Origin of the sequence: Corynebacterium sp. MSK008, from assembly GCF_030232585.1 — a bacterium.
GTDB lineage: Bacteria > Actinomycetota > Actinomycetes > Mycobacteriales > Mycobacteriaceae > Corynebacterium.
Map to the genome: position 1 here is coordinate 56,828 of NZ_JASPJX010000005.1, position 56,683 is coordinate 113,510.

The following is a 56,683-nucleotide window of genomic DNA, read 5'->3' on the forward strand; positions in this document are numbered from 1 at the left end:
CACATCGGCGTGCCCAAAACTAGGAACGGTCGGCCATGGTGGAGCGCACCGGGCGCGCCAGCTGCGTCATCTTGCCGCGGCCGCGCAGCTCCACGGACTTCATCAGCGTCCAGCGCTGCTGCTCCACTTCGTTGGCGGCGCGCAGGGTGGCGGCGTTGGTGAGCACCAGGCCCGGGGTTTCTTTTGCCATGTCGGTCAAACGGGCAGCGCCGTTGACGGCGTCGCCGATCACGGTGTACTCGAAGCGGTCCGAGCCGCCGATGTGGCCCGCCACCACGTGCCCGGACGCCACACCGATGCCGGCGCGCAGCTCTTGGCCGGCCAGATCCCGTTGGAGTTCGCGGGCGGCTTGGAGGGCGTGCGAGGCGGCGTCGTGAAGCGAAACGGGCGCCCCGAACACGGCCAAGGCCGCATCGCCCTGGAACTTATTGATCACGCCCTTGTTGCGGTGCACCACCTCGACGACCACGTCGAAGAAGTCGTTCAGCGCCGCGACAACCTCCTCCGGCGTGTGGTCCACGGCGTAGGTGGTGGAGCCGACGACGTCGATGAACAGCACCGCCACCTTGCGCTCTTCGCCGCCGAGCTCCGGGATCTCCTCTAGCGCCTTCTGCGCCACCTCGGCGCCGACGTACTGGCCGAAGATGTCGCGCACTCGCTGGCGGTCGCGAAGCCCCTTCATCATCTCGTTGAACCCGGCTTGCAGCACGCCGATCTCGGAGCCGTCGTAAATGTCAACCTGCGTGTTCTGCTCGCCGCGGCGCACGCGGTTAATCGCCCCCTGCAGCTCCTTGATCGGGTCAACCACGTTCATGATCACCAGCGCGGTGCCCACAAACCCGGTGGCCATCCCGGCGGTGATCAACGCGACAATCGCGGAGGTGAGCTCGCCGACGTTGCCCGTGAAGTAGCCGTGGCGCTGCGCCACCGTCAGCAACAAAACGCCCACCATCGGCACGGCGGAGGTGGTGAACCACGTCAGGTAGAGCTGCCATTTGATCGGCGGCTGCAGCGTGGAGTCCTCGAAGCGGCGCGCCAGCGCGGATGCGGCGATGGGGCGCACGAGGCGCTCGGCCTGCAGGTAGGTCAGCACGGCGGTGACGAAGGTGGTCAGTGCGGCGGTGGCGAGGACGACGGTGGCCAGGCGGACGTCGACACGCCAAGCCCCCACTGTGACGATCGCGGTGCCGATACCCCACACGCCCACCACGATGATGGTTTGCAGCACCGGCAGCCGCATGACCAGGTGGCGCACCATGTTCGGGTCGTGCCCGTCGGGGTGGCGCTGCCATTCCAACACGGGCCGGAACAGGTACAGCGTGACCACGATGCCCAGCACGACGGCGACGGCCGCGTAGATCACGCCGACGGCGCCGAGTTGCCCGCCGAGGCCGAGTTCGCGCACTTCCGGCATGGGGATGAGGTAGCGCACGAACAGCATGCAGCCGATGGCGGCGATGACGTTGGTTCCCAGCACGGTTGCGGCATACAGGGGCCAGGACGTGCCCCAGAGCCACCGCAGATCGCGCCAGAATCTTTCCATGGTGTATCACCTTAGCGCGCGGGTACTGTGATCATCCGTGACTACCCGTAGCGTCAGTGAGCGGCTTGCCGGTACGCCGGCGGTGCGCGAGACAATCATGTCGGCGGCCAAGGCTGCAAGGCTTGGCGACGGCTACGCCATGACCCACGCCTGGCTTTTTACAGGCCCTCCGGGGGCAGGCCGGTCGCAGGCTGCGTTGGCGTTCGCGGCGGCGTTGATGTGCACGGACCCGGAGGAGATCGGTTGCGGGCGCTGCGAGGCGTGCCGGTTGGCGCTGGCGGGCACGCACACGGATCTGCTGCACGTGGTGCCGCAGCGGGTGAACATCCCAGTGGATTACGTGCGCCGCACGATCGTGCCGCAAGCTGCCCGCCTGCCGACGGTCGCCGCTTGGCGCGTCATCGTCATCGAGAACGCGGACCGGTTGAACACGGATGCCGCCGACGCGCTGCTGAAGACCGTGGAGGAGCCGCCGGAGCACACCGTGATCATCATGTGCGCCCCGTCGGCGGACCCGCAGGACTTCTCGCAGACGCTGCGCTCGCGCTGCCGCCACCTGTACGTGCCGGCGCCGACGGAGGACGAGGTTGTGCGCATCCTCGTCGAGGAGGAGGGCGCGACCGAGCACGACGCGCGCCTCGCCGCGGCGGCGACCATGCGGCACGTGGGCCGGGCGCGGCTTCTGGTGCGCTCCGACAAGGTGCAGCAGCGCCGCTCCATGGCGATCAACCTGGCGGAGCTGGTGTTCCACGGCGCGCAGGCCTTCCAGGCCGTCGGTGCGCTGGTCAAAGCGGCGGAAACCGAGGCGGTGGAGGCTCACAAGGCCGACGACGAAGCCGAGCGCGCGAAGCTGGAAAACGCGCTCGGCATGGGCGCGAAAGGCAAAGGTGCGGGTAAGGCGTTGGGGGGCGTTGCGTCGTCGATAAAAGCGCTCGAAGAGGAGCAGAAGAAACGCGGCACCCGCCGCAAACGGGACATGTTCGACCTGGTCCTGGTGGACCTGGCGGGGGTGTACCGCGACGCCATGATCATCCAGTCCGGTGCGGGGCTTGCCCTGGTCCACCCGGACTACGAAGGCCTGGCGCGCGAGATCGCGGAGCGTACCACCCCCGAAGGCCTGGTGGAGTGCCAGGAGGCGATCGCGCAGTGCCGCGAGCGGCTGGCGCAGCAGGTGCAGCCGCCGGTGGCGTTTAACGGGATGCTCGGTCGGCTCCGGCTCGCCTGCAAAGTGTCCTGAGCTGCCGGTTTCTCAGTTCTTCCCGGCTGCACTACACTTTCGCGGTGGTGCATCTTGCATGCCCGGCCACCTTAGCTCAGTCGGTAGAGCATCTCACTCGTAATGAGAAGGTCGCGAGTTCGATTCTCGCAGGTGGCTCAATTTTTTTGCCCTAAACCGGGCAGGAACCGTGGCACGACCTTGCCCACGGCGTTGCGCGGCAGCTCGTCCACGAAGTGGACGTCGCGGGGGATAGAGTGGTCGGCCAGCCGGGTGCGCACCCAGTCGCGCACCGCGTCGGCGGTGATGTCGGCGCTGCGAACCACCCACACGGCGATGCGCTTGAACATCTGCTCGTCGTCGACGCCGTGCGCGTACACCTCGCCGACACCCGGCATGTCCTCGAGCACCTCCACCACGGACTGCGGGTGGACGTTTTCGCCACCGACGATGATCATGTCGTCGTTGCGGGACTGCACGTGCAGGTACCCGTCGGCGTCGAAGTAGCCGAGGTCGCCCATTTCCACCAGCCCGTTGATTTCCACCATTTCGGTCGCGGGGTTGGTGTAGCTGCGCAGCGCCGTTTCGTTGTGCAGGAAGATGCGTCCGGTTTGGCCGGTTGCGACTTCGCGCCCTTGGTCGTCGTAAAGCTTGAGCACCGTGCCGGGCGGGACTTTGCCCACGGTGGTGGGGTCGGCCTGCATCTGCTCGGGCGAGGCGGCCGCGGCGAGGGCGAGTTCGGTGGAGCCGTAGATGTTGGCCAGGATCGGGCCGAAGCGCTCGGTGGTGCGGCGCAGAAGCGTCGGGGTGACGGCGTTGCCGGCGGAGGCGAGGTAGCGCAGCGAGGACGTGTCGTAGTTTTCTTCCAGGTCCAGCATCTGTTTGAAGAAGATGGGCGAGGAGATCAGCCCGTCGCAGCGGTAGCGCTCGATGTCGCGGAAGCAGGCTTCCGGGTCGAAGATGCGGCGGGTGACGATGGTGGAGCGCGTCGCCAGTGCGACTTGCAGTGCGGACCAGCCCCAGGTGTGGAAGATCGAGGCGGTCAGTTGCACGGTGTCGCCCGCGCGCCAGGGGATGGCTTCGAGGTAGCCGGCGACCACGAATGGCATGCGCGGTTCGGGCCGCACGATGCCTTTGGGGATGCCGGTGGTGCCGGAGCTCATCAGCACGAGGTTGCCGTGTTTGGGCCAGCGGGGCAGTTGCCTATCGACGTCCCTCCGGACCACCTGCCCAATCGAAAGCCCCGCGCCGCCGTCCTCGTGGGCGCGGACGATGGTGATGCCGTTGGTGTTGGCTGGGAGGCGGTCGGCGAACTCGTCGTCGATGAACAGGACGTTGATGTCGTTCTCGGCGAAGACGCCGGCGAGCTGCTCGGGCGAGGAGCCGATATTGAGCAGGAAGATGTGCGCCCCGGCGTAGCCTTTGGCGGCCAGCGGCAGGATGATGCCGCGGCCGTTGCGGGCCATCACGCCAATGCGCAGCTCGTCTAGGCCGCGTTCTTCCTGCAGGCTCAGCAGCCATTTGGCCAGGGTGCGTGAGTCGTCGCGGAGTTGGCGGTAGGTGATCACGCCGGTGTCGTCGATGAGTGCGACGCGGTCCGGTGTGGCGGCGGCGCCCTGTTCGACTTCGCGGGCGGTGGTGAACCAGTAGCGCGCGAGGTTGGGGGCGAGCGCGAGGGCTGCGCGGGGGCCGCCTTCGGCGCTGACGATGCCAGCGCGTGTAACGGCGGGCACGAAGCGGGCGAAAGACTTCAGTAGGAACAGCGGACGGTGGGTGGGTCGCATGTGGATAATGTAGCCTACTGTTACGCAAGTTTCCCCTGTGAAAGGATTTCGCCGTGTCCCTCACCCGCCGCATCGCCGCAGCCTTCGTCGCGGCGGCCGCGCTTCTCGCCCCGCTCACCCCGGCAGCGCAGGCGCAGGAGCGCAACATGGTCATCTTCGGTGACTCTGTTATTTCCGACCCGAACATGGGTCAGTGGGCCGCCGGCAAGTTGGGGCTCGACCCGCGAGGCCCGTCCGACATCACCACCTGGTGCCCGACGTCGCCGACGAGCTGGGGCAAGCGCTCCGCCGCGAAGCTGGGCTTGCCGGTTGCCGACTACTCCTGCACCGGCACCGTCTCCATTCAGAAGGGCCCGCAGTTCGCCTCCGGGGTCACCCGCGCGATCAACGACCGCGGTCTGTCGCCGGCCACCGCACGCGTGATCATCACCACCGGGTTCAACGACACGTACCACAACGACGGCCGCGACCGCGCCGCCTTCCGCCGCGACTGGGTGGCCGCCATGGCCCCACAGATCCACCGCATCCGCGCCGCCGCCCCGAATGCCCGCATCCAGATCGTGGGCTACCCCAAGATCACCGCCGGCGACCGAGTGTGCCTGTTCCACGTCGCGCCGAACGTCTCCGACGCCACCCGGTTCGCGCAGGTGCAGGAGTGGGAAGGCTCGATCCAGTGGGCGCAGGTGGACCTCGCGCGAGCTACCGGTGTGGAGTTTTTGGACCTCAAGCCCTCTACCTGGCACAACAACATGTGCGCCCCTGACAGCCAGCGCATGTGGGCCGGCCTGGTGGACTTCTACGGCGGTCCGGGTAACCTGCCCATCCACGTCAACCAGCGCGGCCACGAGCACGTGGCAAACGTCATCGCCCGCTCCTAGTCTGGGGAGGCATGACACAGACTGTTCAAGGAGTAATCGCCCGCGAGAAGGGCGCCCCGGTCGAGGTCGTGGACATCGTGATCCCCGATCCCGGCCCCAACGACGTGGTGGTGAAGGTCCAGGCCACCGGCGTGTGCCACACGGACCTGGCCTACCGCGACGGCGACATCGAGGACGCCTACCCGTTCCTGCTCGGCCATGAGACGGCCGGCGTCGTGGACCAGGTCGGCGAGGACGTCACCCACGTCGAAGAAGGCGATTTCGTGGTGCTGAACTGGCGCGCGGTGTGCGGCGAGTGCCGCGCCTGCCGCAAGGGCGACACGAAGAACTGCTTCAACACCCATAACGCCTCGCAAAGCATGACGCTTGACGACGGCACTCCGCTCACCCCCGCACTCGGCATCGGCTCCTTTGCAGAGAAGACCCTCGTGCACGAAAAGCAGTGCACGAAGGTCGACCCGGAGGCCGACCCGGCCGCGGCGGGCCTGCTCGGCTGCGGCATCATGGCCGGCCTGGGCGCCGCTGTGAACACCGGTGACGTGCAGCGCGGCGAGTCTGTGGTCGTGTTCGGCCTCGGCGGGGTCGGCTTGGCGGCTGTTGCCGGTGCCGCGTTGGCGGGGGCGACGACGGTGGTGGCTGTAGACGTCGATAAGCGAAAGTGCGACGCTGCTGCCACGTTTGGCGCCACCAACGCCATCTGCGCCAAGGACATGAGCGAGGACGAGGTGATCGAGGCTGTCCGCGAACTCACCGGCGGCTTCGGCGCCGACGTGGCCATCGACGCCGTGGGCATCCAGCCCACCTGGCGCCAGGCGTTCTACTCGCGCGACTTCGCCGGCCGCATGGTCATGGTCGGCGTGCCCAACCAGACCGACCACGTGGACATCCCCGCGATTGATCTCTACGCCCGCGGGGGCTCCATCAAGCCGGCCTGGTACGGCGACTGCCTGCCGGAGCGCGACTTCCCCGCGTACGTGGAGCTGTACAAGCAGGGACGCTTCCCGCTGGGCGAATTCGTCTCCGAGCGCATCGGCGTCGGCGACATCGAGGAATCCTTCGAAAAAATGAAGCGCGGAGACGTGCTGCGAAGCGTGGTGGAGTTCTAAATGCGCATCGACAACGTAGTCACATCAGGCCTGTTCAAGCTCGACGGCGGCGAGTGGGAGGTGGACAACAACGTCTGGATCGTCGGCGACGACTCCGAGGTCTACATCATCGACGCCGCCCACAACGCCGAAGCCATCGCCGAGGCGGTGGGCAACAGGCGCGTGAAGGGCATTTTGGCCACCCACGGCCACTCCGACCACATCGACGCCGCGCCTGAGCTGTCGCGGCTTGTGGACGCCCCGGTGTACCTGCACCCCACCGACGGCTTCCTCTGGCAGCGCCAGAACCCGGGCGCGCACTACCGCCAGCTCCTCGACGGCGCCACGTTCCAAATCGCCGGCACCGACCTGCGCGTGATGTCCACCCCGGGCCACTCGCCGGGCTCCGTGGTCATCTACGCCGAGGAAGCCGGCGAGCTGTTCTCCGGCGACACCCTGTTCCAGGGCGGGCCGGGCGCGACAGGCAGGTCGTTCTCCTCGTTCGACACCATCATCCACTCCCTGCAGAAGTCCGTCTTGGACCTGCCGGCGGAGACGGTTGTGCGCACCGGCCACGGCGACCACACCACCATCGGCGACGAGGCGCCGCACCTGGAGGAGTGGATCCGCCGCGGCTTCTAGCGCTGCTCCTGTTCCGGCGCCTGCGCGTTCTGCAGCGCGACGGCGCGGGCTAGGCGGGCGTAGCGCAACTCCTGCTCGCGGAAGCGCGTCCACGTGGAGATGGTGACGAAGAAAAACGCCACCACCAGCACGTACAGCATCAAATCGGTGCCACGGGCGACACCCAGCCAGTTCGCCACGACGGTGACATCGTCGGGGCGAGCGATCGCCCACACCGCGGCCACCATCATGAGGGCGAAGCCGATTTTTACCCAGGCTTTGGCGTTAGCTTTGCGTCGATTAGCAAAGAAGTACCAGGCCAACGCTACAACCGCGAGCAGCAACAACGCCTGGATCATGGCAGCCTCCTTGCAACGAGACCATCCGCGAGGATGTTCACGCCGTTGATTAGCGACTGGCCCTTCGACATCGAGTACTCCGTGTAGAGGATGTCCACCGGCTCCTCGTCCACGCGCCAGCCGTGCTTGTCAATCATGGACACGATCTCCGAGGCGTGCGACATCCCGTTCATGCGGATGTTCATCTCATCGGCCACCTTGCGGTTGAACGCGCGCAGCCCGTTGTGGGCATCCGTGAGCCCGAGCTTCTTCGTGCGCGGCGACAGCATCACCACCGTCTTTAGCACCGCGCGCTTGATCCACGGCACCTGCGAGTTCTCCTGACCGGCAAAGCGGGTGCCGACGATGATGTCCAACGGCTCAGTGCGCAGCCGCTCAATCATCCGCACGACGTCTTTGACCTGGTGCTGGCCGTCCGCGTCGAAGGTGACGAAGAACTCGGCGCCCGGCTGCTTGCGGGCGTACTCCACGCCGGTCTGGATCGCCGCGCCCTGGCCCAGGTTGACCGGGTGATCCACCAGGTGGGCGCCTGCGGCGCGGATCTGCGCGGCCGAGTTGTCGGCGGAGCCGTCGTTGACGCCCACGATGTTGGGGAACGTCTCGCGCGCGTGCGTGAGCACGTCGAAGATGACCGTGCCCTCGTTGTAGCAAGGCACGATCAGCCAAGTGTCTGAAAATCCGCTCATGTCGGAAGTTAGGTTACTCCCCGCGGTGGAACAAAGCGGCGTACACGCGCCGGAGCAAACCTGTGGGTAGCGCGCGGTAGGCGGTGCGCGCCGCCAGGTTGAACACGGCCCGCGGGCGCGAAACAAGCCCGTAAGCGACCAGGTTGCGCTGCATCTGCGCCTCTGCGGCGAGCATCTCGCGGCCGGTGCGGCGGGCGAACTGCGCGTCGGTGACTTGGAAGTCCGTCAGCGCCTCGGGCAGGTTGCGCACTTGCCAGCCGCCGGCGATCAGGCGTGCGTAGAGGTCGTAGTCCTCCATGAAGTGCACGTCCTTGTACCCGCCGACCTGCGTGACCGCTTTCGTGCGCAGCATCACCGACGGGTTGTTTACCGGCGAGTTCATCTTCGCGTAGGCGTGCGGGTTTTCCGGCAGGGCGCGCACCTTGCCGGTGTCGCCTGGGGTGTGCGTGAACTCTTCGACGGCGCTGCCCAGCGCGCCGACCTCCGGGTGCGCCTCCAGGTACTCCAGCTGCCGGGCGAAGCGTTCCGGTTTTGCGGCGTCGTCGGAGTCCAGCCGCGCGGTGTAGTCGGAATCGATCGTGGCTAGGCCTGCTTGCGACGCCGGGCCCGCGCCCACATTCTCCGGCAGCCAAATCACTCGGGCATTTTGCCTCTCGACGACCTCCCGGACCCCCTCGCCCACCGGCCCATCCGCCACAATGACCAGTTCATCCGCCGGCCGCGTCTGCGCCTGCAGGGAGTCGAGGGCGCGGACCAGGTCGTGTTCGTCGGTGCCGTGGTAGACGGTCACCAGTGCGGTAATCCTCGCCATTGTCTAGTCCCTTGCTGCGTCGATGAGGTAGCGGCCGTAGCCGGATTTCAACACCTGCTCGCCCAGGGCCTCCAGCTGCGTGGCGTCGATGAAGCCCTCCCGGTAGGCCGCCACCTCCGGCGAGCCGATGACGGTGCCGGTGCGCTTCTGCAGCACCTCGACGTACGCGCTGGCCTCGCTCATCGAGTCGATGGTGCCGGTGTCCAGCCACACGTCCCCGCGGTGCAGGCGGTGCACCTTCAGGTCGCCGCGGCTCAGGTAGGCCTCGTTGACCGAGGTGATCTCCAACTCGCCGCGCGCCGACGGTGTGATGGATTTGGCGATGTCCACAACATCGTTGTCGTAGAAGTACAGCCCCACCACGGCGAAGTTGGACTTCGGCTCGTCGGGTTTTTCCTCGATGGACAGCGCGGTACCAGAAGCGTCGAACTCGACCACGCCATAGCGCTGCGGGTCCGAGACCTCGTAGGCGAAGATCGCCCCGCCGTCGATGTCGCGCACGCGCCCGAGCGCCTCCGAGATGCCGTTGCCGTCGAAGATGTTGTCGCCGAGCACGAGCGCCACCGAGTCGTCGCCGATGAACTCTTCGCCGATCAAAAACGCCTGCGCCAGTCCCTCAGGGCGGGGTTGTTCGGCGTAGTGGAGCATGATGCCGAGACGTGAGCCGTCGCCAAGCAATCGCTCGAAGTTCGGCCGATCTTCTGGGGTGGTGATGATCAAGATCTCGCGAATACCCGCGCTGATCAGGGTGGATAGCGGGTAGTAGATCATCGGCTTGTCGTAGATGGGCATGAGCTGCTTCGAGATGCCCTGGGTGATCGGGTACAGACGTGTGCCCGAGCCGCCAGCGAGGATGATGCCCTTCATGAGTGGGAAGTCTAGTTGGAGCTTCCGAAACCAGGGAGCGCACCTTCTTCCCACCTACTTAACACCCAACTTCACACAGTGTTAAGTAGGTGGGAAGTTGGGTGTCATGTTGCTATCGAGTCCTCCGATAGCGCTGCCGTGGACTCCTTAGGGGCTCTGTCACCTCCGCGACTCCTTCAGCCAGTAGTTGATTCAGACTCTTTTGAACCGCGGTACGGCTGAGCCCGGTAGCTTCTTTCAGCTCTGTCGTCGACCAGGAGGTCCGCTCCTGAAGCAGGCGAGAGACCTTCTCGTAGGCGGTTTCATGAGTTTCTGTAGAAGCAACCTTTCGCTTGTGAAACGTCACTGTGAAGTGCGTTAACGTGTTGCTGAACTCGGGAGGTGGCATGAGTGCGCTTGCAGTTGCGGACCGCATGACTGCGATTCCCGTTCCACGGTTTTCGGCCACGGTGCCGCCGTTGGAGAAGCTCAAATCCTCCAGAAACGTAGAGAGTAACTGGTTGCGGGATGTGGAAACACCCGGCTGGCCGAGATTATCCGCCGTTACTCCGCCAAACAGCCCTCCGGGGTTGGAGATCTGGAGTCTGTCCACATACATATCGATCTGGACGGGGGTTCCCAGCGCGGTGGGAGAGTAGTCTCGGTGCATGAGAGCGTTGACCAGCGCTTCTCGTATGGCCACTGGTGGGTAGTCAGGCACGTCCTTCCGGAACACCCCTTCGATCAGGCCCGCAGTGCGCATGTTTTTCTCCACAAGGCGCACACCTTCCTCGACCATTTCGGGGATGGGGCCAGTAATTCGTGCGCTGTCGAGCAGCCGGAATCCTTCAGTTACGTCTCCCTTTCCGGTCCCCGGGTAAAGGGCGAATGTGACCGCGAGCCGAGGGTAGAACTGTTGTGGATAGTCGCCCATTGTGAGAAGAGACGCCAGGGTGGGGCTGTCCTCGCGCAAGACCTGGAGTCGGCGCAAAGCAGTAGGCATACCGTCCGCAAACGTTTTCTCTCGGGCGGCCTGTTGCTTCTCGGTGTAGTGCGAAAGTGTCTTTTCGTCGAGATCTTCGAGCGACGCATCGGGCACAGGTTCGCGGTCCCAGGACGGTTGGCCCTTGTTCTCTACGATTCGGTCTACCTCATAGGGCGTGAGCCTGCGTTCACTGTCGCCCGCCCGAATGTAGCTGCCTTTGTATAGTCCGCGTTCAGTGACATAGCAGGGCTTGTCTTGCGGCTCCATTTCGGGAACTTCCGCAACAAGCACTTGTCCGGACTCCAATGGCACGATTGAGATTTCTGGACGGACTGGGGGAGAGAGCTGATCGCAGAAACTGGTCAACGCGTCTCGGGCAGTTTTCGGGTTGAAATCTTGCACGACTGTGAAACCATCGATTTCGCTCACACCGGCAATTAGGATGCCGCCGCCACGGTTTGAGAATGCGCTCAAAGTTTCCAGCACGGCTCTTCCGACCCCGGTTTTCGCCTCAATGCTGGAGCTTTCGGCACCAACAGTGCGAAGTTGGTTGATCATCTCCGCGAGCTCGTGTTCCAACATAACACTCAACTTAACACCCAACTTCCCACAGTGTTAAGTAGGTGGGAAGTCGGGTGTTATGTAGCCCCGGCACCAGCTACCGCAGCGCAACGTAGAGCGCCAGCGCCGCCCGCCAGTTCGTCGGGTTGAAGCCTGCGGCTGTGATCTTGTCCAGCGCCAGGGTGGATTCGCGCGGGCGCGGCGCCTCCACGCCGAATTCGGCGCCGTACTGCTCGGTGGTCACGGGGTGGACGTCCGCGGGGTCGCCGCCGACGGCCACAAACACCGCCATGGCGATCTCGTCGCGTGTGGCGGCGTCGCCGTCGGAGGTGATGTTGTACACGCCGTACTCGGCGCCGGTGGAAAGCAGGTGTGCGATGCCTTTCGCCAGGTCTTCGGCCCAGGTGGGGCGGCCACGCTGGTCGCACACGACCTTCGGCGCCGCACCTTTCGCTGCCAGGTCGGCCATGACGGACATGAAGTTGCGGCCGTCGCCGAACACCCAGCTCGTGCGCACCACGTAGTGCTTCCGCGCCACCTGCGCCGCGGTGTCGCCGGCGGCCTTGGACGCGCCGTACGCGCTCAGCGGCGACGGCACCTCAGCCTCGTCGTGCACCTCGATGCTGCCGTCGAAGATGTAGTCGGAGGAGACATGAACGAGTGTGAGGTCGTGCTCATTGCTTATCGACGCAAGCTCCGCCGGCGCCGCCGCATTCACCGCCCATGCCCCGGCCCGGTCGTCCTCCGCGCCGTTGACGTCGTTGTAGGCGGCGCAGTTCACGATGCCCCAGTAGTCGGCCCAATCCAGTTCGGGCGGGTTAGTGATGTCGAACTCGTCGTGGCCCACGAAGTGGGCTTCGGTATCGGTCCAGATCTGGCGCAGCGCGCGCCCCAACTGGCCGTTGGCGCCGGTGACGAGGATGCGGCGTGGGGGAAGCGGAGTGGCGTCGACAAGCATTGGGTGCTCGAGGTCTTTGGCGGACAGCTCGGTGGGCTCGAGCGGCCAGTCGATTTCTTTGTAGGAGCAGAACGCGCCGCCGGGGGAGTAGCGCTGATTGACCAGGTAGATGTAGGTGGTGTCGTCCTCGAGCGCCTGGAAGCCGTTGGCCACACCGCGGGGGACGTACACGGCGGTGTCCGGGCCGATCTCGCAGGTGAACTTCTCGCCGTACGTGGCGGAGCCTCCGCGCATGTCCACCCACGCGCCGAACACGCGGCCGGTGGCCACGGAGACCCACTTGTCCCACGGCTCGGCGTGCATGCCGCGGGTCGCGCCGCGCCGGGCGTTGAAGCTGACGTTGTGCTGCTTCGGGGTGAGTTTCTGTCCGGACCAGTTCTCTTTGAACCAGCCGCGGTTGTCCTCGTGGACGGTGAGCCGGTGGACCTCGAGGCCGTCGATGGTGGTGGTTTCAGGCACTGCGACGGTTCACCCGAGCTTGAAAGTGCGCTGTGTGAAAGGCTTCTCGGATGCTTCGGCAATCCGTTTTGCAAACTCGGCGTTGGCCTGGCGCTTAGCCTGGCGGTTCACACGCCGAGCCTCCACGACGTCATCTTCAAGCCGCAATCCCTTGGGGAAGTAGTTGGTTGTCATTTTGAGCTCCTCTGATACGTGCGTCAGTGCCGCTCGGCGGCACCGCGAAACGCTGCTAGCAAGCTTGCGACAAGCAGCAAGCTTTCTTCATCCTGCGAGGTGAATTCTGCATCAGTCCGTGTATCCACGGTGAGTAATCCATACGCAACGTTACCATCGCCACCGGACACCGAAGCCGACACAAAACTGCGGTAAAGCCGATCGGAGAGGTTATTTATCGCAACCGTTTCTTTCGGCGATTTCACGAGCACCATCATTTCGGTGAATCTCGTTTGCCCTCCTTTGTGCGTTTTCGGCGGGTCTATCTGGCAGCCAAAATGCGCTCGGGGTGTAAGCATCTCGGTTCCTTGTGCGTCGAGGCCGTACTCGAAATAGATCACTCTTGGTTTCAGCGGACCGAAAACTTCCTCTCCGAGCGCTCGCACAAGATCTTCCAAAACGGCGTTGTACCGTTCGAAGCGTTCCTCTTGAGAAAGCACGTCCGATACCGGAACCGACGGGATGTATGAAGCGGCAAGCTGCGTAGCAGCAAGTGCTCGCCTGCTTCGAAGTTCATCGTCCTCGGTGCGGAGCCGCTGCAGCAAGCTGCGGATGGTCAGTGGCACGGTGCCAACTGGAACGAGTGCTACCCCCAGCCAGAAAGTTCCCACCGTGAGTAGCCCCGGCATCGGGTGCGTGGCCGTGGCAGCGGACAGGAGTATTCCTCCTACCAGCGGAAAAATCCACGGACCGACGGTGACAAAAAACTCCCAGATGAGTATGCGTGCACGTCGCATATGATCCCCTCCCCATTTCTGGGGAACAGGATATCACTGCCCTCTTTCGGCGTATCCGCGCTCGATGCCTTCCTTGTCGGCTTCCCACCACCAGCGGTTGTCGGTGTACCAGGCGATGGTCTGTTCCAGCCCGCTGCGTAGGTCCGTGTGCCGCGGTGCCCAGCGGAGGTCGCGGCGCAGCTTGGTGGTGTCCATGGTGTAGCGCTGGTCGTGGCCGGGGCGGTCGGCGACGTGCTCAAAGGTGCCGCCCATGAGCTCGCAGATGGTCTCGATGACCTGCTTGTTCGTGACGTGGGCGTCGCCAGGCGAGCTTGCACCGATGTTGTAGGTCTCGCCGATGCGCCCGCGCTCCAAGATGGCGAGCACGGCGTCGTTGTGGTCGTCCACGTGGATCCAGTCGCGCACCTGCGCGCCAGTGCCGTAGAGCTTCGCGGGCTGGCCGGTGAGGATGTTGGTGATCTGTCGGGGGATGAACTTCTCTATGTGCTGGTAGGGACCGTAGTTGTTGGAGCAGTTCGAGATCGTCGCGCGCACCCCGAACGAGCGCACCCAGGCCCGCACCAGGTGGTCGGAGCCCGCCTTCGTCGCCGAGTAGGGCGAGGAGGGGTTGTACGGCGTGGTCTCGGTGAACGCGTCCGTGCCGCCGAGTTCGAGGTCGCCGAACACTTCGTCGGTGGAGACGTGGTGCAGGCGTTTGTCGAACTTCCGCACCGCCTCCAGCAGCGCAAACGTGCCGACAAGGTTGCTGTGCACGAACGCGGACGGGTCCCGCAGCGAGTTGTCGTTGTGGGATTCGGCTGCGAAGTGGATGACGGTGTCGGTGGCGGCCACGAGCTCGTCGATAAGCGATTGCTCGCAGATGTCCCCCTCGACGAACTCGATGCCCTCGGGCAGGTTCGCGCGGTTGCCTGCGTAGGTGAGCTTGTCCACGACGGTGACGCGAAAGCTTTGCGACGCCTGCCGGACAAAATTCGCCCCAATAAAACCCGCACCGCCAGTGACCAGCAAACGTTCCATGGCCAGCTACCTTACAAGGCCCGCCAGGTGCACGAGCGCGCCGACGATCGGCCCGGCGAATAGCGCCACCACCACGGTTGTGGCCACGCCCCACGGTGCGGCAAAGAGCACGGCGAACGCGGTGGCGGTGGCGGCGAGCCAGCCGGCGACGTAGAACGCGTGCTTTTCCAGCGCGAGCACCGCCACGCCGGTGATCATGAGCATGCCCATGAACGCGGAGGCGAAGGTGAGCAGGCCGAGCGTGAGGCCGCCCACGAACAGTTCCGGTTTGTACGCCACCCGGAGGATCCACGGGCCGATGAGCCAGGCCGCCGCGAAACCGACGAGGCCGACGCCCAGGATCGCGCCGACGGGTGCGGCAAGCGCCTTGTAGACGGTGTCGCGGCGCTCCACGAAGCGCACCACCAGCGCCGACTGGAAACGCTGCAGCGGCACCAACACCGGGGCGCGGGTGAGCATGACGGCGTTATTGATCGCGGCGACGGCGGTGCCCGCGGGAAGCGCGGCCGAGGCGGCGGTGGGGAAGCCCGTGATCAGCGCGGCCGACGCCCCAGAGGCCACCATGGCGGAACCGACGCGGCGCACGAACACCCGCCGGTCCACGTCCAGCTGCACGCGCACCGGGGCCAGCGCCAGGACCACCGCCCAGCTCAACGCGCCGATGACCGTGATGGCCAAAAACTCCACCAGCCCGCCGCCGAGCGCCCACACCACCACCGCAAGCACGAGGCGCACGCCGGAGTCCAGGGCGACCAGCGCGGCGTAGCGGTTCCACAGCCCGGAGCCGCTCAAGATGCCGGAGAGCACTGCCTGGAAGGCGTAGCTGAGCAGGCCGAATGCCAACAACCCCGTGGCAGTGCCCGGGTGGGTGGGCACGATGCGGCCCATGGCGACAAGCCCGGCCAGCAGCACCACTGCCGCGACAACAGCGCCGACCGCAGCGCCGAGCTTCCACGGGTTGGCGGTGCCGCGCACATCCGTCTCGCGCGAGGCGGCCACGGCGCGGGTGGTTTCCTGCGTGATGCCGTCGATGAGCCCGGTGCAGGCGAAAAACAGGCCCCAGTAGGCCAAAAAGGAGTTGTAGCCGTGCTCGGCGTCCAGCGCCCAGCTGGCGATCCACATGACCACAAAGCCGCTGGCCGCGGCGAAGATGGTGGCCAGGGAGAGGTTTTTCACGGGCACTCCGGAAGCTCGGGGTGCTGGATCCACGCGTCCAGGATCGGGGAGATGTCCGCGCCCTGGCGCTTAAACGCGTTGACCAGGTCGAACGTCTCTACGATGCCGTGGGCGTTGGTGGCTACGTAGTCGCGCACTGCGTTGAAGAAGACAGTGTCGCCGAAGGCGCGGCGTAGCGCGTGCAGCGTGATGGCGCCGCGCTTGTACACGCGATCGTCGAACATGTTGCGCGGGCCCGGGTCAGCCAGGGTGAACCGCATGGGCGTGATGTTGTCGTAGTGGGTGCGCACGGAGACGTCGATAGGCATCTGCCCCGAAAAGTCCGCCCACAGCCACTCGGCGTAGCAGGCGAAACCCTCGTTGAGCCAGATGTCCTCCCACTGCGCGATGCCGAGTGAGTTGCCGAACCACTGGTGCGCGAGCTCGTGTGCGATCAAACGCTCGTTGCCTCGCAGGTGGTTTTCGCCGAAGATGGACAGCCCCTGGGCCTCGAGCGGGATATCCAGCTCCTCTTCGTGCACGACCACCTGGTAGTTCTCAAACGGGTAGGGGCCGAAGACGGTTTCGAAGTAGTCCAGCATGGCCTGCTGCTTGTCCAAGTCGCCCACCTGGGTCGCCGGCGGCAGCCACGCCACCGTGTTGCGCCCCAGCTCCACGCGGTGGAACTGGCCCACCTGCACCGTGGCCAGGTAGGTGGCCATCGGGCGGGCGGTGGTGTTGGTCACCGCCACGTACCCGCGGTCGGCGCGCACGTTGAAGGTGTAGGTGGCTTTCTCGTCCGGGGTGTCGTCGCAGGGGAACCAGGACGGCGCGCCGTTGGGCTGGTTGGCGGTCAGCGCGCCGTTTTCCAGCTCCTCCCAGCCCAGCATGCCCCAGGCGGTGCGGCGGGGGCGCGGTGAGCCGGCGTAGCGGATGGTCAGCTGCAGCTCCGTGTCCACCGGGATGAACTGGTCGAAGGTGATGCGCAGCTTGCCGCCGTGGTGGCGGTAGCGCTTGATGCCGAAGCCGCCAGTCGCCTCCACGCGGCGCGCGGTCAGGCCCTGGGTGAGGTCGAGGGTGAGGTGGTTCAGCTCGCGCCAGGTGCTCAGCGTCAGGGTCGCAGTTGCTTCGAGACGGTTCGGGGCAACCTTGTAGTCAAAATCCAGGTCGTAGTGCGTGACGTGGAACCCCAGGTTGAACTCCACGCCGGTGTAGCCGTCGCGGGTGCCGGGGATGGGTGTGGAGCGAAGCCTCAGGTTTCTCATCGCCGGGAAGTCTACGCCAGGGGTTTTCCGATCTTGTCGTCGATCCACTGGTAGATCAACGCCTCCACTCGCGACACCTGTGCGTTATCCGCGGCACCCGCGTGACCGCCTGCGGTGTTTTCGAAGTAGTCCACGGGCTGGCCCGCCCGCCACAGCGCGAGGGCGAAGGTGCGGGCGTGGGCGGGGTGGACCCGGTCGTCGCGGGTGGAGGTGGTCACCAGCGCCGGGGGATAGGCCACCTCGCCGCGTGGGCGGACGTTGTGCAGCGGCGACCAGGTTGCAATCGCTGCGCGCTCATCGACGTTGTCCGGGTCGCCGTACTCCGCCATCCAGGACGCGCCGGCGGACAGGGTGTGGTAGCGCAGCATGTCCGTCAGCGGCACCTGGATCACGGCCGCGCCGAAGCACTCCGGGTACTGCACTAGCGCGCCGGAGGTGAGCAGCCCGCCGTTGGAGCCGCCGCGGATGGCAATCTGCGCAGGTGTGGTGTAGCCGCGGGCGACGACGTCCTCGAGTACCGCCTTGTGGTCCTCCCACACCTTGTGGCGGTTGGTCTTGACCACCTGCGAGTGCCACTCGGGCCCGAACTCGCCACCGCCGCGCAGGTTGGGCTGGACGTAGAAGTTGCCCTGCTCCAACCACGCGATGCCGCGCACGTTGGAAAACGCGGGGGTGAGCGAGACCTCGAAGCCGCCGTAGCCGCCCACCAGCGTCGGACGGGCGCCAAGGGAGAAATCGCCGGTGATGAAGTACGGCAGGCGCGTGCCGTCGGCGGAGGTCACCCAGTGCTGACGCGTTTCTAGCCCGGTGGTGTCGAAGTGGGCAGGCGCGCGCTTGGTCTCGGCGAGTGCACCAGAGGCGTCGCCGCGCAGCAGCGTCGTCGGCGTGGTGAAGGAGGAGGCGGCGACCCAGAACTCGTCGCCGGCCAGCGGGCTCGCGGACACCACGTGGGCGCTCGCGGCCTCGGGCAGCGCGAGTTCGGTGCGCTCCCAGGTGCCCAGCGCGATGCGCGAGATGCTGGTGGCCACGTCCACCAGGCAGGTGACAAGCAGCGCGTTTTCGGTGAACACGATCGCTTCGACGGTTGCGTCCTGCTCCAGCACGGTGAACTCGCGGTCGCCCTGCTGGAAGGCCTCGAGCTCGATCACGCCGAGCGCACCCGCGGGCACGCCCGCGAACTCGGTGCGCGGTTGGATGAACAGCCATTGGCGGTGGGGGATGGCGTCGCAATCGTCCGGCACATCCAAAAACTCGCCGTCGACCCACGTGCGCGAGGTGTAAAAATCGAGCGCCCGCGTGACGACGGTCCTCCGGTCCACCACGTCATAGCCCGACCACACGCCAACGTCGGCAGGCTCGCCCGTGAAGATGACAGTCCTGCCGCCGCCGCGCGTCCAGCGCGCCACCTGCATGGGGTAGCCGGAGTTGGTCACCGTGCCCGGGCCTTCGTCGGTGCCCACTAGGATGGTGTCGCGGTCCACCCAGCTGACGGAGGTTTTCGCCTCCTCGATGCTGAAGCCGCCGTCGGCCGTGTCGACGAAAGTGCGCTTTGCAATGTCGAATTCGCGCACCACCACCGCGTCCGCCCCGCCTCGCGACAGGCGGATCAGCGCCCGGTCCCAGCTCAGCGGCAGCACGGTGGTGCCCTTGTACACCCAGTCCTCGCCTTCTTCTTCGGCGAGGGCGTCGACGTCGAGGAGGACCTCCCAGTCGGGTTGTTCCCCGCCGACGTACGAGGAAAGTGTCACCCGCCGCCACAGTCCGCGCTGGTGCTCGCCGTCGCGCCAGAAGTTGTACAGGTACTCGCCGCGCCGGGTGACAAACGGGATCCGGTCGTCCGAATCCAAGGCGGCGCGGATCCGCTCGCGCAGCGCGGAGGAATCGAGCCGCGCTTCTGTCGCGTCGGACCACTCCCGGGCCCAGTCGAGGGCGGGGGTGCCCGTCAGGTCGTCGAGAAGCTTGGGCTCGATGTCGCGCACGCTAGACCCCCAGAGCAGGCTTGATGGTGGTGTGCCAGGCGCGGTCCATGTCCTCGGTCCAGTACGGCCAGGAGTGGGTGCCCACGTTGCGCAGCTCGAAGTGCGCCGGGATGCCCAGCCCGTCCAGCTTGGCCTTCAGGTCGTGGGTGCACTTGTTCACCGCGGCTTCAATCACGCCGCCTTCGACCTGCAGCACACCCGCGCCGAGCTGCGCCGCCGGCATCGGGGCGCCCTTGCCCAGCAGGTAACTGACCTGGTCCGGGTGGCCCGCAAGACCAGTGCCGGAGGAGACGTACAGGCGGGTGCCGCGCAGCTTCTCCGCGCCCAACAGCGCGTCGTTGTAGCGGTTGTACGGCCCATTCATCGGGCCCCACATCATCTCCGGGGTGACCGTTTGGAAATTCGGGTTGCCCGCGCGGTTCACGGTCACGCGCGCGAAGTTGTAGCCGTGCGGCGACGACGTGGACGCGCAGCCGGAAAACGCCGCCGCCGCTTGGTACATCCCAGGGTTATGCTGCGCGAACAGCAGCGCGGAAGTGGCGGACATGGACACGCCGGTCACGGCGCGGCGGCCGTTGGCGCCCAGCATGCGCTCGACGGGGCCGGGAAGCTCCTTGGTCAAAAACGTCTCCCACTTCTGCGGGCCGTTGACGTAGTCGGAGGAGACGTCCTCTTTCACCCAGTCCGTGTAGTAGGAAAACGCGCCGGCCTGCGGCACCACCACGTTGACGCCCTTGCCCGCGAAGTAGTCCTTCACCGGGTAGAGCTTCAGCCAGTCCTGGTTCTGCTCCGCGCCGCCGGCGCCGTTGAGCAGGTACAGCGTCGGCGCGTTGCGCACGCGGTTGCCGGCGGCGTCGGTGGCGGGCACCACCGCGATCGGGATGTCGCGGCGCATGGAGGGGGAGTACACGTTGTAGGACAGCACCGTCTTGTGGTCCACCTGGTTGACCCACTCCTGCGCCTGGCCGGTGCGGGTGATCAGCGGCGGGTTCGTTCGCGCGTCCCACGCCTTCACAACACCCTCCTGCCCAGCCGGTTGGGCGGAGGCTACCGGTGCGCTGGTGCATGCGAGGGAGACTGCGGTGAGGGCGGCAAGCGCCGCCGTCTTGATCTTCTTCATCTGTGTATCCAGTCCTGGGGAAGGGGGTTAAACTGACAGGCAATTATTGCGCCATTCTATGGGACATTCGTTACTGTAGTGGCCAGCGTTACGCGTGTGGCGTGTTGCGCCTCCCGCCCGGAAAACCCGAAAGGACCCCTGACATGAACCCCATCGAAACCTTCCAGGTGCAGATCAACCAGATTCTCGGCGAGCTCGTGCACGCAGGCTCCTCCATGTCCTCCACCATCGCCTACGGCATGGGCATGTTCTAAAACGCGCGCAAGCGCACAACCAAAAACGGCGCCTCCCGGCTTGAAAGCGGGGGCGCCGTTAGGCGTCGAAAAGCAAGTGCCTACTGCTCCAGGCCGAGCGCCTTCTTGAACACCTTCTCGTAGGACAGCTTCACGTCATCGCGCCAGGACGCCCAGCTGTGCGTGCCCACATTGCGCAGCTCAGCGTGGGCGACCTCCACATCGTTCGCGCGCATCTTCACCATCAGATCGTGAGTGCAGGCGTTCATCGCCGCCTCGATCACACCGCCCTCAACCTGCAGCGTCATCGCGTTGGACAACGCGCGGGTGGACGCCGCATCAGGATCCACGCCGTACTTATTGATCAAGCGGTCCTTCAAATACCCCGGCGTATCGGTTTCACCCGCCAGGCCGGTACCGGTGGACAGGTACACCGCGGTGCCCTGCAGATCCGCGGCGTTGACCAGCGCATCGTTGTGGCGGTTGTAGTCCGAGCCGCGCTCGCCGAAGATGTACTCCGGCGTCATCACATTCGGAGCGCCGCGGCTGACGGTCAGGTCCACGAACTGCCACGGAATCGGCGTGGAGGTTGCCGCGCAGCCGGAGAACGAACCGACAGCGTCGTAGAAGCCCGGGTTGTGCTCCGCCAACAGCAGCACGGAGGTCGCGGCCATGGACAGGCCGGCGGCCGCGCGGTGCTCCTCATCAGCCTTCATGTACGGTTCGACCGCTTGCGGCAGCTCGTGCGCCAGGAAGGTCGACCACATCTGCTTGCCGCGGAAGAACGGGTGCGTGTCCGTGTCCACCGGCGGCTCGGCCGCCCAGTCCACGTAGTAGGAGAACGCGCCCTCCATCGGGATGACCACGTTCGCGCCGGAGTCCTTGTAGGTGTTCTCCAGCTCGTCGTAGGCCTGCGTAACCCAGTCGGTGTCCTGCTCGGAGCCGCCGGCACCGTTGAGCAGGTAAACCGTCGGCGCGTTCTCCTTGCGTTCGCCGTTTTCGTCGGTGGCGTAGAAGATCGCCACCGGAATCTCGCGTTCCATCGACTCGGACTTCACCAAGATGGCTTCGTTGTCCCAGACACCGCGGTGGCGATCGAGGATGCGCACCCACGCCTGGTCCTTACCCTGGTACGTCTTCGGCGCCTCGTCGAGCGGGCGGACGTTCGGGTGCTCGTCCGTCGGCTCCGGGTCCTCGGTGGTCTCCACGACCGTTACGGTCGAGCTCGTGCTTGTCGACGTCGCATCCGTCGCCGCCGTCGTCGGCGCCGTTGTCGCCGTTGTGGAAGTTGTCGCCGTCGTGGACTTCGGCACAACCTTCGGCTTCTCCGACGTGGTGGTGGTCGAGCTCGCGGTGGAGCTCGTGGTGGTGCTGGTTGTCGGGGTGGGAAGCGAGGTCTGCACCGTCGTCGCCGCCGGGGACAGGGTGGTGACCGTCTTGTCGGCGTCGCCCTCTGCGAAGTGCTGGACGGCGGGCACGGAGCCTGCGGCGATAAGGGCGGCGGCGCCCAGGGCTACCGCCGTGCGAGTGAACTTCACAGTGAATCGCTCACTTTCATTCAACGAAGAATCTAGATGCTCCGCAACATTTTGCCAGACGGGCACGTACGATATGCAGCGTGAGTAAAGAACATTTTGACGTTGTTGTCCTCGGCGCTGGCCCCGGTGGCTACGTCGCCGCCATCCGCGCAGCTCAGCTGGGTAAAAAAGTAGCTGTTATTGAGAAGCAGTACTGGGGCGGTGTCTGCCTCAACGTGGGCTGCATCCCCTCCAAGGCCCTGATCAAGAACGCTGAAGTGGCTGAGATCTTCAACCACGAAGCAAAGACGTTCGGCATCAAGGGCGACGTGGAGTTCGACTACACGGATGCCCACAAGCGCTCCCGCAAGGTCTCCCAGAAGATCGTCGGCGGCGTGCACTACCTGATGAAGAAGAACAAGATCCAGGAGATCAACGGCCTGGGCTCGTTCAAGGACGCCAAGACCATCGAGATCACCGAGGGTGACGACAAGGGTAAGACCGTCACCTTCGACAACTGCATCATCGCCACCGGCGCTGTGGTGCGTACCCTGCCGGGCATTGAGCTGTCCGACAATGTGGTCTCCTACGAGGAGCAGATCCTCAACCCAGAGGCCCCGGAGAAGATGGTCATCGTCGGCGCTGGCGCGATCGGCATGGAGTTCGCCTACGTGCTGTCCAACTACGGCGTGGACGTCACCGTCATCGAGTACCAGGATCGCGTCCTGCCCAACGAGGACAAGGACGTGTCCAAGGAGATCGCCAAGGCCTACAAGAAGCTCGGCGTGAAGCTGCTTACCGGCCACGCCACCACCGAGGTGCGCGACAACGGCGATTCCGTCGAGGTGGACGTGAAGAAGAACGGCTCCGACGATGTGGAGACGCTCACCGCGGACCGTGTGATGATCTCCGTCGGCTTCGCCCCGCGCACCGAGGGGTACGGCCTGGAGAACACGGGTGTCGAGCTCACCGACCGCGGCGCCATCGCTATCGACGAGCGCATGCGCACCAACGTCGACGGTATCTACGCCATCGGCGACGTGACCGCGAAGCTGCAGCTCGCCCACGTGGCTGAGGCCCAGGGCATCATCGCCGCTGAGACCATCGCGGACGCGGAGACCCTCGAGATCGAGGATTACATGATGACCCCGCGCGCCACCTTCTGTAACCCGCAGGTCGCCTCCATGGGTTACACCGAGGAGCAGGCGAAGGAGAAGTGGCCGGACCGCGACATCAAGGTCGCCACCTTCCCGTTCTCCGCAAACGGCAAGGCAGTCGGTCTGAACGAGACTGCCGGCTTCGGCAAGCTCGTCGCGGATGCAGAGTTCGGCGAGATCCTCGGCGCGCACCTGGTCGGCGCCAACGTCTCTGAGCTCCTGCCGGAGGTCGTGCTGGCGCAGCGCTTCGACCTCACCGCAGGCGAGATCGCGCGCTCCATCCACATCCACCCGACCCTGTCCGAGGTGCTCAAGGAGATCGCGCACGGCGTCGAAGGCCACATGATCAACCTCTAAGCCCTCGCTTTACGACGCACCAAAGGCGGGCCCTGCTCACCCCGGGCCCGCCTTTTTGCGTGTCCAAGCACCTGGATGGCCGATGCGGATTCGGTGATCGTCTAGCAGCGCGGGCGACCCTGCTAGACGATCAGCAAACGCCGACTGCATTTCCCCAGGTCGTAATGAAGCCGATGTTCATTACCAGCGTGATCGTCTAGCAGCGCTCCGACACTGCTAGACGATCAGTGCCGGGGCGGGGTGGGGGGGCAGCCCGGACGTGAAAATGACGCGGCTGGGCTGCTTCAGCGGCAGATCTGCTAGTTCCCCGCCCCGCCCGCCTTCGGGCAACTAGCAGATCATGCCCGTAGTGAAAGTCGTTGCCGACATCACCTGCGGAAACGAAAAGTTGGACAGTTGATCTGCTAGTTCGTGATTTTGGGGAACTAGCAGATCAGGAGGGTAAGGCGGGGGCAGGCGGGGCAGGGCGGGCTGGTGTGGGGGCGGGCGAGGGTAAGCGGGGTAGGGCGGGCATGCGAAAGGCGGCCGGCCGGGCGCTGGGTCCGGCGGGCCGCCTTTGGTGACGTCGCGAAGCGAAGGCTTATGCGCCCGCGACTGCTTCGGCGAGAGAGTCGAGGGACTTGGCCAGGAAGTCGTCGTCGAACTTCTCGGTCATTGCGAGGAGGTTCTCCTCCAGCTCATCGCGCTGGTAGGTGAGGGTGACGTTGGTGTTGTCAGCGTCGATCGGCTCGAGCTCGTAGAGCCACTTCGCGCCGACCTTCACCTCGGCGGTGGTGTTCTCCACGTTCTTCCAGCCGATGATGCGGTCGTCCTGGATGGCGAAGACCTCGTTGACGGTCTGGTAGTCGCCGTCCTCCTTGGTCATGTTCATGGTGAAGGTGTCGCCGACGTTCTTCAGGCGCTCACCCTGGTCGGCGGAGACAACCATGCCGGAGTTGTCCGTCTCGGCGTGGCGCTCGGGGTTGGAGAGGATGTCGAAGATCTCGGCTGCAGGAGCGTCGATCTGGCGGGTTGCTTTGTTCTCAGTGTTCTTGTCGATAGCCATGGCAGCCAGCGTACCGATTTTCAGCGAATGAAGTTGGGCTGGAGGTTAGGTGGGGCTAACCAACCAAAGATTGACACTGAACGGGGTGGAGAATGTGGGATCTAAGGTGGATGAGCGATGCGGTGACAAAGGCCACAATCGATGTGGAATGCTGGGTGAAGGGCTCAAGTGGCGGTTGAGGTTCGGGGGGTGTGGGGTGAACCTGGCAATCCAGTGTGTGTGAGCGGGGGCTATCTCTTAGAGTATTAGCGACACTGGAGGTGCCATGACTGTACAAAACGCAGACCGTGAAGCCATTCGTCACGGAAAAATTACTGAGAAGCCGCTGCGCGAGCGGCCGTCCTACCCCACGTGGGCCGTCAAATTGACCATGGCGATCACTGGCCTGATCTTCGGCCTGTTCGTCCTTGGCCACATGGTGGGCAATCTGAAGATCTTCATGCCGCTGAACGCCGACGGCTCCGCGCCGATCGACGACTACGGCGAGTTCCTGCGCACTATCGGCGAGCCGCTGTTCCCGCGCGAGGGCTTCCTGTGGATCGTCCGCATCGTGCTGCTGGCCTGCCTGGTGCTGCACGTGTGGGGCGCATTCACCCTGCGCGCCCGCTCCAGCGCATCCCGCGGCCGCTTCAAGCGCACGAACCTGATGGGTGGGTGGCAGTCCACCGCCACGAAGTCGATGATCTGGACCGGCATTATCTTGCTGCTGTTCATCGTCTTCCACCTGCTGGACCTCACTCTCGGCCAGGCAGTCGCCTCCGACGAGTTCGTCCACGGTGCGGTGCGCGACAACCTGCTCGCCACCTTCGCCCCGGGTCGCTGGTGGGTCACCCTGGTGTATGTGGTTGCCAACCTGGCGCTGCTGCTGCACCTGACGCACGGTATCTACCTTGCGGTGTCCGACCTCGGTTGGCTGGGTAAGCGCGGCGAGGGCCTGATGGTCATCCTCGCGTACATCCTCCCGTTCATCGTTGTCGCTGGCAACGTTGTCATGCCGCTCGCTATCGCGTTCGGCTGGGTCCCGGATTTTTCCAGGTAACGGCTTTTTAGGAGAACAACTATGACTACCTCTATTTCCGGTCTTTCCGGGGCCCAGGGTTCCAACGGCGGGGAGCAGACCTCCGCCCAGGCGACGGGCCAGCAGAGCACCGGCGGCTTCCGCCAGCCCGAGTCCGCCGCTGCAGGCGTGACCCCGGGTAACGTCCTCGAGTCCAACGAGCCGAACCGCGACGAGGTTCGCATGAAGGACATGTGGCAGCACCAGAAGGACCACATGAACCTGGTCTCGCCGCTGAACCGCCGCAAGTTCACCGTCCTGGTGGTCGGCACCGGCCTTTCCGGCGGTGCAGCGGCTGCGGCGCTGGGTGAGCTCGGCTACAACGTCAAGGCCTTCACTTACCACGACGCTCCGCGCCGTGCGCACTCCATTGCGGCCCAGGGTGGTGTGAACTCCGCCCGCGGCAAGAAGGTGGACAACGACGGCGCCTACCGCCACACCAAGGACACCGTCAAGGGCGGCGACTACCGCTGCCGCGAGTCCGACTGCTGGCGCCTGGCCATCGAGTCGGTCCGCGTGATCGACCACATGAACGCCATCGGCGCACCGTTCGCCCGCGAGTACGGCGGCACCCTGGCCACCCGTTCCTTCGGCGGCGTGCAGGTCTCCCGCACCTACTACACCCGCGGCCAAACAGGCCAGCAGCTGCAGCTGTCCACCGCGTCTTCGCTGCAGCGTCAGATCCACCTGGGCAACGTGGAGATCTTCACCCACCACGACCTGATGGACCTGATCATCACTGAGAAGGACGGCAAGAAGCACTGCGAGGGCATTGTCACCCGCAACCTGATCTCGGGTGAGATCGCGCCGTTCACCGGCCACGCTGTCATCCTCGCCACCGGCGGTTACGGCAACGTGTACCACAAGACCACGCTGGCGAAGAACTCCAACTCTTCCGCCATGATGCGCGCCTACGAGCGCGGCGCGTACCTGGCGTCCCCGTGCTTCGTTCAGTTCCACCCGACCGGCCTGCCGGTCAATGCGAAGTGGCAGGCGAAGACGACGCTGATGTCGGAGTCCCTGCGTAACGACGGCCGCATCTGGACCCCGAAGGAAAAGGGCGACGACCGCGACCCGAACACTATCCCGGAGGAGGAGCGCGACTACTTCCTGGAGCGCCGCTACCCGGCCTTCGGCAACCTCGTGCCTCGCGACGTGGCTTCGCGCGCCATTTCCCAGCAGCTCAACGCCGGCTACGGCGTGGGCCCGCTGCACAACTCCGCGTACCTGGACTTCAAGGATGCGATTGAGCGCCTCGGTGAGGACACCATCCGCGAGCGCTACTCCAACCTGTTCGAGATGTACGAGGACTCCACCGGTGAGGACCCGTACAAGGCACCGATGCGTATTGCGCCGACCGTCCACTTCACCATGGGCGGCCTTTGGACGGACTTCAACGAGATGACCTCCATCGACGGCTTGTTCGCCGCCGGTGAGTGCTCCTGGACCTACCACGGCGCGAACCGCCTGGGCGCGAACTCGCTGCTGTCCGCTTCTGTGGACGGCTGGTTCACCCTGCCGTTCACGGTGCCGAACTACCTGGCCGACCACCTCGGCGAGGAGAAGCTTCCGGAGGATTCCCGCGAGGCCCAGGACGTGGTGGCTGACGTCACCGAGCGCATCGAGCGCATCATGTCCATCCGCGGCCCGGAGCCGCACGGTCCGGAGTACTTCCACGAGCAGCTCGGCGACATCCTCTACGAGCACTGTGGCGTGTCCCGCACCGTGGAGGGCCTGGAGGAGGGCATCCGTAAGATCCGCACCCTGCGTGAGGACTTCTGGACCAACATCTCCATCCCGGGTTCCCCGAACGACATGAACCAGACGTTGGAGGCTGCACTGCGCCTCGTCGACTACATCAACCTCGGCGAGCTCATGTGCATCGACGCGCTGGACCGCGACGAGTCCTGCGGTGCGCACTACCGTATGGACCACCTCACCGATGACGGCGAGGCTGAGCGTGACGACGAGAACTGGTGCTTCGTGTCGGCGTGGGAGCCGGCCGGTGAAGGCCAGTTCATCCGTCACGCAGAACCCCTGCACTTTGATTCGATCCCGCTGATGGCAAGGAACTACAAGTAATGAAACTGACACTTGAAATCTGGCGCCAGGCTGGTCCTGACACCGAGGGCAGCTTCGAGACCGTCCAGGTCGATGACGCTGTGGAGCAGATGTCCATCCTGGAGCTGCTCGACCACGTGAACGAGACCTACGTCGAACAGGGCAAGGAGCCGTTCGTCTTCGCCTCCGACTGCCGCGAGGGCATCTGCGGCACCTGTGGCGTGCTGGTTAACGGCCGCCCGCACGGTGCAGGCGAGAACACCACTGCCTGCCTGCAGCGCCTGTTCAACTACAAGGACGGCGACACCCTGAAGATCGAGCCGTTCCGCTCCGGCGCGTTCCCGGTGATCAAGGACCTCGCCGTGGACCGCTCCGCGCTGGACCGCGTGATGGAGCAGGGCGGCTACGTCTCCGTCAACGCCGGCACCGCGCCGGACGCCGACACCCTGGCCGTGAACCACCACGACGCGGAGACCGCGCTCGACTACGCCGCCTGCATCGGCTGCGGCGCGTGCGTGGCTGCGTGCCCGAACGGTGCTGCGCACCTGTTCACCGGCGCGAAGCTGAAGCACCTGAAGCTTCTGCCGCTGGGTAAGCAGGAGCGTTCCCGCCGCGCCCGCAAGATGGTCGACGAGCTGGAGACCAACTTCGGCCACTGCTCGCTGTACGGCGAGTGCGCCGACGTGTGCCCGGCTGGCATCCCGCTGGATGCGGTCGGCGCGATCAACGCCGAGCGCGCCCGCGCTGCCTTCAAGGGCGGCGACGACTAAGAGCGACGACGCAGCCTGTCGTATACTCGAACCATCGCAGCAGCTCACGCTGATGTCACACCGAAGCTGAAGAAGGAAGCAAGAACAATGGGTTCCACCGCAGTTGCAGATATCCGCAACGAGTCCTACCCGGAATACGCCGGCCGCATCGATGACACCTACATCGAGGGCTACGATCCGGTGTCCCTGGGTGCCCCGCACTCCTCCCTGTCCCGGATCCCGACCTGGGTTGCAATGGGCCTGATCCTGTCCACCCTCTTCGGCATCGGCCTGGCCGTGTGGGGCGCCGGCGCGATGGTGTACGGCTTCGGCTCCCAGACGCACGGTCTGGCGGAGCGCCTGCTCATCCTCGGCGTTATAGAGGCAGTGGTCACCGCCGTCCTCGGCGCCATCCTGATCGCCGTGGGCCGCAAGGACTACAAGGCGTACCGCAAGCGCACCGGCCGCGTGAACTAACCGCGTAGCAACTCCTGAAATTGCCCTCTCCACCTGCGGAGGGGGCATTTTTCGTGCCCGTGTCGGCCCGCCTGCTTTAATCATGGGCATGAGCGAGCAGCTTTCCATGATGCCCACCCCCACCAACGAGGAGGAGCGCCGCCGTGTGCTGCGCAAGCACAAGATCGCGGTGACGAGCCTTCTGGGGCTGATGGCGGTGGTGTTCCTGTCGTGTTCGTGGGCGCAGTCCCAGGGCAACGACGCCGCCTGGATCGGTTACGTCCGCGCCGCCGCGGAGGCGGGCATGGTTGGCGGTTTGGCGGACTGGTTCGCCGTCACCGCGCTGTTTAAGTACCCGATGGGCATCCCGATCCCGCACACCGCGATCATCCCCAACAAAAAGGATCAGGTCGCCGGGGTGCTCAGTGACTTTGTGTCCGAGAACTTCCTCAACGCCCGCACTATTACGGACAAGGTGATGGCTGCCGGTATCCCGGAGCGCGTCGGCCGGTGGTTGGCTAAGCAGGAGAACGCGGAGCGGGTCAGCGAGGAGGCGGGCAAGTTCACCGCCCGCATGGTCGAGGGCATCGACCCGAAAGAGGCGGAGGCGTTCATCAACGCCCAGCTCATTGACCGGTTGGCGGAGCCGATTTGGGGCCCGCCGCTGGGCCGCACGCTGGAGGGGCTGATCGCGGACGGCAAGGTGGATCCGGTCGTCGACGACATTGTTGCCTGGGGGCGCCGCAAGGTCGATGGCATGGAGGACACCGTGGTCACCATGATCGACGAGCGGATGCCGCGCTGGGCCCCGCGGTTTGCCAAGGAACTGGTGGGCCAGCGCGTCTACGACGAGATGGTCGCGTTCATGGAGGACGTGGACACCAACCCGCACCACGAGGCGCGCCGCGCGATCCGCCGCCAGATCAACCAGTTCGCGCAAGATCTCCAGTTCGACGGGGAGATGATTTCGCGGGTGGAGTCGCTCAAGGCCGACATCATGGGCTCCGGCGCGGTCACGTCCGCGGCGGGCAGCATTTGGGAGCAGGTTTCGGCGTCGATTGTGGCGCAGGCGTCGGATGGGCGGAGCGGGCTTCGTCGTAAAGCAGCTGCTTCGGCGCGGGAGTGGGGGCAGAAGCTTGTCGACGACCCTGCGGTCCGCGCCGACGCCGAACGAGCCCTGGAGAAGGCCACGCATTTCGCCGCGGACAACGGGGCCGACCAGATTGTGGGCATCATCGCGGAGACCATCGAGCGGTGGGACGGCGAGGAAGCGGCGGAGAAAATCGAGCTCATGGTGGGTAAAGACCTGCAGTTCATCCGCCTCAACGGCACGATCGTCGGTGCGCTGGCCGGGTTAGCTATTTACACTGGTTCGCAACTGATCTTCTACTAGCGAAGGAGCACACAAATGACTGAGAACAACAACCTCAACAACAACACTGGCGACGAGGTGCGCAACAACCTCCGCGAGGCCGGCGACGCGCTGCTGTCCGCCGGTTCCGCTATCGGCGCGGCGCTGACAAAGGCCACCGGCGAGCTGTCAGACCGCTTTAAGACCGCGACCGAGGACGCGCGCCAGAACCTGAGCAACGCGAACACCGAGGGCGAGGTGCGCGGCGCCGCGACCAACTTCGCGGACGAGGCCGAGAAGCTCTTCAACAGCCTGCGCGAACGCGACCTGCAGTTCACCGACGATGTGAAGGCGAAGCTGCGCAGCACTATCGACGAAGCACGTGCCTCGTTCAACGAGCGCCTCGACGGCACCCAGACCGAGGGCATCGAAGGCACTGTGGACGACTTGCGCGCCCGCTTCGAGGGTCTGGTGCAGCGCATCCAGGACCAGTTCGCCGGTGACAAGACCGGCGGCGATATCATCGACGGCGAAGTTGTGGACAACACCAAGAACGACACCACCGTCAACGTCGAGGACCTGAAGAAGTAAACGCCATGGATACCGCCGCTGTCAGCCAAATTCACCAGATCATGATGCTGCCGTCCCGCGTGGGGATGGTGCTGATGCTGGTGGTGGGCATCGCCGGCGTCGTCGGCGCTGTCATGGCGGCCACCACCCGCGCCGACGCCTTTGAGGCGGCGAACCGCCAGTCCAAGGGGGTCTGGGTGGGCATCCTGGCGCTGGCGGCGCTGGCGTGCCTGCTGCGCTACCCGTTCATCGCCTGGTTCGGCGCAGTGGCCATCGGCATCTATTTCTTCGACGTGCGCCCGCAGATCCAGCGCATCTTAAACGGAGACTACGGCTGGTAGGCGGGCTGCCCCGGCATCTGCGGGGACTGCTGCATATCCTGTAGCTCCTTGAAGTTGACGTTCTCGCCGGAAACGCTTACCCGGAGGCCACCGGGGATGACCGTGAAGTCTTCCACGCTCATCCCGCCGGTGGCCTCTTGTTCGACGCCCTGCGACATGGCGGAGCTGATGGCGTCGGCGACGTCGTCAGGCAGCGCGAAGCCGAACAGCTCGGTGCTGCGGGCCTGGAACGTCAGCTGGCCGTCCTGCATCTCCGGCTGCAGCTCAATCCCGGCCGCGCCTGAGGTGAACACGATGGAAAACGTGCCGGCCTCTTCGTTGGAGACCACGTCGGAGACGGTGATCACGTTGGCGAGGAAGTTGTCGCCGATCTGCTGCTGAATTTGCTGGTTCAGCATGGCGCGGACGAAGTCGTTGGGCAGCTCCGTGGTCAGGCGCACGGACTCCGCCACCGGTTCGCCGTTGTTGAGGCGCACGTTGTCCATGTCCACCACAGACGCCGGGTTGCCGGTGATCTGGTCGCCGTTGATCTTAAGGTCGGACTGCTGGTCCACCGTCATGTGGGGGAACTTGCCGCCGAGCAGACCAATGGTCACGGGGCTCGCGCCGAAGGACACCGACGTGCCCTCCGGGGCCTGGGAGGTGACCTGGTGGGCGACGAACGCCCGGATGCCTGCCTCCGCCACGATGAACAGCAGCAGCACCGCCACGATGATCGACAGGACAACTTTCCACGCAGTTTTCATGCGGGCCAGTTTACGAAGCAGGAGCGACTGCCAGCCAATCCACAGTGACAAAATTGTCCGCCAGGCGGCGCCGCTGGGGGTGCACCGGCCAGTCCCGGGCCAGGTCTTCCAGGGCGTGGCGCCACCGCACGCGCGGGCCGTGCGGCTCCCAGCCGCTGGCGCGCTCCCAGGCGGCGTCGGCGTCGGCAAGAAACTGGTGGATCGGCTCGCCCGGTACGTTGCGGTGGATCAGCGCCTTGGGCAGCCGCTCCGCCACGTCCGATGGCTTCGAGGTGTGGAAGGGGTCCCAGGAAAGGGTGAGGGAGGTGGGGCCGGAGGCGTCGAGAAGCAGCCATGCGCATCGCCGCCCCAGTTCGTCGCAGGTGCCCTCGATGAACAGGCCGCCGGGGGCAAGGCCCGCGCACACCGTGCGCCACACGTCAGGGACTTGGTCCACGTCATATTGCCGCAGCACGTTGAACGCGCGCACCAGGTGGGGACGGTAGCCAGCGAGTTCGAAGCCGCCGAGTTCGAAGCGGACGCCGTCGCGAGGCGGCAGGACGCGCTCCGGGTTGATCTCCAGCCCCACAACCTCGATGTCGGGGCGGATCTGGCGCAGCCACCCGGCCCACTCCACGGTGGTGGTGTGCGACGCGCCGTAGCCGACGTCCACCGCCAGCGGCGCGGCGGCGGAGCGTAAAAGAGACTGGACCCGCGGGTTAAAGCGGGTCCAGCGGTCTGACCTGCGTAAACGATTTACCCCGGTGGTGCCGCGGGTGATCACCCCGTAGGGTTTGCCGGCGGCACCCGGGGTGGCGCGCAGGTTGTGGTAGTGGGGAATTAGAGGTTCTCGCTAATCCACTGCTCGGTCAGCTTCGCCTCGTTCTCCACGATCTCTTCGAGCGCGTCGGCCACCTTCGGCTCCAGCGCCGCACCCATGAACGGGATGTTCACCTTCGCCTCGAGCTCGTAGTCCAGCTTGGTGTTATCGCCGTCGCGGGTGGCGGTGTACTCGGCGCCCAGGTCCACCGGGGTACCCTTCACATCACCGGTCATGGTGTGCTTAGCGGTGTCGCCGTCCAGCTCGCCGACGGTAACCACGCGCTTGAGCTTCAGGTCCTGGGAAACCATGGCCTGCGCGGCCTCCGGGAGGATGGACTTGGGCAGGATCTCAAACAGGGTGGCGGTGTTGTCCGCGAACTCGTTGAGCTCGCCCGGCTCCGGGGAGAGCTTCTCGGCGATGAACTCCCAGTATTCGCGGGTGCTGTAGGCCTGCGCGACCTTCTCGATCGGCTGGTTGATGGTCACAGTGATCTCACTACGTGCAGTCATGGGTCACAGACTACCGTTGTGGACGTGATTGCCCCATCATTCGCCTCCCTGACCACGCTGCGCGTCGGCGGTACCCCGGCCGCGGCCTACGAGTGCACGAGCGCCGAGGAGCTCGCCGAAACCGTGGCTAAGCTCGACCGCGACCAGTCCCAGCTGCTGGTCGTCGGCGGCGGCTCCAACTTGCTTGTCGCGGACGGTGATCTCGATCTCTCCGCGGTCCTCGTGCGCAACGAGGGCATCTCGCTTATCGACGACCTCCGGTTGCGCATCCAAGCCGGCACCGAATGGGACGCAGTTGTCGCCTACGCGGTGGAGCACGGACTGGGCGGCATCGAGGCCCTGTCCGGCATCCCCGGCTCCGCCGGCGCGACCCCGGTGCAGAACGTCGGAGCCTACGGTGCGGAGATCGCCGACGTGCTCACCCGCGTGCGCCTTTGGAACCGCGAGACGGGAGTGGACGAGTGGGTGCCGGCGTCCTCGCTGGATCTGGCGTACCGCTACTCCAACCTGAAGTTCACCTCGCGTGCGGTGGTGCTGGAGATCGAGCTGCAGCTTGAGCGCACCGACGAGTCCATCCCCCTGCGCCACCTGGGCGGGGCGCGCGTGCCGCTGGCCGAGGCCCGCGAGTCCGTGCTGGAGACGCGCCGGGCGAAGGGCATGGTGCTCGACGCCGCCGACCACGACACCTGGTCCGCCGGCTCGTTTTTCACCAACCCCGTGGTGCCGTCTGTGCTCGCCGACGAGATCGCCGCCCAGGTGGGGGAGGAGGCGATGCCGCGCTTCGCCGCCGGCGAAGGCAAGGAAAAGCTGTCGGCGGCCTGGCTCATCGAGCGCGCCGGCTGCCACCGCGGCTTCCCTGGCGACGACGCCCCGGCGCGCCTCTCTACCAAACACACCCTTGCCCTGACCAACCGCGGCAACGCCAGCGCCGCCGATATTGTCGACCTCGCCCGCCGCGTGCAGGCCCAGGTCCGCGACGCGTTCGGGGTGGAGCTGCACCCCGAGCCCGTCTGGGTTGGCCTCTAGGCGCTGGCCCCAGCCCGCTCCGTGCTCCAGCCCCGCCTCCGCCGCCGCGCACTAGCGCAGATGGTGAAAACCAAGTGGTGAGAACGCGAAAATTTAGTCGGATTCACCATTTGAAATTCACCATCTGCGGGCTAGCGCGGTCCGATGACACAGAGCGCGGAAAACCGGTTACCTACAACCGGCTACTATGCCGTTTTTGTGCTGGTAGCCGGTTGTAGGTAGCCGGTTTTGGGGTGGGGCCTTGAGGTGGGGCCTTGGGGTGGTCTCCGCCAGCCGCGGCCACGCGCTGAACGCCGACCGCGCGCCGCGGCACCGCCGAAGCGCTAGCGCTCGGCGAGCTTGGACAGAAGGTCGTCGCGCACCTCGCGGCGGCGGATCTTGCCCATCTGGTCCTTCGCCAGCTCGTCGAAGTGGTAGAACGTGCGAGGGACCTTGTAGCGGGTGAGGCGTTCGCGGGCGAAGTCTTTGAGTCCGTCGGGGTCGAGGGCGGAGCCGTCGTTAAGCACGATGCATGCGACGACATCCTCGGAGCCGTCTTCGCGCGGGCGGCCCACGACCGCGACATCGGCGACGTCCTTGTGGGTGCGGATGACCTCCTCGACCTCGGCTGGGTAGACGTTGAAGCCGCCGGTGATGATGAGCTCCTTGATGCGGGAGACCAGCTTGATAAAGCCGTCTTCCTCCATGATTCCCATGTCGCCGGTGCGGAACCAGCCGTCGTGGAAGACCTTCTCGGTGGCTTCGGGGTTGTTGAAGTAGCCGGAGAAGACCTGCGGGCCTTTGGCTAGGATTTCGCCGGCTTCGCCGAACGGCATGTCCTCGTCCGGGTTGTCGGGGTTGACAATGCGGATCTGGGTGTCGGGGAAGGGGATGCCGATGTAGCCGGGGCGGCGGTCCGCGGATTCGGGGTTGCCCACGATGATCGGGGAGGTTTCGGTGAGCCCGTAGCCTTCGACGAGGCGGCCGCCGGTGGCGCGCTCCCAGTCCTCGATGACCTCGGCGGGCAGGGACGACGCGCCGGAGAAGCCGATCTTGATGTCGGAGAGGTCCACGTTTTTCTTCTTCGCCGTTTTCACGATGCGCTCAAACACGGTGGGCACGCCCGGGATGAAGGTGGGCGGGGTGATGCGGATGGCCTTCATGATCAGGTCCATCTTCGGCGCCGGCAGCAGCACGAGTTCGGAACCGACCAGCATGGTCAGCGTGAGCGAAAACGTCAGGCCGTAGGCGTGGAAGAACGGCAGGGTGGCCAGCATACGCTGGTTGCCTTCCTGGAGTTCTTTGACCCAGGCCTGGCCCTGCAGCGGGTTCGCGATGAGGTTGCGGTGCGACAACGCCGCGCCCTTGGGGGTGCCGGTGGTGCCGGAGGTGTAGAGGATCACGGCGGGCGAATCCGCGGTGACGTCCTCGGGAACACGCAGGTCCGCGCCTAGCCCGCCGATGGCGGAGCTGCTCAGCGACTCCCAGGGCACGGTGTGCAGGGAGGTGTTCTTGCTGGTGGCGGTGAGCGCCGCGCGGGCCTCCAGGATCTTCGGCAGCGGGATGCGCAGGGCGAGCTGCTGGGCGCGCGGCATGGCCTTGGTCATGTTGACGCTGACCACGGTTTCCAGCGGGGTGTCCGCACGCAGTTTCTCCAGCGTGTCGGCGGCTTTGTCCCAGGCGATGGCGATGCGTGCGCCGTGGTCGATGAACTGGGGGCGCAGCTCGTGGGCGGTGTAGAGGGGGTTGTGCTCCACCACCACGCCGCCGATCATCTGCACGGCGAAAAACGCGGCGACGTGCTGGGGGCAGTTCGGCAGCATGATGGCCACGCGGTCGCCGGGGCGCACGCCGAAGGCCTTCAGGCCGGCGGCGGCGCGGCGCACCTCGCGGTCGAGTTCGCCGAAGGTTTGGGTGCGGCCGAAAAACCGGGTGGCGATGCGCGAGACGTTCTTGGACAGGTTGTCCTGGTACAGCTCGCCGAGGGTTTTCTCGCCGTATTCCAGCGAGTGCGCGGTCCACTCGGGGTAGTACTGCAGCCAGGGTTTTTCGTCGTTGACGTTGGATGGGGTGAGAGCCATGCGCACCACCCTACGCGCAACTTCCCCACGAACCTACGGTTGCGTAAGCAACTGGTGGAGCGTGTCGCGCACTTCCCGGCGCCTGATCTTCCCGGTTTGATCCCGGTTGAGCTGGTCAAAGTGGTAGAAGTCGCGCGGGACCTTGTAGCGGGTTAAGCGCTGCCGGGCGTAAGCCTTGAGGCCATCGGGGTCGAGGGCGGAGCCGTCGATAAGCGTGATGCAGGCGACGACATCCTCGGAGCCGTCCGGGCGCGGGCGGCCCACGACTGCGATGTCCTCGATGTCCGGGTGGTTGCGCATCACGCCTTCGACCTCGTCGGGGTAGACGTTGAAGCCGCCGGTGATGATCATCTCCTTGATGCGCGCGACCAGTTTGATCCAGCCGTCTTCCTCCATCACGGCCATGTCGCCGGTGCGGAACCAGCCGTCGTGGAACGCGCGCTCGTTGGCCTCGGGGCTGTTGAGGTAGCCGCCGAAGACTTGGGGCCCGCGCGCGAGCAGCTCGCCGGGTTCGCCGTCGGGCATGGTGCGCGACGGGTCGTCGGGGTCGGCGATGCGGATCTCGGTGTTGGGAAACGGCAGGCCGATGTAGCCGGGCCGCCGCGTGCCGTCGAGGGGGTTGCCGGCCAGGATTGGGGCGGTCTCGGTGAGCCCGTAGCCCTCGATCAGGCGCCCGCCGGTGGCGTTTTCCCAGCGTTCGATGGTTTCCACTGGCAGGGTGGACGCGCCGGAGATGGAGGTGTGGATGGACGAGAGATCCGCGTTGGATTCCAACGCCCACTCGATGATTTTGTCGTAGAGGGTAGGCACCCCCGGCAGCACGGTCGGGCGTGTTTTCGTGATTGCGGCCTGGTAGAGCTTCGGCTTCGGCGCCGGCACGAGCACCATTTCCGCGCCGATGCTCAACGGCAGCGCGTAATTCAGCGCCAGGCCGTAGATGTGGAACATGGGCAGCACACCGAGGACCTTTTCGCGCACCGCGCCCCAGTCCTCCAGCCACTCCATTCCAGCCCTGAGGACGGCCACAATGTTGCCGTGCGTCAGCGGCGCGCCTTTGGGCTTGCCGGAGGTGCCGGAGGTGTAGAGGATGAACGCGGTGTCGTCCTGGGTGATCTGCGGGAAGTGCACGGAGCGGGAGCGCTGCCGCATGAACTCCCGCCACGGCATCGCGTGGGGGGCGGGTTTGGTCAGCTCGGCGCGCAGCTTGGTCACCGGCGGGATGGGCAGCGACAGCGCGGCGCGCAGGTGCAGCGGGGTTTCTTCGAGCATGTTCACGGCGACCACGGTCTCAAGCTGGGTGCTTTTGCTTAACGACGAAAACGTCTCCGCCACCCTGTCAAAGACAATCGCTACCCGCGCCCCGTGGTCTTCGAACTGCGGCTGAAGTTCCGCCGCGGTGTAGAGCGGGTTGTGCTCCACCACGGTCGCGCCCAGGCGCAGGATGGCGGTGACGGCGATGACGTGCTGCGGGCAGTTCGGCAGCGCGACGGCCACGCGGTCGCCGCGGCGCACACCCAGCTGTGTCAGCCCGGCGGCGGCGCGGGTGACCTGCTCGTTGAGCTGGCTGTAGGTGAGTGTTTTGCCCATGAACCAGGTGGCGGTGCTCTTCGGCTGCGTGGCCACCGCCTGGTTGAACCAGCTGACAAGGGTGTCCGTCCCGATGTCGGGGGTGGGGTCGGTCCACTCGGCGTAGTGGTCGATCCAGGCTTTGGTGTCAAAGGCTCCCACGGAGATCCTCCTTGTTGTTAGGGTAGCAAAACAATATGGCGACAAGTGTAACCTACGATGTGGTAGGTTTGTTGCGCTGCAGCCTCCGCGCGTTTGCTCTAGGCTGTGGCGCGGAAACATTCAAGGGGGAATTGGGGGAACCATGACTACCTATTTCGAGCCGTCCATCGACGCTGATGCCGCGTTTGATCTCACGCCGCCCGCGGGGCTGGACCAGTCCAACCTCGTGGACCCGGTGAAGGCGCCGCCCAAGCAGGGCTGGCGCAAACTCATCCACTCCGCCACACGCGGCCACATCAACCCGGGCGGCTCCCGGCGGGAGCTGGAGCAGCAGCAGCTTTTCGACGCCATCCGGGCACCCCTGCGCGGCGACTACCGCATCGCGGTGATGAGCTTGAAGGGCGGCGTGGGCAAAACCACCACCACAGTCGCGCTCGGCGGCGTGTTCGCGCAGACCCGCGGCGACCGCGTCATCGCCATCGACGCCAACCCGGACCTGGGCACCCTGGCCCAGCGCGCCGCCACCGCACCACCGGCGACCATCCGCGACCTGCTGCAGGCGCCTGGCACCGAGCGTTATCCGCAGGTGCGCGCCTACACCAACCAGGCGTCCTCGCGCCTGGAGGTCATCGGCTCCGAACGCGACCCGGCCGTCAGCGAGGCGTTTTCTGAGGACGACTACCGCCGCGCCATCGACATCCTGCAGCACCACTACAACGTCATCCTCACCGACTGCGGCACCGGCCTGATGCACTCCGCCATGGCGGGCGTTTTGGATCTGGCCAACACGCTGGTGCTGGTGACCTCGCCGGCACTCGACGGCGCGCAGTCGGCGTCGGCCACCCTGGACTGGCTGAACCTGCACGGCTACGACCAGCTCGCCGCCAACGCCGTGGTGGTCATCTCCGCCTCCGCGCCGGGCAAGCCGACCATCGACATGGCCAAGGTCGCCGACCACTTCGCCTCCCGAACCCGCGCGGTGCACACCATCCCGTACGACCGCCACCTCGCCGAAGGTGCGGTGGTGGACCTGGAGCGCGTCGCCCCGGCGACACTGAAGGGCTACCAGCACCTTGCGGCGACGGTTGCCGCGGATTTCGGCTCCTGGCACCGCCACGCTGCCCACTGACCCAGACACATCGCGGCCGAATCTGTCAGGCGAGCCCTTCCGGCCCAGGTCGGCACAAACGGCTGGCGGAATCTGTCAGGAACCCACCCGCCGCGCTAGTCTTGCCCGCATGCGCGTCGCCATGATTTCCATGCACACCTCCCCGCTCGAGCAGCCGGGGACGGGTGATGCGGGCGGCATGAACGTCTACGTCCACAACACCGCCACCCAGCTGGCCCGTCAGGGTACGACGGTGGACGTGTTTACCCGCGCGACCCGCCCCAGCCAGGGTGAGGTGGTGGAGGTGGAGCCTGGCTACCGGGTTATCAACGTGGTCGCCGGGCCCTACGAGGGGTTGGAGAAGGACGACCTGCCCACCCAGCTCGCGGCCTTTTCCGGCGGGGTGGTGCAGTTCGTCCGCGCGAACGAGCTGAAATACGACCTGATTCATTCCCACTACTGGCTCTCTGGCCAGGTGGGGTGGCTCTTGGCGGACCTGGCCGGCATCCCGCTGGTGCACACCGGGCACACCTGGGCGGCGGTGAAAAACGCCTACGCCACGGACGCCTCGGAATCGGAGGCGCGCCGCATCTGCGAGCAGCAGCTGGTGGATAACGCCGAGGTTCTGGTGGTCAACACCGAGGACGAGACTAGCGAGCTCGCGCGCTTCTACGACGTGGATCCGGCGAAGATTTCCGTGGTCAGCCCCGGCGCGGACACGGAGTTGTTCACCCCCGGCACGAACCGGAATACGGAGCTGGCGCGGCGCCACCTGGGTATTCCGCTGCACGCGAAGGTGGTGGCGTTTGTGGGCCGCCTGCAGGATTTCAAGGGCCCGCAGGTGCTGATTCAGGCGATGGGGGAGGTGGTGCGCCGCGGCCGCGTGGAGGGTCCGTTGTGCGTGATCATCTGCGGCGGCGCGAGTGGTGCGGGTTCGTCGGTGGAGCGCTACCGCGAGCTCGCGGCGTCGGAGGGCATTGGCGGCTGCACCCGTTTCCTCGGGCCGCGGCCGCCGGAGGAGCTGGTGAGCATCTACCAGGCCGCGGACATTGTGGCGGTGCCCAGCTACAACGAGAGTTTCGGGCTGGTCGCGGTGGAGGCGCAGGCCGCGGGCACCCCGGTTGTCGCGGCGCGCGTCGGCGGCCTCCCGCTCGCGGTCGCGGACGGGGAGACGGGCCTGCTCGTTCAGGGCCACGGCACGGAGGCGTGGGCACAAGCGCTCGAGCAGTTGCTTATCGACGATCCCACGCGCATCCACATGGGCGAACAGGCCGTCGCCCACGCAAAAGCGTTTAGCTGGGCCGCCTCGGCGGACAAACTGCTCGAGGTCTACTCCGACACCCTGTCCGGCTACATCCCGGGCGAGGCCACCCGGGACGCCGGCGGGGTGTAGGGGCGTTTAGAGGCGCTTGGCGATCTCCTCGCCGAGGGAGGCCCCGCCCCAGTAGCCGATGCGGTCGGAGTGGTATCCGATGGCGCGGTTGATCTCCGCTGGGTCGAACTGGCCCTGCGAGGCCTTCTGTGCCAGACCGGCGGCCTCTTGCTTGGCGTTGTCGACGGCTTTGCGGAGCTCGTCGCGAGGCACTGGCGGCTTGAGGTTGGGGTTGAGGCGCTCGATCTCGGCCGAGACGCGTTCTTCTTCCGCGCCGGAGGTGGTGAAGTCCTCGCGCGGCGCGGTGGAATCGGTGGGGGTGAACGCTTCGTTGACGTGGCCGTCGGGGATGCCGTAGGCGTCCTCAAGAATGCGGTCCACCGGCTGCGCCTTGCCGAGCGGCCCGAGCGTCATGGAGGACACGCCGATGGCGGCGCCGTCTCGCGGGTCGAAGTTCACGCCGCCGGAGTCGCCCTGCACGTAGTTCAGCCCCCAGCTGTAGACGCCGTTGCGGGTGCGGCCGATCTGCTTGGCGCAGGTGCGGCCCGTGGTGGCGCCGTCCTTGCAGATGGGCTGGCCGAAGTTGTCGACCGAGACCTCGCCCGGGGCGAGCGTGCGGAAGTCGCGCACATGCGTGATCTTCACCGGTTCGCCCTGCACGCCGCCGTTGAAGTCGCGGGAGTGGGACAGGCCGGTTTCGGTCACGCCGTCGTCGATGCGCACCACGCCCCAGTCGGCGGTGCGGATGGACTGCATCGGGTCGCCCAGGTTCATGGCTTCCGGGGTGACGTGGTTGGATGCCACGCGCTCGCCGATGCGCTTGTACTCGGTGCCCACGGGGGCGTAGAACTCGTTTTTTATCTCCGGGAAGCCGGGCATGGTGTTCACGCAGTGGGAGGCCGTGAGCATCACGCGCTGCGGTTCCTTGCCGGGCAGGTGCAGGGTGCCGTTGGGGCCCTGGGAGCAGGTGCCGGCCCAGCCGTCGCGCGGCATGGTCAGCTTCTGGCCGGTAGGCAGGTCGATCGTCTTTGGCGGGTCCTGCGGGAACGCTCGCATCGGCGCGCCGGGTGCGACGAGCGCGGGCGCGGCTTCCGCCGGTGCGGGGATGGCTTGAGCTGCAAGGATGCTGGCTGCCACGAGGGCTACGGTCGGGGTTCGGAGACTGAATCGCATGAGCATTAGCTTAACGCGCACACCCGATCTTCGCCCCGGAAACTGACACTGGTGGTCAGCGGTGTGATCTAGCGCAGGAACGCGTCGACGGCGCTGCGGACATCACCCGCGTGCTGCTGCGCCGCCGCATTCGCGCGACCAGCGAGGTCCTGGGCCGCCGCGACCGGATCTTCGGCCCGCGGCAGCTGCGCGGCTTCCGCGCTGAAACGCGCCGCGTCCGCCTGCGCGCCCATGACGGCGCGGTCGAGCAGCTCGCGTGGCTGGGGGCCGTCGACAAGCTGCGGCGCCTTGGGGGAGAACTCCGCGATTTCCTGGTTCAGCGGCGCGAAGTCGGCGCGCGGCGCGGGTTCTGCCGGGGTGAAGGCTTCGTTGACCTGGCCGTCGGGGATGCCGTAGGCGTCCTCAAGTGCGCGATCCACCTGCTGCGAGTTGCCCAGCGGACCGAGGCCGACGATGCTTAGCCCCACAGCCTCGCCGGTGCGCGGGTCGTAATTGATGCCGCCGGAATCGCCCGACTCGTAGCCCACGCCGAAGTGCCACACGAAGTTCTGGGTCCGGAACATCTGAACGCCGCACGAGCGACCCGTGCGCATCCCGTCCTTGCAGATGGGTTGGCCGGCGTTGTCGAAGCTGATCAGCTCGTCGCCGCGCAGGTTGCGGTAGTCCTTCACCCCCGTGATCGCCACCGGCGCGGACGGGCCGCGGCCCTTCTGGTCCACCGACGAGGACACACCGGACGCCCCGGCACCGGGCGCGAGGCGAACCGTCACCCAGTCGGGCTCGTCGATGATGCGGTAGAAGTCCATCAACTCGCCGTTGCCCAGCTCAAACGGGGTGCGTTGCCTATCGACGTCACCCACCCGCGGGTAGCCCACCTTCCCGTTCTCGCGCACCGGGGCGAACACGGTGGGCCGAACGGTTTTGCTTTTAGACTCGAAGCAGTGCGCCGCGGTGACCATCACCTGCTTCGTCTGCCCGTCCGGGGTGCGCACGGTGCCGACCGGGCCCTGGCTGCACCGCGCGGTGTGCTCGAAGGAGTCGGAGTCGTCGTTGAGCATGGCGATCGGCGCGCCGGGGGCTGCGAGCGCGGGGGCTGCGGCGGCGGTGGGGGTGGAGGGGGCTGTGGCGCCGAGGGCACCGAGGGTGACGCAGGCGGCTGTGAGGCTGGCGGCAAGGGTTGCTGCGGGGCGGAGTTTGATCATGACCTCAGACCCTAAACCCTCACCCTCGACGCGGGCTGTCCACCCCGTTCACACCCAGCCCTTCCACTCGCGGATCCAGCTACAAGGATCCGGCTAGTCGGCTCCTGGGGGCGATAAAGGAGGAGCTACTAGCTGGATCCAGCGCCCGAGCAGCGCCCGAGCGGTGCCCGAGCGGCGCCCGAGCGGTGTCCGAGCGGAGCCCGGGCAGCCGAGATGCACCGCGACACGCCCCAAAACCGCACCCGCCCCGGCAAACCCCCGACAGCTGTCCCCATCCGTGGCATGCTTGAAGGCATGGGTAACGGAAAGCTGATTCTCGTTCGCCACGGGCAGAGCGAGTGGAACAAATCGAACCAGTTCACCGGCTGGGTGGACGTGGACCTGACCGAGCAGGGCGAGGCCGAGGCCGTCAACGCCGGCAAGCTGATGGTGGAAAAGGACGTTTTGCCGGACATCCTGTTCACCTCGCTGCTGCGCCGCGCGATCCGCACCGCCAACATCACGTTGAACGCGGCGGATCGCCACTGGATCCCGGTGGAGCGCAACTGGCGTCTCAACGAGCGCCACTACGGCAAGCTGCAGGGCCTGAACAAGGCGGAGATCCGCGACGAGTTCGGCGAGGAGCAGTTCATGGAGTGGCGTCGCTCCTACGACACCCCGCCGCCGGAGATTGACACGGACAACGAGTACGCGCAGACCAACGATCCGCGCTACGCCTTCCTGCCGGAGGTGCCGCGCACCGAGTGCTTGAAGGATGTGGTGGAGCGTTTCCTGCCCTACTACATCGACGTCATCGCGCCGCACGCCATGGCAGGCAAGAACGTCATGGTCGCAGCGCACGGCAACTCGCTGCGTGCGCTGGTGAAGTACCTGGACAATATTTCAGACGAGGACATCGCGGGGTTGAACATCCCAACCGGTATGCCGCTGGTCTACGAGATTGATGAGAACGGCAAGGTGCTCAACCCCGGCGGCACCTACCTGGATCCGGAGGCGGCCGAGGCTGGCGCCGCGGCGGTGGCAAACCAGGGCCAGAAGTAAGCCTCGAAGTACGCTGTGTCGCCGATTCTCGCGTTTCTCGTCGGCGCCGCGCTGACCGTGCCCGCTGTGCTGCTCGGCCAGCGGGCGCTTCGCTGGCGCGCCCGGAACCGGGCTGACGACGGCGGGCAGGACGACACTGTGACCACGGTCAGCCAGGTGCTGCACCTTGTCACGCAGGGTTCGCCCACCGGTATCGCGGTGATCAACCGCAGCGGCAACGTGATGCTGTCCAACGCGCGGGCCCACGACATGTCCATCGTGCACGACGGCAGCGTCAACCCCCGCGTGCTGGAAGTGGCGAAGGAGGTGCTTGAGCAGCAGGAAGAGCTTGTGCTCGACCTGGATTTGCCGCAGCGCACCACCGGCAGCCGCATCCGCAACGTCAGGGCCCTAATTGCGCCGCTGACGTTGACGGACAACTCCTATGCCATCGTATACGGCTCTGACGAGTCCGAGAACGTGCGCATGGAAAACGCGCGCCGCGACTTCGTGGCCAACGTCTCCCACGAGCTGAAGACCCCGGTCGGCGGCATTGCGCTTTTGGCTGAGGCGCTGCTGCAGGACCCCACGGACCCGGAGATGGTGGACTACTTTGGCAACAAGCTGCACAAAGAGGCCCACCGGATGGGGGAGATGATCACGGATCTGATTTCTCTGTCCAAGCTGCAGGGTGCGGAGGCGTTGCCGGACATGGCGCCGGTGCGTGTGGACGACATCGTGGACGACGCGGTGGCGCGCAACCTGGTCGCCGCGGAGAACCACGGTATCGAGCTCAACCGCGGCCAGCGTCTGGGGCTGCGGGTGATGGGGGAGCGGGCGATGCTCACCGTGGCGGTGTCGAATCTGATCACCAACGCGATCAACTATTCCCCGAGCGGGCAGCCGGTGAGTGTGACGCAGAAGCTGGTGCGCGACAACGTGGTGCTGATCCGGGTCACGGACCGCGGGATCGGTATTGCCCCGGAGGATCAGAAGCGGGTGTTTGAGCGGTTCTACCGGGTGGACAAGGCGCGCTCGCGTTCGACGGGTGGCACGGGGCTGGGTTTGGCCATCGTGAAGCATGTGGTGGCGAACCATGGCGGTACCATTACGTTGTGGTCGAGACCTGGGACGGGCTCTACGTTCACTATCGAGCTGCCCCTCTACGACCCCGAAGCCGCCGGCGGAACAGAAAAGGAAGAGTGAAGTGACGACCATTCTCATCGTTGAAGACGAGGAATCGCTGTCTGATCCTTTGGCCTACCTGCTGCGCAAGGAAGGCTTCGAGGCGGTTGTGGCGGCCGACGGCCAGACGGGGCTGGATCTGTTCGCATCCCAGGACATCGATTTGGTGCTGCTAGACCTGATGCTGCCGGGCATGAGCGGCACTGAAGTGTGCAAGAAGCTGCGCGCGGAGTCGTCTGTGCCGATCATCATGGTCACCGCCCGCGACAGCGAGATTGACAAGGTCGTCGGCTTGGAGCTGGGCGCTGACGATTACGTGACTAAGCCGTACTCCACCCGCGAGCTGGTTGCCCGCATTCGCGCGGTGCTGCGCCGCGGTCCGGAGACCGAGGTGGTCGAGGAGGCGGACGAGCAGTTGCTGCAGGGCGGCCGCGTGACCATGGATGTGGAGCGCCACACGGTGCTTGTGGACGGCCAGCCGGTGCCCATGCCGCTGAAAGAATTCGACCTTCTGGAGTACCTGCTGCGTAACGCCGGCCGGGTGCTCACCCGCGGCCAGCTGATCGACCGCATTTGGGGCGCCGATTACGTCGGTGACACCAAAACCCTGGACGTGCACGTCAAGCGCCTGCGCACCAAGATCGAGGCGGAGCCGTCGCGCCCCACCCAACTCGTCACTGTGCGCGGCCTCGGCTACAAATTCGAGACGTAGGGCGCGGCTACCCGCGCGCGGCTTGGGTTGCGGGGTGGGTGGCCCGGAGGTCGTCGCTAAGCTGAGCTCGCTTTTCGCAATGCTTAGCGACGACACCATACGGCCTTTCCCCAATCAGTGCGATGAGCTCGTCTTTCATGGACTGCCAGATAGGTGTGCCGCCGGTGTGGCAGGCGGGGGCAGAGGTGCACCACCAGTCGAAGTCCTCTCCGCCGCCGCCCCACTGACGGCGGTGGTACTCGCCGATGGTGGTGCGCAGTATCTCCTGGCCGTCCGAGCGTTCCTCCCACGCGTCCTCGCGGGAAAACGGCACCTGCCAGCACACCTCCGGCTTGGTGCCCACGATGTTGCGGCCCTCCGCCATGGCGAACTGGTGGAAGGCGCAGCCCGCGCCGGTGGGGTGGCCGGGGCGGTTGGCGAAGATGCAGGCGCCGTCGACGACTTTGGTTTTGATGTGGGGGCCGGCCTCTTCGTCGTCGGGGTCTGGTTCGAGCGCGTCTTCTTCCTCCTCGTCCCATTCCAGCCACGGCTCGAGCCACGTCGGGTCGTTGGCGGCGAAGTAGGCGTCCGTCTCGGCGGGGCGCAGCTGCCAGTACTTCGCTGGCATGTCCTTGACGGCGTTGTAGACGGTGTCGCGGTCTTCCTCGTCCGCGATGTAGGCGCCGTGGATGCAGCAGCCCACAGCCGGGTTGGATTCGTCGATACCGAGGCACTCGGGCGTGCCGAAGCGGCACGACCACGTAGCTTCCGCCCAGGTCAGGTCGATGGAGAAGATGTGGTTCGGATCATCCGGGTGGACGAATTCGAACCATTCGCGCGGGAAATCGGGGCGGGTTTCGCGGCCCGCCAGGATGGAGCGGCCGGCCGGCGAGTCCGCGGGGAAGCCGAGAAAAACGGGTTTCGGGGCTGGTTGATTCACACCTGGACACGGTAGACCCGTTACCCTGGGGTGGTGCGATTAGGTGTATTAGATGTCGGCAGCAACACGATCCATCTCGTGGCGGTCGACGCGTACAGCGGTAGCCGGCCGACGCCGATGAGCGATTGGAAGCAGCCGCTGCGTCTCGTTGAGCTGCTGGACAAAAAGGGCAATATCGAGGACAAGGGCGTGGACAAGCTCGTCGACGCTGTCCAGGAGGCATCCGACCTCGCGGACAACCTCAAGTGCGAGGAGCTCGTGGCGTTCGCCACCTCCGCGGTGCGCTCCGCCACCAACTCCGCAGACGTGCTCAAGCGCGTGGAGAAGAAGACCGGCGTGAAGCTGAACATCCTCTCCGGCGAGGAGGAGGCGCGCCTGACGTTTTTGGCGGCGCGCCGCTGGCACGGCTGGTCCGCAGGTCGCATCACTAACTTCGACATCGGCGGCGGCTCGCTGGAGATCTCCACGGGCACCGAGGAGATGCCGGACCTCGCGGTGTCTCTAGACCTGGGCGCGGGACGCTTGACCCATGAGTGGTTCGACACCGACCCGCCGGAGCGCAAGAAGATCAACATGCTGCGCGACTACATCGACGCGGAGCTCGCCGGGCCTGCCGAGCAGTTCAAGGCGATGGGGGAGACCGGCCTGGCCGTGGGCACGTCCAAGACGTTCCGCTCCCTGGCCCGCCTCACCGGCGCTGCGCCGTCGTCCGCCGGCCCGTTCGTGCAGCGCACCCTTACCGCGCCGGGTCTGCGTCAGCTCATCGCGTTCATCTCCCGCATGACGGCGGCGGATCGCGCGGAGCTCGAGGGCATCAACTCGGACCGCTCCCACCAGATCGTGGCTGGTGCGCTGGTGGCGGAAGCTGCGATGCGTGCGTTGAATGTTGATAAGTTGGAGATCTGCCCGTGGGCTTTGCGCGAGGGTGTGATTCTCAAGCGCATTGACAAGGGGTCTTTGGACGCTGAGCAAGAAGCTAATGAAGGAGACGACAACTAATGGCCGACAAACAGCTCACTGTTGCCGAGCTCCTCGCGCGCGCCGAGAAGGAAAACCCGTCCGGCGCGCGCCGTCCGCGTCGCCGCCGCAGCCTTGAGGACGGCGGCGTTTCCGTCGCCGAGCTGACCGACTCGTTTAAGAAGGTCGACGCCAAGCCCGCTGAGGTGAAGCACTCCAGCGTGCCTATCGACGCACCTTCGGATACCCCCCAAAAGACCCCCACCCAGGCGCCGAAACCCGAGCCGAAGCCGGCCGAACCGGCCGCGTCGAAGGTGGAGCCGAAGCCGGCTGAACCGAAGCCCGCGCCGAAGCCGGCTGAGCAGCCAGCGCCCGCGGGATCTTCGGTCGCGAAGGTGCAGCCAGCCAGCGACGAGACGACGGTGCTGCGCAAGGTCGAGGGCAAAGTCGAGGGCAAGGTCGAGGGCAACGATGAGGGCAAGGCGGAGCCCGTCGCAAAGCAGAAGCTCGCGCAGCCGGACGACACCAACGAGATCCGCACAGTCGACGCGCCGGAGCCCCAGCAGCTGCGCGAGGAACCCCGCGACGCAGAATACGACACCGACTATGAGGTCGAGGAGGCGTCCGTCAACCCGATCCTTTTGGTCCTGCTGGTGTTCTTCGGCGTGCTGCTGGGCGTGCTGGGCTTCCTGGCGTTTAAGTGGCTGTGGGCTAACACGATGGTCGTTGTGGCGGCGCTGGTCGGCGTCGGTGTCGTGGCCGCGGTGGTCGCCGCCGTCGGGGCGATGGCTGGCGGCCGCGACAAAGTGACCATGATCATCGCTGGCCTGGCCGCCGCCGTGGTGGCTTTCGGCCCGGCACTGCTGTAAAACGCCCAACAACATTTGAGGAGCGACATGGAACGCATCGCCGTCATTGGTGCAGGCAACATCGGCGAGGCTTTCATCTCGGGCCTCGTCGCCAATGGGGTGGAGCCGGGCTCCATCACCGCGACGAACAGGTCCTCGGCCCGCAGCGCCGAGCTGGCGGAGCGCTACGGCGTGCGCACCACCTCCGACAACCGTGAGGCCGTGCGCGGCGCCGACGTGGCGCTGCTGTGCGTCAAGCCCGCGCAGATCCTGGGCGTCATCGCGGAGGTCGGCGAGGAGCTGACCGACTCGGGTTCTTCGACCGTGCTGGTCTCCATGGCCGCGGGCGTGACCATCGCCGCGATGGAAGAGGCCGTCTCCGCCGCCGGCACCCCGATCGTGCGTGTAATGCCGAATACGCCGATGCTGGTGGGCAAAGGTGTCCTCGCCGCTGCCTGCGGACGCTTCGTCGGCGAGGAGCAGCGCGAGGCCGTGGTGGAGCTGCTGTCCGCCGCGGGGCAGGTGGTCCAGGTCGACGAATCCCAGATGGACGCCGTGACCGCGATCTCCGGATCCGGTCCCGCGTACTTCTTCCTGGTGGCGGAGGCGCTCGTTGACGCGGGCGTGTCGCTCGGCCTGCCGCGCGACCTGGCCGAGCAGCTCGCCTGTGCGACCGCCGCCGGCGCCGGCGCGATGCTCGAGAGCGAGGACAGCCCCGTGCAGCTGCGGGCGAAGGTCTCCTCGCCGGCAGGCACCACGGTGCGCGCGATCCGCGAGCTGGAAGAGTCCGGCCTGCGCGGCGCGTTCTACCGCGCCACCGAGATCTGCGCGGAGCGCTCGGACGAATTGGGCAAGTAGCCCGAATCCCAACTTTCACACCCGTTTCTGTGGGTTCACTGCCTGCACTTTGAAAATTTTCTTCCACTTAAGTCGCACTCGACGCTGGTTTCACGTTAGGGTGGTTCAAGCACGTGCGTGTTCGTCCTGCGGGAGGGGAAGCCTGCAGCGCGTTTGCGTGCCGAGAGGTATGAATTAAGTGGTTAACGAAGATAAAGGAAAGTTCCTGACGGTCGCCGAGGTCGCGGAGATCATGCGCGTATCCAAGATGACCGTCTACCGCCTCGTCCACTCCGGCGAGCTGCCCGCCGTCCGCGTGGGCCGCTCCTTCCGCGTGAACGAGACGGCAGTGAGCGAGTACCTGGAGTCCTCCGTCTACGACGTGGGATAGTCACCGGTCTCGTTTACAGGACCTCGAGAACACACCCGCCGCGCCGGTTTCCGATGCGGCGGGTGTTTTTGGCCCTGAAAAGCCCTGCCGGTATGCTTTGAACGATCAGGTCGGCCACCCCCTGTGGGAGTGTGCACCTCCCGCGAGCCGCGCAAGCGGTTGCGCCGGCCGCGTACGTACGCACTTTGAACAGGAAAGAGGTAGCCCCATGGGTTCAGTGATTAAGAAGCGCCGCAAGCGCATGTCCAAGAAGAAGCACCGCAAGATGCTCCGCCGCACTCGCGTGCAGCGTCGTAAGCTCGGCAAGTAAGCCGTGCGCTTTCACCCGCCCCATCGAGGGCGGGTTTTTCGTTTCTGAGGCAGATGCTTACTCCTAGATGCTTACCGACCGAGGATGCTTACTTCTAAACGCTTACTTCTCGACGAAACTCCGGCGGCAACCGACGCGTCACTCGAGAAGTAAGCATCCTGGGGTAAGCATCTAGGAGCCAATGGCCCCCGACCCCGCGTCAGGGAGACGCATCCCTCTGGCTACGTAATATGGGCCGTATGATGCCAGTGGAGCCGTGGCCGAGCACCCACCGCTGATCTACAGCCGGTACACCTCGTAGTCGCCTGGAACGCCTGCACCAGGGACGTGTTGTAGACCGAGTTTGAGCGCAAGGCCAATGGACGCTTGATTGGACGGGTCGATGATGGCGACGATGGGCAGCTGTGGAAAACGCTCGCGTGCGCTGGCAATCGCAGCGGCTGCGGCCTCCTTGGCGTAGCCCTTGCCCTGCGATTCGGGTGCGAAACGGTAGTAGAGGTTCAGGACGTCCTCGCCAGCCTCTGCACTGTGGCGTACCCCTGTAAAACCGATGGTCGTGCCGTCGAGCGTGTGCACGGTGTAGTAGCCCAGCTGCTTTTCAATCCAATTCTTTTGCCAAGACTGTGCCAGCTCGACGGCTTCGTCTCTGGTCTTCATGGCCAGCTCGGGTCGGTGCTCGTAGGTGCGGGTGTCGGAATGGATGTCAAAGATGGCGTCGATATCCGTGTCCGCGGGCGCCGACAACCTGAGCCGCGGGGTGCGCAGCGCAAAAGCATTATCCACGGTGAGTCCTCGCCTACCGCTTCCGCCACCACCACAGGCCCGCGCCCGCCAGCACGGCCGGGACCACGCCGGCGCGCACCGCCCGGCGCACGGAGCGGTAGTCGCGCACCGCCCAGCCCTGCGCCTTGGCGTGCTTGCGCAGCGCCCGGTCCGGGTTGACCGCCACCGGCGAGCCGACCATGTCCAGCATGGGCAGGTCGTTGATGCTGTCGGAGTAGGCGGTGCACTTGGACAGGTCCAGCTGCTGCAGCGCCGCCAGGGCTGCCACGGCGTGTTTCTTGCCGGGGCCGTGGAGGATGTCGCCGACGAGGCGGCCGGTGAACTTGCCGTCTTCTTCCTCCGCCACGGTGCCGAGCGCCCCGGTGAATCCGAGCGTTTCGGCGAGTGCCTGGCCGATCTGCACCGGGGTGGCGGACACCAACCACACCTGCTGCCCGGCGGCGAGGTGCATGGAGGCCAGTTCGATGGTGTCGGCGTAGGACTTCTCCAGCATCCGGTTGTCCACGATCTCCCGGCACGCCTCTTTGAGCTCCGCCACGCTCTTGCCCTTCACAATGGCCAGGGCCTGCTCGCGGCCCTCGGCGATGTCGTCGGCGTTTTCGGAGCCGGAGACGCGGTAGCGGATCTGCTTGCGCAGGGCAGGCGCGAGCTCGGACAGGGTGATGAACCGCTTCCGGAACAGACCCTGGGCCAAAAGGATCAGCGAGGAACCCTGGATGAGCGTGTTGTCCACGTCGAAAAACGCGGCCGCCTCGGTGTCCTGGGGGACCTCCGGGTCGGGCGGGGTGATCTTCTGGCGGCCGGCCGTTTCGAAGGCGCCGCCGACGGAGTCCACGCCGAGCGCGAAGTCGTCAATGTTGATGCCGAAGGTCTCTTCCACCGCGGCGGCTGCGGCGGCGCGGCCGGCGGTGCGCTGCGCGTCGTCGTCGAGCGGGGGCATGACGCGCTCTTCAAGGAAGCGGCGCAGGTTGCCCTGGGACTGGGACCACTGCGCGAGGATTTCGCGCTGATCAGACATGGAACTACGGGCCCTTTCGGGTGGGGGTGTTAGCGTGTGCAATCGTACAACGCCCTGGCATATGCACTCACAGGAGGAGCGGGGATGAAAAAGGTGGAACTGATGGTCCGGTCCACGTGCGGTTCGTGCGAGCGGGTGGCGGGCCAGATTGCGCCTGTCGTCGCAAAGCATGGCGTTCAGCTCGCCCTTGTGGACGTGGACCAGGACCCCGAGTTGGCCGCGGAGTACGGCGACCGCGTGCCGGTGGTGGTCATTGACGGCGATGAGTTCGCCTGCTGGGAAGTGGACAACGACGACCTCGACGCGGAGCTGTCCAACTAAAGGACTATCCTTTAGTGTGATTTTCAACCGGACTGGAGGGTTTTGCGTGAGTGTTCTGCTTGTGGGGATGTCGCACAGGTCTGCGCCTGTGGCCCTGCTGGAGCGGCTCAGCATGGACGCGGAGGTCCAAAACGGCACGGCGGGCGCCCTCATCGCGCAGCCGTCGCTGTCTGAGGCGATGATCATCTCCACATGCAATCGCCTGGAGGTCTACACCGTCACCAACGCGTTCCACGCCGGGGTGGAGGACGTGCTGCGAGTGCTTGGCAGCGTCTCCGGGGTCGACGTGGCTGAACTGCGCCGTTACCTGTACGTGCGCTACTCGGACGCGGCCGCGGAGCACATCTTCACCGTGGCATCGGGCCTGGATTCGATGGTGGTGGGCGAGCAGCAGATCATCGGCCAGGTGCGTTCCGCTTACGTCGACGCCGTGGAGCGCGGCACCGTGGGCCCGAACCTCCACTCGCTGGCCCAGGCGGCGCTGCACACCGGCAAGCGCGTCCACTCCGAAACGGGCATCGACGATTCGGGCGCGTCCATGGTCACCGTCGCACTCGAGGAGGCGATGGAGCGAATGCTTGTCGACGACCTCCGGGGCAAAACCGCACTCGTCCTAGGCGCCGGCGCGATGAGCTCGCTAGCCGCAACGCACCTGGGCAAAAAGGGTATAGACAAGCTGGTGTTGACGAACCGCACCCGCGACCGCGCCGAACGCCTGGCAGAGCACTCCCGCGAGGCCGGCGTGCCCGCCGAGGTGGTGGACTTCGCCGACCGCGCCTCGGTGCTGGACCGCGTGGACCTGGTGGTCTCCGCCACCGCCTCCGACGAGTTCACCATCACCCCGACCGACATCCCCGGCCCGCTGGTGCTGGCAGACCTGTCGCTGCCGCGCGACATCGATGATGCCGTGGCAGACATCGACGGCGTGCACCTAGTCAACATCGAGTCCCTGCACGAGAAAATGCGTGGCAGCGACAACGAGGACTCCCGCGCGTTGCGCCGCGCCGAGGAGATCGTGGCGGAAGAGGTGGACACGTTCGGCTCGGAGCAGCGCGTACGCGAGGTGGCCCCGGCGGTGACCCGTCTGCGCCGCAACGCCGCGGAGATTTCCGGCCAGGAACTGCAGCGTCTGCGCACCCGCCTTCCGGAGATGTCCGAGGACGACTTTGATCAGGTCAGCCGCATGGTCAAGCGTGTCGTCGATAAGCTTTTGCATCAGCCGACAGTGAAGATCAAAGAGCTGGCGGCGACGGCGGAAACGGTGAGCGTGGAAGAAGCGGTCACCGAATTGTTCGGGCTGGAAAGCCCCTCCGTGGCGGTGGACGCGCAGAAGCTGCCGCTGCCCGAGGAACTGCACGGCAAGGAGAAGTAGATGTTCAAGATTGGTACACGCGGATCCCACCTGGCCACCACCCAGACCGGGCATGTGCGCGACGCGCTGGGCGAGCACGGCCACCCGGCCGAACTGCAGATCGTGACCACCCCGGGCGACCTGTCCCAGGCGCCTGTGGAGCGCATCGGCGTGGGCGTGTTCACCTCCGCGTTGCGCGACGCGCTATTTAACGGCGAGGTGGACATCGCGGTCCACTCGTTCAAGGACCTGCCCACTGCCGACGAGCCACGCGCCCACATGATCATCCCCACCCGCGAGGACAGCCGCGAAGCACTCATCGCCCGCGACGGACTGACCCTGGCCGAGCTGCCCGAAGGCGCGCGCGTGGGCACCTCCGCGCCGCGCCGCATCTCCCAGCTCAAGGCCATGCGCCCCGACCTGGACATCCGCCCGCTGCGCGGCAACATCGAGCGGCGCATGAGCTACGTCGAAAACGGCGAGCTGGACGCGATCATCCTCGCGTACGCGGGACTGGTGCGCGGCGGCTACGGTGACCGAGCCACCGAGGTCTTTTCTCCCGAGGTGTTCATGCCGGCTCCCGCCCAGGGCGCGCTGGCCGTGGAGTGCCGCTCCGACGACGCCGTGGCGCGCGAGGCGATTGACAAGCTTATCGACGACGCCGCCACCGCCGAATCCACCGCCGAGCGCGCCGTCCTGGCCCGTTTGGAAGCGGGCTGCACCGCGCCGGTGGCCGCCTCGGCGGTGCTCGAAGGCACTAATGTGACCCTGCGCGCCGGCGTGTTCGCCCTGGACGGTTCCCGCCAGCTGGTGGAAGAAGCCCAGGGCACAGACCCGGCCGAGCTGGGGCGCAAGGTCGCCGAGGCGCTGCTCGAGCGCGGCGCCGCCGACGTGATGGAGTAGCGCCGGGGCTAGAGGGGGCGTCTGGGCTCGGGGGTGAATCTGCTGGTTCGCGGATCGTCTAGCAGTCCCTCTCGTGCTGCTAGACGATCCGCGTGCGTGCGAAGCATTTCCCCAGGTGGTATTGGAAATGTGTGTCGGTAGGAACGTCATCGTCTAGCAGGGAGACCGCGCTGCTAGACGATCCGGGGGGCTGAAGGCCCGGGGGAGGCGCCGGGGCCAGAAGGGCGCGGGGGGCTCGCGGCGCGGCAGCCCAAGAAGCACTGGAATGTAGCGCTGGTTTTGTTCTCGGGCTGAAGCATTTTATGGTGGAGATACCATACGTTCAATACCCTCCGCGCAATCGGGTCGGTGGGCCGTATTGAGGCCGATCAACACTGCGAACCCAGCCGCGCGGGGGCGGTTTATTTGTGCCTAGAAGAGATTTCTCCATGACAGAGCCCACTCACACCCCCCAGCCGGGGAAGGTGATCTTCGTTGGTGCTGGACCGGGCAACCCGGAGTTGCTCACGGTTCGCGCCCGCGAGGTAATGGAATCCAATTCTATCGCCCTCGTGGACCCTGAGGTGTCAACGGGGGTCCGAAGCGTCGTCGCGGCGGCGCTGCCAGTGCCGAAAGCCAAGATGGACGCGGCGAACGAGCGCTACGAGCAGATGTGCGCCGAGGCGAAGGCGGCCGGCGCGAGGCGTAAGCCGCCCCGCCCCGAGGACCCGACTGCTGCGGAGTTGCAGGAGGTTGGGCTGGATGGCGGAGTGATCGTCGAGAAGCTGAAGCTCGCACTGAAGGAAGCCGCGGACATTGTGGAGCGCGGCGAGGCTGGCGACGGCGACGTGATCCGCCTGGTCTCCGGCAACCCGCTGACGCGCGACTCCGTGATGGAGGAGATCTCCGCGGTGGCCGCCGAGGGCATGGAGTTCCAGGTGGTGCCGGGGATGTCGCTGCCGTCGACGGTGCCGTCGTTCGCCGGTATCGCGCTGGGTTCGACCTACACGGAAGCCGACCTGAACAACGGCGACGTGGACTGGGACCAGCTCGCCGCCGCGCCGCAGCCGCTGGTGCTGCAGGCGAACCAGGAGCACCTGGCGGAGATGGTGGAGCAGCTCACGCAGCGCGGTTTCCAGGCGTCGACGCCGGTGACGGTGACCACGCGCGGCACCACGCGCCTGCAGCGCACGTTCGACGCGACGCTGGGCACCGTGGGCAAGCTCGACGCGGAGCTGGAGGGCCCGCTGGTGGTCACCCTCGGCAGCGCGGCGGACGACCGTTCGAAGTACTCGTGGTGGGAAAACCGCCCGCTCTACGGCTGGCGTGTGCTCGTGCCGCGCGCGAAGTCGCAGGCAGGGGTGATGAACGCCCGACTGTCGCAGCACGGCGCGATCCCGCAGTCCGTGCCCACGATTTCGCTGGAGCCGCCGCGCAACCCGGCGCAGATGGACCGCGCGATCAAGGGCATCGTGGAGGGCCGCTACCAGTGGATCCTGTTCACCTCGGTCAATGCCGTCGATGCCGTGTGGTCCAAGTTTGCAGAGCTGGGCCTGGACGCACGCTCGTTCGCCGGCGTGCACCTGGGCGCGGTGGGGCAGAAGACCGCCGACGCGCTGATCGCCCGCGGCATGCAGCCGGAGCTCGTGCCGCACCGCACGAAGCAGAACGCGGCTGGGCTGGCGGAGGCGTTCCCGGAGTACGTCGAGGACATCGACCCGGTTTCGCGCGTGCTGCTGCCTCGCGCGGACCTCGGTTCCGATGTGCTGGTGGACGGCCTGCAGGAGAAGGGCTGGGAGGTCGACGACGTGGTCGCCTACCGCACCGTGCGCGCCGCCCCGCCGCCGCCAGAGACGCGTGACATGATCAAGACCGGCGGCTTCGACGCAGTGTGCTTCACGTCCCCGTCGACGGTGAAGAACCTCGTGGGTATTGCGGGCAAACCGCATTCGCGCACGATCATCGCTTGCATCGGCCCGGTCACCGAGGCGGAGGCGCGGGAGCAAGGCTTGCGTGTCGACGTCGTCCCGGAGGTCGCCGACATCCCCCACCTCGTCGACGCCTTGGCGGACCACGTGGCGGGGCTGCGCGCGTCGGGGCAGTTGCCGCCGCCGCGCAAGAAGCGTCGGAAAGCTGCGAAGAGCACCGGCGAGGACACCGCGGCCGCGGCTGGCTAGAAATGCGCCAGCTGGGTCGTGTCGGGTGCGCGTTCTAAGATGTGGCGCATGGCTGATTACGACTTGATTCGACG

55 protein-coding genes and 1 tRNA gene (1 of these 56 only partly in view) are annotated in these 56,683 nt (G+C 66.0%); 29 read left to right on the forward strand and 27 right to left on the reverse strand.

Translation table 11 applies throughout. The features are described from left to right. Positions 1-19 precede the first annotated feature (19 nt). Positions 20-1,543: an adenylate/guanylate cyclase domain-containing protein gene (locus tag QP996_RS05280; protein ID WP_284871591.1), complete on the reverse strand. Its 1,524-nt coding sequence runs from the start codon at positions 1,541-1,543 to the stop codon at positions 20-22. 37 nt (positions 1,544-1,580) lie between these two features. Between QP996_RS05280 and QP996_RS05285 the strand changes: the two genes are divergently transcribed. Together QP996_RS05285 and QP996_RS05290 are read left to right on the forward strand one after the other, a co-directional pair. Further along, positions 1,581-2,780 carry a DNA polymerase III subunit delta' gene (locus QP996_RS05285; protein WP_284871592.1) on the forward strand — a complete coding sequence of 400 codons (1,200 nt, stop codon included), beginning with the start codon at positions 1,581-1,583 and terminating at the stop codon, positions 2,778-2,780. 65 nt (positions 2,781-2,845) lie between these two features. Further along, positions 2,846-2,918: transfer RNA gene (locus QP996_RS05290), tRNA-Thr, on the forward strand. Here QP996_RS05290 and QP996_RS05295 read toward each other — a convergent pair. Next, positions 2,918-4,543 (reverse strand): AMP-binding protein, encoded by a 1,626-nt coding sequence (locus QP996_RS05295; RefSeq protein ID WP_284871593.1) that lies wholly within the window; start codon positions 4,541-4,543, stop codon positions 2,918-2,920. The two genes, QP996_RS05290 and QP996_RS05295, sit on opposite strands and share 1 nt — an antisense overlap. Before the next feature lie 53 nt (positions 4,544-4,596). On the opposite strand from QP996_RS05295, the gene QP996_RS05300 reads away from it, so the two are divergent. The 3 genes from QP996_RS05300 to QP996_RS05310 are packed head-to-tail and all read left to right on the forward strand — an operon-like array spanning position 4,597 to position 7,148. Continuing rightward, a complete protein-coding gene (locus tag QP996_RS05300) occupies positions 4,597-5,421 on the forward strand; it encodes a GDSL-type esterase/lipase family protein (protein WP_284871594.1) in 825 nt (274 codons plus the stop codon). An 11-nt stretch (positions 5,422-5,432) separates the two neighbouring features. Then, positions 5,433-6,527: an S-(hydroxymethyl)mycothiol dehydrogenase gene (locus QP996_RS05305; RefSeq protein ID WP_284871595.1), complete on the forward strand. Its 1,095-nt coding sequence runs from the start codon at positions 5,433-5,435 to the stop codon at positions 6,525-6,527. Next, the gene (locus QP996_RS05310) at positions 6,528-7,148 is read left to right on the forward strand and encodes an MBL fold metallo-hydrolase (RefSeq protein WP_284871596.1); all 621 of its coding nucleotides are present in this window, start codon (positions 6,528-6,530) and stop codon (positions 7,146-7,148) included. On the opposite strand, the gene QP996_RS05315 is transcribed toward QP996_RS05310, so the two are convergent. The 14 genes from QP996_RS05315 to QP996_RS05380 form a co-directional block, all read right to left on the reverse strand. Further along, entirely contained in the window at positions 7,145-7,486 is a 342-nt protein-coding gene (locus tag QP996_RS05315) for a DUF2304 domain-containing protein (protein WP_284871597.1), read from the reverse strand. The genes QP996_RS05310 and QP996_RS05315 overlap by 4 nt on opposite strands. Continuing rightward, positions 7,483-8,172 carry a polyprenyl-phospho-N-acetylgalactosaminyl synthase PpgS gene (gene ppgS, locus QP996_RS05320; protein ID WP_284871598.1) on the reverse strand — a complete coding sequence of 230 codons (690 nt, stop codon included), beginning with the start codon at positions 8,170-8,172 and terminating at the stop codon, positions 7,483-7,485. The genes QP996_RS05315 and ppgS overlap by 4 nt, the downstream gene beginning before the upstream one ends. A 13-nt stretch (positions 8,173-8,185) precedes the next feature. After that, the gene (locus tag QP996_RS05325; RefSeq protein ID WP_284871599.1) at positions 8,186-8,983 is read right to left on the reverse strand and encodes a glycosyltransferase; all 798 of its coding nucleotides are present in this window, start codon (positions 8,981-8,983) and stop codon (positions 8,186-8,188) included. A 3-nt stretch (positions 8,984-8,986) separates the two neighbouring features. Beyond that, positions 8,987-9,850 (reverse strand): glucose-1-phosphate thymidylyltransferase RfbA, encoded by an 864-nt coding sequence (gene rfbA / locus QP996_RS05330; protein WP_284871600.1) that lies wholly within the window; start codon positions 9,848-9,850, stop codon positions 8,987-8,989. Between the two features lie 112 nt (positions 9,851-9,962). Beyond that, positions 9,963-11,405 carry an ATP-binding protein gene (locus QP996_RS05335; protein ID WP_284871722.1) on the reverse strand — a complete coding sequence of 481 codons (1,443 nt, stop codon included), beginning with the start codon at positions 11,403-11,405 and terminating at the stop codon, positions 9,963-9,965. Between the two features lie 67 nt (positions 11,406-11,472). Then, positions 11,473-12,792, reverse strand: a complete 1,320-nt coding sequence (locus QP996_RS05340; protein ID WP_284871601.1) for a sugar nucleotide-binding protein — start codon at positions 12,790-12,792, stop codon at positions 11,473-11,475. A 9-nt stretch (positions 12,793-12,801) separates the two neighbouring features. Next, positions 12,802-12,966 carry a hypothetical protein gene (locus QP996_RS05345; protein WP_284871602.1) on the reverse strand — a complete coding sequence of 55 codons (165 nt, stop codon included), beginning with the start codon at positions 12,964-12,966 and terminating at the stop codon, positions 12,802-12,804. 23 nt (positions 12,967-12,989) lie between these two features. After that, on the reverse strand, positions 12,990-13,742 hold the full coding sequence (locus QP996_RS05350) for a hypothetical protein (protein ID WP_284871603.1): 753 nt from the start codon (positions 13,740-13,742) through the stop codon (positions 12,990-12,992). A gap of 33 nt (positions 13,743-13,775) precedes the next feature. After that, positions 13,776-14,759, reverse strand: coding sequence for a dTDP-glucose 4,6-dehydratase (gene rfbB / locus QP996_RS05355; protein WP_284871604.1), 984 nt, complete (start codon positions 14,757-14,759; stop codon positions 13,776-13,778). A 6-nt stretch (positions 14,760-14,765) separates the two neighbouring features. Continuing rightward, positions 14,766-15,935: a hypothetical protein gene (locus QP996_RS05360; protein ID WP_284871605.1), complete on the reverse strand. Its 1,170-nt coding sequence runs from the start codon at positions 15,933-15,935 to the stop codon at positions 14,766-14,768. Continuing rightward, positions 15,932-17,179, reverse strand: a complete 1,248-nt coding sequence (locus QP996_RS05365; RefSeq protein ID WP_284871606.1) for a M1 family metallopeptidase — start codon at positions 17,177-17,179, stop codon at positions 15,932-15,934. Before QP996_RS05365 ends, QP996_RS05360 begins: the two co-directional genes overlap by 4 nt. 11 nt (positions 17,180-17,190) lie before the next feature. Further along, positions 17,191-19,158: a prolyl oligopeptidase family serine peptidase gene (locus QP996_RS05370; protein WP_284871607.1), complete on the reverse strand. Its 1,968-nt coding sequence runs from the start codon at positions 19,156-19,158 to the stop codon at positions 17,191-17,193. Position 19,159: 1 nt separating this feature from the next. After that, positions 19,160-20,278: an alpha/beta hydrolase gene (locus QP996_RS05375; RefSeq protein WP_284871608.1), complete on the reverse strand. Its 1,119-nt coding sequence runs from the start codon at positions 20,276-20,278 to the stop codon at positions 19,160-19,162. Positions 20,279-20,612: 334 nt separating this feature from the next. Beyond that, on the reverse strand, positions 20,613-22,049 hold the full coding sequence (locus QP996_RS05380) for an alpha/beta hydrolase (protein ID WP_284871609.1): 1,437 nt from the start codon (positions 22,047-22,049) through the stop codon (positions 20,613-20,615). 80 nt (positions 22,050-22,129) lie between these two features. On the opposite strand from QP996_RS05380, the gene lpdA reads away from it, so the two are divergent. After that, positions 22,130-23,542: a dihydrolipoyl dehydrogenase gene (lpdA, locus tag QP996_RS05385; RefSeq protein ID WP_284871610.1), complete on the forward strand. Its 1,413-nt coding sequence runs from the start codon at positions 22,130-22,132 to the stop codon at positions 23,540-23,542. A 580-nt stretch (positions 23,543-24,122) separates the two neighbouring features. Here lpdA and QP996_RS05390 read toward each other — a convergent pair. Continuing rightward, positions 24,123-24,587, reverse strand: a complete 465-nt coding sequence (locus tag QP996_RS05390; RefSeq protein WP_239307427.1) for an SRPBCC family protein — start codon at positions 24,585-24,587, stop codon at positions 24,123-24,125. Positions 24,588-24,852: 265 nt separating this feature from the next. On the opposite strand from QP996_RS05390, the gene QP996_RS05395 reads away from it, so the two are divergent. From QP996_RS05395 to QP996_RS05425, 7 genes are all read left to right on the forward strand, one after another. After that, positions 24,853-25,626: a succinate dehydrogenase cytochrome b subunit gene (locus QP996_RS05395; RefSeq protein WP_284871611.1), complete on the forward strand. Its 774-nt coding sequence runs from the start codon at positions 24,853-24,855 to the stop codon at positions 25,624-25,626. A gap of 21 nt (positions 25,627-25,647) precedes the next feature. Further along, positions 25,648-27,726: a fumarate reductase/succinate dehydrogenase flavoprotein subunit gene (locus QP996_RS05400; RefSeq protein WP_284871612.1), complete on the forward strand. Its 2,079-nt coding sequence runs from the start codon at positions 25,648-25,650 to the stop codon at positions 27,724-27,726. Further along, positions 27,726-28,475: a succinate dehydrogenase/fumarate reductase iron-sulfur subunit gene (locus QP996_RS05405; RefSeq protein WP_284871613.1), complete on the forward strand. Its 750-nt coding sequence runs from the start codon at positions 27,726-27,728 to the stop codon at positions 28,473-28,475. The genes QP996_RS05400 and QP996_RS05405 overlap by 1 nt, the downstream gene beginning before the upstream one ends. Positions 28,476-28,562: 87 nt before the next feature. Beyond that, on the forward strand, positions 28,563-28,931 hold the full coding sequence (locus QP996_RS05410; RefSeq protein WP_284871614.1) for a hypothetical protein: 369 nt from the start codon (positions 28,563-28,565) through the stop codon (positions 28,929-28,931). Between the two features lie 88 nt (positions 28,932-29,019). Continuing rightward, entirely contained in the window at positions 29,020-30,303 is a 1,284-nt protein-coding gene (locus QP996_RS05415) for a DUF445 domain-containing protein (protein ID WP_284871615.1), read from the forward strand. A 15-nt stretch (positions 30,304-30,318) separates the two neighbouring features. Continuing rightward, positions 30,319-30,852 (forward strand): CGLAU_01105 family protein, encoded by a 534-nt coding sequence (locus tag QP996_RS05420; RefSeq protein ID WP_284871616.1) that lies wholly within the window; start codon positions 30,319-30,321, stop codon positions 30,850-30,852. A gap of 44 nt (positions 30,853-30,896) precedes the next feature. Next, entirely contained in the window at positions 30,897-31,172 is a 276-nt protein-coding gene (locus tag QP996_RS05425) for a DUF2516 family protein (RefSeq protein ID WP_284871723.1), read from the forward strand. Here the strand turns inward: QP996_RS05425 and QP996_RS05430 are convergent. From QP996_RS05430 to QP996_RS05440, 3 genes are read right to left on the reverse strand one after another with little or no spacing between them, the layout of a single operon-like run. Beyond that, positions 31,160-31,918 carry an LmeA family phospholipid-binding protein gene (locus QP996_RS05430; RefSeq protein ID WP_284871617.1) on the reverse strand — a complete coding sequence of 253 codons (759 nt, stop codon included), beginning with the start codon at positions 31,916-31,918 and terminating at the stop codon, positions 31,160-31,162. The genes QP996_RS05425 and QP996_RS05430 overlap by 13 nt on opposite strands. A 10-nt stretch (positions 31,919-31,928) precedes the next feature. Continuing rightward, on the reverse strand, positions 31,929-32,681 hold the full coding sequence (locus QP996_RS05435) for a class I SAM-dependent methyltransferase (protein WP_284871618.1): 753 nt from the start codon (positions 32,679-32,681) through the stop codon (positions 31,929-31,931). Between the two features lie 56 nt (positions 32,682-32,737). Beyond that, positions 32,738-33,229 (reverse strand): DUF2505 domain-containing protein, encoded by a 492-nt coding sequence (locus QP996_RS05440; protein ID WP_034997073.1) that lies wholly within the window; start codon positions 33,227-33,229, stop codon positions 32,738-32,740. A gap of 24 nt (positions 33,230-33,253) precedes the next feature. On the opposite strand from QP996_RS05440, the gene QP996_RS05445 reads away from it, so the two are divergent. Continuing rightward, the gene (locus QP996_RS05445; RefSeq protein ID WP_350309509.1) at positions 33,254-34,255 is read left to right on the forward strand and encodes a UDP-N-acetylmuramate dehydrogenase; all 1,002 of its coding nucleotides are present in this window, start codon (positions 33,254-33,256) and stop codon (positions 34,253-34,255) included. 323 nt (positions 34,256-34,578) lie between these two features. On the opposite strand, the gene QP996_RS05450 is transcribed toward QP996_RS05445, so the two are convergent. Together QP996_RS05450 and QP996_RS05455 are read right to left on the reverse strand one after the other, a co-directional pair. Continuing rightward, complete coding sequence (locus QP996_RS05450; protein ID WP_284871620.1) at positions 34,579-36,315, reverse strand: long-chain-fatty-acid--CoA ligase; 1,737 nt, start codon at positions 36,313-36,315, stop codon at positions 34,579-34,581. 33 nt (positions 36,316-36,348) lie between these two features. After that, complete coding sequence (locus tag QP996_RS05455) at positions 36,349-38,043, reverse strand: long-chain-fatty-acid--CoA ligase (protein WP_284871621.1); 1,695 nt, start codon at positions 38,041-38,043, stop codon at positions 36,349-36,351. A 142-nt stretch (positions 38,044-38,185) separates the two neighbouring features. On the opposite strand from QP996_RS05455, the gene QP996_RS05460 reads away from it, so the two are divergent. After that, a complete protein-coding gene (locus tag QP996_RS05460; protein ID WP_284871622.1) occupies positions 38,186-39,172 on the forward strand; it encodes a MinD/ParA family ATP-binding protein in 987 nt (328 codons plus the stop codon). Positions 39,173-39,281: 109 nt separating this feature from the next. Then, on the forward strand, positions 39,282-40,544 hold the full coding sequence (mshA, locus tag QP996_RS05465; protein ID WP_284871623.1) for a D-inositol-3-phosphate glycosyltransferase: 1,263 nt from the start codon (positions 39,282-39,284) through the stop codon (positions 40,542-40,544). A gap of 6 nt (positions 40,545-40,550) precedes the next feature. On the opposite strand, the gene QP996_RS05470 is transcribed toward mshA, so the two are convergent. Both QP996_RS05470 and QP996_RS05475 read right to left on the reverse strand, forming a co-directional pair. After that, a complete protein-coding gene (locus QP996_RS05470; protein ID WP_284871624.1) occupies positions 40,551-41,660 on the reverse strand; it encodes a chymotrypsin family serine protease in 1,110 nt (369 codons plus the stop codon). Positions 41,661-41,764: 104 nt separating this feature from the next. Beyond that, positions 41,765-42,898: a chymotrypsin family serine protease gene (locus QP996_RS05475; protein WP_284871625.1), complete on the reverse strand. Its 1,134-nt coding sequence runs from the start codon at positions 42,896-42,898 to the stop codon at positions 41,765-41,767. 294 nt (positions 42,899-43,192) lie between these two features. Between QP996_RS05475 and QP996_RS05480 the strand changes: the two genes are divergently transcribed. The 3 genes from QP996_RS05480 to QP996_RS05490 are packed head-to-tail and all read left to right on the forward strand — an operon-like array spanning position 43,193 to position 45,815. Further along, a complete protein-coding gene (locus tag QP996_RS05480) occupies positions 43,193-43,939 on the forward strand; it encodes a phosphoglyceromutase (RefSeq protein ID WP_284871626.1) in 747 nt (248 codons plus the stop codon). Positions 43,940-43,954: 15 nt separating this feature from the next. Beyond that, positions 43,955-45,124, forward strand: coding sequence for a sensor histidine kinase (locus QP996_RS05485; RefSeq protein WP_284871627.1), 1,170 nt, complete (start codon positions 43,955-43,957; stop codon positions 45,122-45,124). Position 45,125: 1 nt separating this feature from the next. Then, positions 45,126-45,815: a response regulator gene (locus QP996_RS05490; protein WP_284871628.1), complete on the forward strand. Its 690-nt coding sequence runs from the start codon at positions 45,126-45,128 to the stop codon at positions 45,813-45,815. Between the two features lie 7 nt (positions 45,816-45,822). Here QP996_RS05490 and QP996_RS05495 read toward each other — a convergent pair whose 3' ends face one another. Then, positions 45,823-46,734 carry a DUF3109 family protein gene (locus QP996_RS05495; protein ID WP_284871629.1) on the reverse strand — a complete coding sequence of 304 codons (912 nt, stop codon included), beginning with the start codon at positions 46,732-46,734 and terminating at the stop codon, positions 45,823-45,825. A 33-nt stretch (positions 46,735-46,767) separates the two neighbouring features. On the opposite strand from QP996_RS05495, the gene QP996_RS05500 reads away from it, so the two are divergent. The 5 genes from QP996_RS05500 to QP996_RS05520 all read left to right on the forward strand — a co-directional run bounded on the left by QP996_RS05500 (position 46,768) and on the right by QP996_RS05520 (position 50,077). Then, on the forward strand, positions 46,768-47,733 hold the full coding sequence (locus QP996_RS05500; RefSeq protein WP_284871630.1) for a Ppx/GppA family phosphatase: 966 nt from the start codon (positions 46,768-46,770) through the stop codon (positions 47,731-47,733). Continuing rightward, complete coding sequence (locus tag QP996_RS05505) at positions 47,733-48,560, forward strand: hypothetical protein (RefSeq protein WP_284871631.1); 828 nt, start codon at positions 47,733-47,735, stop codon at positions 48,558-48,560. The genes QP996_RS05500 and QP996_RS05505 overlap by 1 nt, the downstream gene beginning before the upstream one ends. A gap of 15 nt (positions 48,561-48,575) precedes the next feature. After that, complete coding sequence (proC, locus tag QP996_RS05510; protein WP_350309510.1) at positions 48,576-49,397, forward strand: pyrroline-5-carboxylate reductase; 822 nt, start codon at positions 48,576-48,578, stop codon at positions 49,395-49,397. A 178-nt stretch (positions 49,398-49,575) separates the two neighbouring features. After that, a complete protein-coding gene (locus QP996_RS05515) occupies positions 49,576-49,767 on the forward strand; it encodes a helix-turn-helix domain-containing protein (protein WP_034997092.1) in 192 nt (63 codons plus the stop codon). Positions 49,768-49,975: 208 nt separating this feature from the next. After that, the gene (locus QP996_RS05520; RefSeq protein WP_003855542.1) at positions 49,976-50,077 is read left to right on the forward strand and encodes a 30S ribosomal protein bS22; all 102 of its coding nucleotides are present in this window, start codon (positions 49,976-49,978) and stop codon (positions 50,075-50,077) included. 279 nt (positions 50,078-50,356) lie between these two features. Here QP996_RS05520 and QP996_RS05525 read toward each other — a convergent pair whose 3' ends face one another. Together QP996_RS05525 and QP996_RS05530 are read right to left on the reverse strand one after the other, a co-directional pair. Next, positions 50,357-50,860 (reverse strand): GNAT family N-acetyltransferase, encoded by a 504-nt coding sequence (locus QP996_RS05525; RefSeq protein WP_284871633.1) that lies wholly within the window; start codon positions 50,858-50,860, stop codon positions 50,357-50,359. 13 nt (positions 50,861-50,873) lie between these two features. After that, on the reverse strand, positions 50,874-51,878 hold the full coding sequence (locus tag QP996_RS05530) for an HAD family hydrolase (protein WP_284871634.1): 1,005 nt from the start codon (positions 51,876-51,878) through the stop codon (positions 50,874-50,876). Between the two features lie 84 nt (positions 51,879-51,962). On the opposite strand from QP996_RS05530, the gene QP996_RS05535 reads away from it, so the two are divergent. The 5 genes from QP996_RS05535 to hemB form a co-directional block, all read left to right on the forward strand. After that, the gene (locus tag QP996_RS05535) at positions 51,963-52,199 is read left to right on the forward strand and encodes a glutaredoxin family protein (protein ID WP_284871635.1); all 237 of its coding nucleotides are present in this window, start codon (positions 51,963-51,965) and stop codon (positions 52,197-52,199) included. Between the two features lie 46 nt (positions 52,200-52,245). Continuing rightward, positions 52,246-53,571 carry a glutamyl-tRNA reductase gene (locus tag QP996_RS05540; protein ID WP_284871636.1) on the forward strand — a complete coding sequence of 442 codons (1,326 nt, stop codon included), beginning with the start codon at positions 52,246-52,248 and terminating at the stop codon, positions 53,569-53,571. Beyond that, positions 53,572-54,453, forward strand: a complete 882-nt coding sequence (gene hemC, locus QP996_RS05545) for a hydroxymethylbilane synthase (protein ID WP_284871637.1) — start codon at positions 53,572-53,574, stop codon at positions 54,451-54,453. It begins immediately after the preceding gene. Between the two features lie 428 nt (positions 54,454-54,881). Then, positions 54,882-56,609 (forward strand): uroporphyrinogen-III synthase, encoded by a 1,728-nt coding sequence (locus tag QP996_RS05550; protein ID WP_284871638.1) that lies wholly within the window; start codon positions 54,882-54,884, stop codon positions 56,607-56,609. A gap of 48 nt (positions 56,610-56,657) precedes the next feature. Next, positions 56,658-56,683 carry the start of a porphobilinogen synthase gene (gene hemB / locus QP996_RS05555; protein ID WP_502870116.1) on the forward strand. It continues 976 nt past the right edge of the window, so the window shows 26 of its 1,002 coding nt (coding positions 1-26); it begins with the start codon at positions 56,658-56,660; the stop codon falls past the right edge of the window.

Excerpts from the sequence above, each read along its gene's own strand:
- QP996_RS05280 (WP_284871591.1), bottom strand. The coding sequence starts at position 1,543 with ATGGAAAGATTCTGGCGCGATCTGCGGTGGCTCTGGGGCACGTCCTGG.
- QP996_RS05295 (WP_284871593.1), bottom strand. The coding sequence starts at position 4,543 with ATGCGACCCACCCACCGTCCGCTGTTCCTACTGAAGTCTTTCGCCCGC.
- QP996_RS05305 (WP_284871595.1), top strand. The coding sequence starts at position 5,433 with ATGACACAGACTGTTCAAGGAGTAATCGCCCGCGAGAAGGGCGCCCCG.
- QP996_RS05310 (WP_284871596.1), top strand. The coding sequence starts at position 6,528 with ATGCGCATCGACAACGTAGTCACATCAGGCCTGTTCAAGCTCGACGGC.
- QP996_RS05315 (WP_284871597.1), bottom strand. The coding sequence starts at position 7,486 with ATGATCCAGGCGTTGTTGCTGCTCGCGGTTGTAGCGTTGGCCTGGTAC.
- ppgS (WP_284871598.1), bottom strand. The coding sequence starts at position 8,172 with ATGAGCGGATTTTCAGACACTTGGCTGATCGTGCCTTGCTACAACGAG.
- QP996_RS05325 (WP_284871599.1), bottom strand. The coding sequence starts at position 8,983 with ATGGCGAGGATTACCGCACTGGTGACCGTCTACCACGGCACCGACGAA.
- rfbA (WP_284871600.1), bottom strand. The coding sequence starts at position 9,850 with ATGAAGGGCATCATCCTCGCTGGCGGCTCGGGCACACGTCTGTACCCG.
- QP996_RS05345 (WP_284871602.1), bottom strand. The coding sequence starts at position 12,966 with ATGACAACCAACTACTTCCCCAAGGGATTGCGGCTTGAAGATGACGTC.
- QP996_RS05350 (WP_284871603.1), bottom strand. The coding sequence starts at position 13,742 with ATGCGACGTGCACGCATACTCATCTGGGAGTTTTTTGTCACCGTCGGT.
- rfbB (WP_284871604.1), bottom strand. The coding sequence starts at position 14,759 with ATGGAACGTTTGCTGGTCACTGGCGGTGCGGGTTTTATTGGGGCGAAT.
- QP996_RS05365 (WP_284871606.1), bottom strand. The coding sequence starts at position 17,179 with ATGAGAAACCTGAGGCTTCGCTCCACACCCATCCCCGGCACCCGCGAC.
- QP996_RS05375 (WP_284871608.1), bottom strand. The coding sequence starts at position 20,278 with ATGAAGAAGATCAAGACGGCGGCGCTTGCCGCCCTCACCGCAGTCTCC.
- QP996_RS05390 (WP_239307427.1), bottom strand. The coding sequence starts at position 24,587 with ATGGCTATCGACAAGAACACTGAGAACAAAGCAACCCGCCAGATCGAC.
- QP996_RS05395 (WP_284871611.1), top strand. The coding sequence starts at position 24,853 with ATGACTGTACAAAACGCAGACCGTGAAGCCATTCGTCACGGAAAAATT.
- QP996_RS05400 (WP_284871612.1), top strand. The coding sequence starts at position 25,648 with ATGACTACCTCTATTTCCGGTCTTTCCGGGGCCCAGGGTTCCAACGGC.
- QP996_RS05405 (WP_284871613.1), top strand. The coding sequence starts at position 27,726 with ATGAAACTGACACTTGAAATCTGGCGCCAGGCTGGTCCTGACACCGAG.
- QP996_RS05410 (WP_284871614.1), top strand. The coding sequence starts at position 28,563 with ATGGGTTCCACCGCAGTTGCAGATATCCGCAACGAGTCCTACCCGGAA.
- QP996_RS05415 (WP_284871615.1), top strand. The coding sequence starts at position 29,020 with ATGAGCGAGCAGCTTTCCATGATGCCCACCCCCACCAACGAGGAGGAG.
- QP996_RS05420 (WP_284871616.1), top strand. The coding sequence starts at position 30,319 with ATGACTGAGAACAACAACCTCAACAACAACACTGGCGACGAGGTGCGC.
- QP996_RS05425 (WP_284871723.1), top strand. The coding sequence starts at position 30,897 with ATGCTGCCGTCCCGCGTGGGGATGGTGCTGATGCTGGTGGTGGGCATC.
- QP996_RS05430 (WP_284871617.1), bottom strand. The coding sequence starts at position 31,918 with ATGAAAACTGCGTGGAAAGTTGTCCTGTCGATCATCGTGGCGGTGCTG.
- QP996_RS05440 (WP_034997073.1), bottom strand. The coding sequence starts at position 33,229 with ATGACTGCACGTAGTGAGATCACTGTGACCATCAACCAGCCGATCGAG.
- QP996_RS05450 (WP_284871620.1), bottom strand. The coding sequence starts at position 36,315 with ATGGCTCTCACCCCATCCAACGTCAACGACGAAAAACCCTGGCTGCAG.
- QP996_RS05460 (WP_284871622.1), top strand. The coding sequence starts at position 38,186 with ATGACTACCTATTTCGAGCCGTCCATCGACGCTGATGCCGCGTTTGAT.
- mshA (WP_284871623.1), top strand. The coding sequence starts at position 39,282 with ATGCGCGTCGCCATGATTTCCATGCACACCTCCCCGCTCGAGCAGCCG.
- QP996_RS05475 (WP_284871625.1), bottom strand. The coding sequence starts at position 42,898 with ATGATCAAACTCCGCCCCGCAGCAACCCTTGCCGCCAGCCTCACAGCC.
- QP996_RS05480 (WP_284871626.1), top strand. The coding sequence starts at position 43,193 with ATGGGTAACGGAAAGCTGATTCTCGTTCGCCACGGGCAGAGCGAGTGG.
- QP996_RS05505 (WP_284871631.1), top strand. The coding sequence starts at position 47,733 with ATGGCCGACAAACAGCTCACTGTTGCCGAGCTCCTCGCGCGCGCCGAG.
- QP996_RS05520 (WP_003855542.1), top strand. The coding sequence starts at position 49,976 with ATGGGTTCAGTGATTAAGAAGCGCCGCAAGCGCATGTCCAAGAAGAAG.
- QP996_RS05530 (WP_284871634.1), bottom strand. The coding sequence starts at position 51,878 with ATGTCTGATCAGCGCGAAATCCTCGCGCAGTGGTCCCAGTCCCAGGGC.
- QP996_RS05535 (WP_284871635.1), top strand. The coding sequence starts at position 51,963 with ATGAAAAAGGTGGAACTGATGGTCCGGTCCACGTGCGGTTCGTGCGAG.
- hemC (WP_284871637.1), top strand. The coding sequence starts at position 53,572 with ATGTTCAAGATTGGTACACGCGGATCCCACCTGGCCACCACCCAGACC.
- QP996_RS05550 (WP_284871638.1), top strand. The coding sequence starts at position 54,882 with ATGACAGAGCCCACTCACACCCCCCAGCCGGGGAAGGTGATCTTCGTT.